Below are 57,124 nucleotides of genomic sequence, written 5' to 3' on the forward strand. Positions count from 1 at the left end.
GGACGTAAAGCGAAGCAGTCCGGACACCCTGCCCCGGAGGTCCGTCACCGCACCCGACACCCACCCGCCCGCCGCAGGCGCAACGGCGGGGAACCCCACAAACATCACCCGAGCTCATGCCCCGCGTAGCGGAGCCGCAACGGCGGGGGACCCCACAAGCGTCACCCGAGCCCATGCCCCGCGCAGCGGAGCCGCAACGGAGGGGAACCACCACGGCGGGACAGCCAAAAACGTGGGAGGTCACCCAACGGCTACGCGTCAAGCGTGACCGTGAACGAGAAGCGGTCGCCGCGGTAGTGGATGCGGGCGACATCGACCGTGCGGCCGTCCTCGTCGTAGGTGACACCCGTGTAGTGCAGGATCGGGCTGAGCAGCGGTACCTGGAGGAGCTTGGCGGTCTCCGGGTCGGCCAGCCGCGCCTCGACGGTGTCGGTGATTTGGCTGATCCGTACGCCCACCGCGTCCCGCAGCACCTTCGTCATCGGCCAGCGCAGCAGATCCGCCGGATCGATCGCCGCGGCGACCTCGGGGTGTACGTAGTTGCACGCGTGGTTGGTCGGCTCGCCGGTCTTGTCGTCGCTGCGCAGCCGGCGGAAGCCGGCCACCTCCGCCAGATCCGGGAAGTAGCCGGAGAGTGCGGGCGGGACCGCGGTGGGGCCGTGCTCCAGCAGCTCGGTGCTCATCCCGGACTGCTGGGCCACGATCGCGTCCACGGAGCCCAGCAGCCGCACCGGCGCACCGCGCTGGGCGCTCGGCTCGATGAAGGTGCCACGGCGCCGGTGCCGGCTGATCAGGCCCTCCGTCTCCAGCTCCTTGAGGGCCTGGCGCATGGTCAGCACGCTCACGCCGTAGTGCGCGGCGAGCGCGTCCTCGGTGGGCAGCCGCAGCGGCGCCTCCGGGGAGCGGCCCAGTATGGAGGCGCGCAACGACTGCGAGACCTGATACCAGAGCGGCAGTTTGCGGTTCAGGGCGAGCGAGTCGGGAGCGAAGGTGGTCACGAGACGTTCCCCGGTGTCACGGGCGGAAGTGGCGCTGGAGACCCTGCCATACGTCGTCGTAGCCGCGCTGCAGATGGCCGGCATCCCGGGCCTGTTCGGTGAGGGTCAGCGGCCAGCGGGTCTCGAACATGAAGGCCAGCCCGTCGTCGATCTTCTGTGGCCGCAGCTCGGCGGCGCTCGCCCGGTCGAAGGTCTCCCGGTCGGGCCCGTGCGCCGACATCATGTTGTGCAGCGAGCCGCCGCCGGGCACGAAGCCCTCCGCCTTGGCGTCGTAGGCCCCTTCGATCAGGCCCATGTACTCGGTCATCACATTGCGGTGGAAGTACGGCGGCCGGAAGGTGTCCTCGCCGACCAGCCAGCGCGGCGCGAAGACCACGAAGTCCACGCCCGCCAGCCCCGGGGTGTCGGAGGGGGAGGTGAGCACGGTGAAGATGGACGGATCGGGGTGGTCGTAGCTGATCGAGCCGATGACATTGAAGCGGTGCAGGTCGTAGACGTACGGGACATGGTTGCCGTGCCAGGCGACGACATCCAGGGGTGAGTGGTCGTAGGTGGCGGTCCAGAAGTTGCCGCAGAACTTGTTGACGACCTCGACGGGGCCCTCGACGTCCTCGTGGGCGGCGACCGGGGCGCGGAAGTCCCGGGGGTTGGCCAGGCCGTTGGCGCCGATCGGGCCGAGGTCGGGGAGCTGGAAGGGCCGGCCGTAGTTCTCGCAGACATAGCCGCGGGCGGTGGCGTCCAGCAGCTCGACGCGGAAGCGGACGCCGCGCGGGATCAGCGCCACCTCGCCCGGTCCGGCGTGCAGCAGGCCGAGTTCGGTGCGCAGCAGCAGCCCGCCCTGCTCGGGCACGATCAGCAGCTCGCCGTCCGCGTTGCCGAACACCCGCCGGTCCATGGAGGTGTTGGCGTAGTAGAGGTGGACGGCCATGCCGGTGCGCTGGGTGGCGTCGCCGTTGCCGCCGAGGGTCCACAGGCCGTCCAGGAAGTCGGTCGGGCCGGCGGGCTCGGGCAGCGGGTTCCAGCGCAGCCGGTTGGGGTCGGGGGCGCAGTCGGTGAACGGCGCCGAGCGGACCGCGTGCTGCTCGGCGCGGACGAACGGCGGATGGGCGGCCGACGGGCGGATGCGGTAGAGCCAGGAGCGCAGGTTGTGGCTGCGCGGTTCGGTGAACGCCGACCCGCTGAGCTGCTCGGCATACAGGCCGAGGGGTGCGCGCTGCGGCGAGTTGCGGCCCGTCGGCAGTGCGCCCGGGACGGCCTCCGAGCTGTGCTCGTTGCCGAAGCCGGTGAGGTACGCCAGCCCCTCCGCCGTCTTCCTCGCCTGCTCGTTGCCCGTGCCTGCCATCGCGTGCTCCCGCCGCTCAAGGAATCCTATGCAAGACATTAGGATTGCCGTGGGGAGGCGTCAACGGAGCGTCCCGGCCGCGTCGGCCGGATCGCTGCGATCGCGCACCGCCCGCACCGGCGGCGGGCAGGATGGTCGGGTGCAGCAGCCGACCCCCCGCCCCGCCCGGCCACCCGCCTCCCTCCGCCGTGCGCCCGTCCAGCAGCGCAGCGCCCAGCGGCTGGCCAGAATCCTCGACGCCTGCGCCGAAGTGCTGGAGGAGACCGGGTACGAGGATCTGAGCACCCGGGCCGTGGCCGGCCGTGCCGGGGTCCCGATCGGCTCCGTCTACCGCTTCTTCCCCAACAAGCGCGCCATGGCCGAGGCCCTCGCCCGCCGCAATCTCGACGCCTACGCGGATCGCATCACCGCCCGGCTGACCGCCCCGGCGCACACACCGCTCCAGTGGCGCCACGCGATGGATGTGGTGGTCGACGAATACCTCGCCATGAAGCGGACGATGCCGGGCTTCGCCCTGGTGGAGTTCACCGTCCCCGCCCCGAGCGCCGCCCGGCCGGCCAATTACGAGGTCGCCGACCGGCTGCTGGGGCTGTTCGCCGGCCCGCTCGGGCTGGACGCCGCCGATGAGCGGCTGCGCACCGCCTTCCTCGTGGGCGTCGAGACGGCCGATGCGCTGCTGCAGCTCGCCTTCCGTACGGACCCGGCCGGCGACCCGGCCCTGGTCACGGAGGCCAAGCTGCTGCTGCGGGCCTATCTGGCGCGCTATCTGGACGGGGCGGACGCCAAGGAGGGGTGAGCGCCGGGCGGCCGCTGGACCCGCTCTCGGGTACCGCGGTGCTCGACGGACTGCCGGTGATGCTCACGCCCGTCCGATGAGATCCCTTTTGACCTGGGGTTTTGCTCGTATTGCTCGCGCGTCAAGGTCTTGTTAACAAAACTTTGCGGGACCTAACGTCGCCTGAACCGCCACCCCCGGCAGATGTTCAAGGGCGAACGTGAGGTAACCGCTAATGCTGACAATCCTCGGATTTGTCATGATCGCCGCCTTCCTGGCGCTGATCATGATGAAGAAGATGTCACCGATGGCAGCGCTTGTGCTGATCCCGGCGCTGTTCTGCGTCCTGGTCGGACAGGGCGCGCACTTGGGCGACTATGTCCTCAAGGGCATCGGTGACCTGGCCCCCACTGCCGCGATGCTGATGTTCGCCATCATCTACTTCGGGGTGATGATCGACGTCGGTCTCTTCGACCCGATCGTCCGCGGCATCCTCAAGTTCTGCAAGGCCGACCCGGTGCGGGTGGTGGTCGGCACGGCCCTGCTCGCCGCGATCGTCTCGCTCGACGGCGACGGCTCCACCACCTTCATGATCACCGTCTCGGCGCTCTACCCGCTCTACAAGCGGCTGAAGATGAGCCTCGTGGTGATGACCGGTGTCGCCGCCACCGCCAACGGCGTGATGAACACCCTCCCGTGGGGCGGCCCGACCGCCCGTGCCGCCACCGCGCTCAAGCTCGACGCCGGCGACATCTTCGTCCCGATGATCCCCGCCCTGGCCGTCGGCCTGGTCGCCGTCTTCGCCCTCGCGTACGTCCTCGGCCGGCGCGAGCGCAAGCGCCTCGGCGTACTGACCCTCGGCGACACCCGGCCGGTGACCGAGGCGGCGGACGAGAAGGAGACCGAGCTGGTCCTGGTCGGCGCGGGCGGCAAGGGGGACACTCCCGAGGGTGCACAGCGCACCACCGGCGGCGCGGGCACCGGCTCCGGCGCCGACCGTGACGTGGCCACCGGCTCCGGCGACCACGCCGACGACGACGGCCTCCAGGTCCTGGACCCGCAGCGCGCCACCCTGCGCCCCAAGCTCTACTGGTTCAACGCCGCGCTCACCCTCGCGCTGCTCACCCTGCTGATCCTGCAGACGCTGCCGATCCCGGTGCTCTTCCTGCTCGGCGCCGCCCTGGCGCTCACCGTCAACTTCCCGCATATGAAGGACCAGAAGGCCCGCATCGCCGCGCACGCCGAGAACGTGCTGAACGTCTCCGGCATGGTCTTCGCCGCCGCCGTCTTCACCGGCGTGCTCACCGGCACCGGCATGGTCGAGCACATGGCCCGCTGGCTGGTCAGCGGCGTCCCCGACGCGCTCGGCCCGCACATGGGCATCGTCACCGGAGTCCTCAGCATCCCGCTGACCTACTTCATGTCCAACGACGGCTTCTACTTCGGCATCGTGCCGATCCTCGCCGAGGCCGGTGCCGCCCACGGCGTCGCTCCCATCGAGATCGCCCGCGCCTCCCTCGTCGGCCAGGCCCTGCACATGTCCAGCCCGCTCGTCCCCGCCGTCTACGTCCTCGTCGGGATGGCCAAGGTCGAGTTCGGTGACCACACCAAGTTCACCGTCAAATGGGCCGCGCTGACCTCCCTGGTGGTGCTCGGCGCCGGACTGCTCTTCGGCATCATCTAGATGACCGGCACCCCTCCCCGGAGGCCCGGCAGGAGCTGGCTGCTGCGTCTGGTCCTCACCTTCTCCTTCGCACAAGGAGCGGTGAGCATGGCCAGGCCGGCCGTCTCCTACCGGGCCCTCGCCCTGGGCGCCGACGAACGCGCCATCGGCGTGATCACCGCCGGCTACGCCCTGCTGCCGCTGCTCGTCGCCGTGCCGCTCGGCCGCCGCACCGACCACGGCCGCTGTGCCCCGCTGCTGGTGGTCGGGGTGGCGCTGATCAGCGGCGGCTGCGCGCTCAGCGGCCTGGCCGGCGCACTGCCCGCGATGGCCGCCTGGAGCGGGGTGATGGGCCTGGGGCATCTCTGCTTCGTCATCGGCGCCCAGTCGATCGTCGCCCGCCGCAGCGCCCCCGAGGACCGCGACCGCAACTTCGGCCACTTCACCATCGGCGCCTCGCTCGGCCAGCTCATCGGCCCGGTCGCCGCCGGGCTCGTCATCTCCGAGCACGACGGCCGGATGGCCCCGACGAGCGCCACCGCCCTGCTGGTCTCCGGCGCCGTCGCCGCCGTCGCCTACGCCTCGCTCTGGCGCCTCGAACAGCGCGCCCGCGCCGCCCCGTCCGGCGCCCCCGCCCCGGCGGCCGGACCGCCGGTCCCGGTCCGCGCCATCCTGCGGACCCGGGGCGTACCGACCGGCATCCTCATGAGTCTGGCCGTGCTCTCGGCGACCGACATCCTCACCGCCTACCTCCCCGTCATCGGCGAGGACCGCGCCATCGCCCCCACCACCATCGGCCTGCTGCTCAGCCTGCGGGCCGCAGCCACCATCGCCTGCCGGCTGGTGATGACGCCGATGATCCGGTGGCTGGGGCGCACCGCGCTGATGGCCGCCAGCTGCGCGCTGGCCGGTGTGCTGTGCGGCGGTCTGGTGCTGCCGGTGCCGGTGTGGGCGCTGGCCGCGATGCTGCTCGCGCTCGGCTTCTGTCTCGGCGTCGGCCAGCCGCTGTCGATGACGACGGTCGTGCAGGCCGCCCCCGAACGCGCCCGCAGTACGGCGCTGGCGCTCCGCCTCACCGGCAACCGCCTCGGCCAGGTCGCCGCCCCGGCCGGCGCCGGGCTGCTCGCCGGGGTCGCGGGCACCGCCGCGCCCTTCGTCCTGCTCGGCGTGCTGCTGCTGGCCTCCGCCGCGATGGCCGCCCGTACGGGCCCGGACCGGGGCGGCGGCACCGCACCCAGCGCGGGCGGGGTGCGCTCGCGGCCGGCGGACGAGGCCGGGCCGGGGCGGGTGGGCAACGGCACCGGCGGCCCGCAAGCCCGCCCGAAGGGACCGTAAGCAGACCGGAAGGGAACCGTAAGCGCAGCTCGGCAGGGTGGTGTGCACAGCGGGTCCGGCATCGGGCCGGGCCCGCACCGCAGGCGAGGAGCACACCATGAGCAACCCGAACGACCCCCGCACCCCGGTGACCGTGCTCGGCCTCGGCGCCATGGGGAGCGCGCTGGCCGGCGCCTTCGTCCGGGCCGGGCACCCCACGACGGTCTGGAACCGCACCGCGGGCAAGGCCGATGCGCTGGTGGCGCGCGGCGCGGTCCGCGCGGACACGGTGGCCGAGGCGGTGGCGGCCGGTCCGCTGGTGATCGTGTGCGTACTGGACTACGCCGCGGCCCGCGAGATCCTGGAGCCGGCCGGTCCCCGGCTGTCCGGCCGGGTCCTGGTCAACCTGACCTCCGACACCCCGGAGCGTGCGCGGTCCGCCGCCGTCTGGGCCGCCGGGCACGGCATCGACTACCTCGACGGTTCGGTCATGGTGCCGACGCCGGACATCGGGCAGCCCGGCGCGACCCTTCTGTACAGCGGCTCACGGCAGGCCTTCGAGACGTACGAGGAGACGCTGAAGGTGCTGGGCGGCCGGGCGGCGTACCTCGGCGACGACCACGGCACGGCGGCGGTGTACGACCTCTCCCTGCTCGGCTTCTTCTTCTCCGCGATGGCGGGCCTGGTGCACGCCTTCGCGCTGTCCGGCGCCGAGGGCATAGCGGCCAAGGAGTTCGTCCCGTTCACGGAGGCGATCGCCGGCATCCTGCCGCCCATCGCCGCGGGCATGGCACAGGACCTGGACCGCGGGGTCTTCTCGGGCGACCAGGACAACATCGTCATGGAGGCCGCGGGCATCGCCCACGTCATCGAGGCGTCCGTGGACCGCGGCATCAACACCGAGGTGCTCGACGCCGTCCAGGGCCTCGCCGACCGGACCATCGCCGCGGGCCACGGCAAGACGGGATTCATCAGCGTCATCGAGGAGATGCGCAAGCCGTCCGCCAAGGGGTGAGGGCGGGGCCGGCCCCTGGCCAGGAGTGGTGGGCGAACCCCTGCCACTCCTGGCCCACCTGGCGGCCCCTGGCGCGCCAGGGGCCGCCAGGTGCGTGTCTGCGGGGGCGGGAAGCCGGGGAGCAGCCCGGATCCGACCGGGCTGCTCCACCGGTCACCTCAGCCGTCGTCGGTGGCGCGGCGGCGGTTCTTCAGTCGCGAGCCGAAGCCGAAGGCGACGGCGGCCGCGGCCAGAGCTCCTACGGCCGGCAGCATCAGGTCCCTGGTGTCCCGGCCGGTGGTCGCGGTGGCACCCGTCGCCGTACCGCGGGTCTCGGCTTTCGCCGGAGTCGGCCTTCCCGCGGCGGAGTTCGCCTCAGGCGTGGTGCCTGAGGCCGCCGTCCCCTTGGAGTTCGCGCCCGAGGAGCCGGATGTGGCCGAGGATCCGGACCTGCCCGAGGCACCGGACGCGCCCGAGGCACCGGACGTGCCCGAGTCGGCCGCCGTCCCCTTCTTCGTGATCTTGAACGACGCCACGGCTTTCTCGTGCCCGCCGGCCGGCGTGCACCGCACGTGGAAATCGCTCTTGCCGTCAGCCGTCTTCGCGACGACGTGCACGGCGATGTCGCTGACGGTGATCCGCCCCGTGCCCGGCCGGCTGAAGCGGAGAGGGGGCGCGGTGCCGGCTGCCTTGATAGCAACGGCGCCGGATGTCGGAATCCTGGTCTTGGCGATGGGGAGGGGCACAATGACGTGCTTGTCGACCCGCGGAGCGGCCACGCCGATCTTCGCGTCCACGGTGCCTTCAACGCTCTTCACACCGAACCTGCTGATGATCGGTGTGAGGTCCGCGCCCACCGTCGTCTCCGCATTGATGGCGAATTTGTGGCTGTTCTCGCCGACCGCGACGGAATCCGGGATATCCGCGCCGATCTTCGCCGTGAAGGTCTGGTTGCCCAACGGCGTATCCGTGCAGGTGAATTTCAGCGTGCTCGAAACCGGTTGTGCTGCCGCGGTTCCGGCTCCGGAGACTCCCACGACTCCGACGGCGGCACCTAATGCCGTTCCCGCCGCAAGGGTGATCCTCACCCCTGGCCTTTCCCTCCTGCGCCTGGCATTCATCTGCCACCCCCGTTAGTTGTTCCACTGAGTTGTCCATCGGTATGTGACTGTCGGGTATCCCCGGAACTGCGGGGCACTCCCGCAATCAAGACGCCGTTCCGGTCGCGGACGGTTCCGCGTCCGCCATGTCCGGCGAACTCGATCGGTGAGAGGAGTGGTGCCCCTGGAAGACCTCGGGCAGGTGGGTTTGGAGCCGAGCGTGGCGGAATTGGTAGACCGCGCCGGCCCGGCGCAACACACCTCGCTGGTGAGCGTCGTCCAGAAAAGCGATCACTGCCCAGGGCAGCCGACCTGTCAGTGGCAACCATATACGTGACAGAGCCACCCACTGGCCCCAATGGTGAAACTCGGACCATATCCGAGCCCGCCCCGAACGCCGCCTCAATCCCGAACACCGGCCCGGCCAGGAGCCCGCGGACAGGTCCGGACGCGAATCCGATGTCAGGCCCGGACGTGAGTGCGAAATCGAGGCCGGCCGGAAAGCCGATCACGGGGCATTCACACGGGCATCCACACGGGCATATGGAAGATCACGTTCTTCTTGCGGTTGGTGCTCAACAGGCCAGAGGCGCTGACGACGGATTTGATGTCGAGGGGACCTTCAAGTCAGGTCATGATTCCGAGCGCGAGCCCGGCCCCGAGCCTTACTTCCTTCCAGAGGGAACAGGATCGCGCCCATGAGCCCGCCACTGAGGCCGTCGTCGAGCAGGAGGCATGCTTCCAGGCGCTCGCCGACCGCGTGCGCGTGCGGGCCGAGCCCGGCACCCGGCGGGGCTGGCGCACCGGCGACACCGGCCGGCCGTCCTGCGGGCACTGGCTGCCGCTGGCCTCTGAACCCCTTGGAGGCGGTCATCTAGGCTCGTGGCGACCGTCACCCCATTGGGGGGCGGGATCCCTGGCGGCGCAAAACTACCGGCGCTAGTTTAGGGGCGATGACGACCGGCCGGCGCGGGAGGACCACGACGTGAAGCAGCACGACGCGATGTACATCGGCGGAAGCTGGCGGCCCGCCGAGGGCGGCGGGACGATCGAGGTCGTAAACCCGGCCGACGAACGGGTGATCGCGGCCGTCCCGGCCGGCTCCGTACGGGACGTGGACGCCGCCGTGCGGGCCGCCCGCGCCGCCCTGCCGGGCTGGGCCGCCACCCCGCCCGAGGAGCGGGCGGACCGGCTGGCCGCGCTGCGCGACCAACTCGCCGCCCGTGCCGAGGAGGTGGCCGCGACCGTCACCGCCGAGCTGGGCTCGCCGCTCGCTTTCAGCACGGCGGTGCACGCCGGGGTGCCGGTCGCGGTCTGTGGCTCGTACGCCGAACTGGCCCGTACGTACTCCTTCGAGGAGACCATCGGCACCTCCACCGTGCTGCACGAACCGGTCGGTGTGGTCGGCGCGATCACGCCGTGGAACTACCCGCTCCACCAGATCGTCGCCAAGGTCGCCCCGGCGCTCGCGGCCGGCTGCACGGTGGTGCTCAAGCCCGCCGAGGACACCCCGCTGGTCGCCCAGCTGTTCGCCGAGTGTGTCGATGCGGCCGGGATACCCGCGGGGGTCTTCAACCTCGTCACCGGCCTCGGCCCGGTCGCCGGGCAGACGCTCGCCGAGCACGACGGGGTCGATCTGGTCTCCTTCACCGGCTCGACGGCCGTCGGCAGGCGTATCGGTGCCCTCGCGGGCGCCGCGGTCAAGGGAGTGGCGCTGGAGCTGGGCGGCAAGTCCGCCAATGTCATCCTGCCCGGCGCCGACCTGCCCAAGGCGGTCGCGGTCGGCGTCGCCAACGTCATGGCCAACTCCGGCCAGACCTGTAGCGCCTGGACCCGGATGCTGGTCCACCGGGACCACTACGCCGAGGCGGTGGAGCTGGCGACGGCGGCCGCCGCGAAGTACGTACCCGGCGAGCGGGTCGGCCCGCTGGTCAACGCGGCGCAGCGGGACCGGGTCCGCGGCTATGTCGCGCAGGGCATCGCCCAGGGCGCACGGGTCGTGGCGGGCGGCCCGGAGGCGCCCGTCCCCGGGACGGGCTACTACGTCGCACCGACCGTCTTCGCGGACGTCACTCCGGAGATGACCATCGCCCAGGAGGAGATCTTCGGTCCGGTCCTGTCGATCCTGAAGTACGAGGACGAGGACGACGCCGCCCGGATCGCCAACGGCACCATCTACGGCCTGGCCGGTGCGGTCTGGGCGGGCGACGAGGCCACGGCGGTCGCCTTCGCCCGCCGCCTGCACACCGGGCAGGTCGACATCAACGGCGGCCGCTTCAACCCCCTCGCCCCGTTCGGCGGTTACAAGCAGTCCGGCGTCGGCCGGGAGCTGGGCCCGCACGGTCTGACCGAATATCTGCAGACCAAGTCGCTGCAGCTCTGATGTGGCTGCGGGGCGGGGGCCGCAACCGTCCCCCGCCCCGCCGCCAGGCCCGCCTTTCCGCCCGCCGCCCTGCGCACCGAGGAGTCCTTGTGGTCCGCGCCGCCGTACTGCCCGCCGTCAACGCCCCTCTGGAGATCACCGGGATCGACCTGCCCGAACCCGGCCCCGGCCAGGTCCGTATCCGGCTCGCCGCCGCCGGCGTCTGCCACTCCGATCTCTCCCTCTCCAACGGCACCCTGCGCCAGCCCGTCCCGGCCGTCCTCGGGCACGAGGGCGCGGGCACCGTCACTGCGGTCGGCCCTGACGTGACCACGGTGGCCCCCGGCGACCAGGTCGTCCTCAACTGGGCACCGTCCTGCGACGACTGCCACTTCTGCGGACTGGCCGAGCCCTGGCTCTGCGCCCACTCCGGCCTCGCCGCGAACGCCCCGTACGCCCAGCGCGCCGACGACGCCACCGAGCTCTACCCCGGCCTGGGCACCGCCGTGTTCGCCGAGGAGACCGTCGTCTCCGCGCGGGCCGCGCTGCCGCTGCCGGCCGGGGTGCCGCTCGCCGATGCCGCGCTGCTCGGCTGTGCGGTGCTCACCGGCTGGGGCGCCGTGCACCACAGTGCCCAGGTGCGCGCGGGGGAGTCGGTCGTGGTCTTCGGCGTGGGCGGGGTGGGCCTGGCCACGCTGCAAGCCGCGCGGATCGCGGGCGCCGGACCGATCGTGGCCGTGGACGTCTCGCCGGAGAAGGAGGCGCTGGCCCGCGCGGCGGGGGCCACCGAGTTCGTGGTGGCGGGTGATGACACTGCCAAGCGCATCCGCAAGCTCACCGGCGGCCTGGGCGCCGATGTCGCCGTGGAGTGTGTGGGCCGCGCCGAAACCATCCGTACGGCCTGGTCGGCGACCCGGCGCGGCGGCCGTACGACGGTCGTCGGCATCGGCGGCCAGGACCAGCAGGTGTCCTTCTCCGCCCTGGAACTCTTCTACTTCGGCCGGACCCTCTCCGGCTGCGTCTACGGCAACACCGACCCCGCCCGCGACCTCCCGCTCATCGCCGGACACATCCGCTCCGGCGCGCTCGACCTCTCCACCCTGGTCACCGACCGGATCGGCCTCGACGACATCCCGGCGGCCTTCGACACCATGCTGGCGGGCAAGGGAGGACGGGCGCTGGTGGTGTTCTAGTCGGCAGGTCCCTCGTTCCTTGAGGCGTCCTCCGTCCAACTGCACTGCTGGCGTTGCCCGTTGATCGAGGAGAGTGAAGATACCTGACCCCCGCCCCTGCCGTGCCTCTTCAGGGACACCCCCTCGGCCGCCCCTCTCGATACCTCGGCGGGGGCGCATGGCTGCCCGGCCTCAGGAGGCTCGTGGCGGTTCACGGCACGTGAGTTCTCGGCGCGCCCCCGGTCCCGCATTCAGGGAGTGCCGAAAACTCGTGCTGCGTGGTCCGTTGACGCCGTACCGGCCGGTCGGTACGGTCGGCCGACGTTACGGCGCCGCCCCCCTCCCCTCCCGCGCCCCTCGGAGTGTGCACGCATGGACACGGCCCCCTCCGCGCCACACGGCAACACCGGTACCCCGCCCTCCACCCGCAGCCGCCGCAGGGTCGCCACCGCCGCGGCGCTCGCCTCCGCCGTCGAGTGGTACGACTACTTCGTCTTCGGCATCGCCGCCGCGCTCGTCCTCGGCCCCGCCTTCTTCCCCTCGGGCAGCGAGGCCGCCGGTGTGCTCGCCTCCTTCGCGACCTTCGCGGTGGGTTTTCTGGCCCGTCCCGTGGGCGGGGTGATCGCCGGTCAGCTCGGGGACCGGCACGGCCGTAAGCCCATGCTGGTGCTCGCGCTGACCGTCATGGGGCTGGCCACCACCGCCATCGGCCTGCTCCCGTCCTACGACACCATCGGGCTGGCCGCGCCGGTCCTGCTGGTCGTCCTGCGGCTGCTGCAGGGCATCGCGGTCGGTGCCCAGTGGGGTGGCGCGATGCTGATGGCCACCGAATACGCCCCCGAGGGCAAACGCGGGCTCTACGGCTCGCTGGTGCAACTCGGTGTCCCCCTCGGCGTGATGACCGCCAACTCCGTCTTCCTGCTGGCCGGCGCGCTCACCGACGAGCGGTCCTTCAGCACCTGGGGCTGGCGGCTGCCGTTCCTCGTCGGCGTCCTGGTGCTCCTGCTCGCCCGCTATATCCACACCCATGTCGAGGAGACCCCCGAATTCCGGGCCGCGGAAGAGAAGCTGGCGACGGCCGAGCAGACCGCCGCGGCCCGCCGTTCACCGCTGCGCGAGATCCTGCGGCACCATCTCGGCACGGTCCTGCTGGCCGGCGGCTCGTTCGCGGTCAACACCGCCACCTTCTACATCCTCATCACCGGCGTCCTGGACTACGCCACCCGCGAGCTGGAGATGCGGCGCACCTCCGTACTGGCCGTCTCACTGCTGGTCAGCCTCACCCAACTCGCCCTGATTCCGGCCGCCGCGGCGCTGTCCGACCGGATCGGCCGGCTGCGGGTCTATGCCGCGGGCGCCGTCGGGCTGCTGCTCTGGGCGGTGCCGATGTTCCTGCTCATCGATACCGCGTCGCTGGTGTGGCTGGGCGTCGGCACCTTCGTCGGCAGCTGCTTCCTCAGCATCATGTACGGCCCGCAGGCGGCGCTGTTCGCCGAGCTGTTCACCGCCGAGATGCGCTACACGGGCGCCTCGCTCGGCTACCAGATCAGCGCCATCCTGGGCGGCGGACTCGCGCCCTTCGTGATGGTGCTGCTGCTGGAGGCGAGCGGCACCTCGATGGCGGTGTCCGGCTACCTCATGGCGCTGTCCGTCATCGCGCTGGTGTCCATCTGGCGGCTGACCCGCCGCGCCGCGACGCGTCCCGGGGCGGACGGTGGGGCCGAGCCGGGGGCGACGCACGTTCCGGGGTGAGGTACGCCCCGGGGCGTCCGCGGCTTCCCGGCGGCCGGGTAGGTGCTCAGCGGCCCCGTACCCCGGCTACGGAGGCGCCCGCCGCGCTCAGCGGCCGTCCCCCGGTGCCAGGTCCGGGTGCTGCAGTGCCAGGCCGTCCACCAGTGCCCGCAGGCCGGTTTCGAAGGCGCCCTCGTCCACCTGGCGTTGGTGCTCCGCCAGCAGATGTGCCTGGCCCAGGTGGGGGTAGTCGGCGGGGTCGTAGGCGCCCGGGTCGTCGACGAAGCCGCGGGCGAAGGAGCCCAGCGCGGAGCCGGCCACGAAGTAGCGGACCATGGCGCAGACCCTGGTGGCCTGGGCGGGCGGCCAGCCCGCCTCGACCATCCCGCCGAACGCCGCGTCAGCCATCTTCAGGCCGGCCGGGCGGCGGCCGGGGCCCTGGGCGAGGAACGGCACGATGTGCGGATGTGCGGCGAGCGCCGCGCGGTAGGAGCGGGCCCAGTCGAGCAGGCCGGCACGCCAGTCCGTACCGGTCTCGAAGGCCGACACATCGACCTTGGCGATGACCGTGTCGGCCACCGCGTCGAGGATCTCGTCCTTGGTCGTGAAGTGGTTGTAGAGCGACGGCCCGCTGACGCCCAGCTCCGCCGCCAGACGCCGGGTGGAGAGCGCCGGCAGCCCCTCGGAGTCGATGAGCGCCAGCGCCGTGGAGACGATGCGCTCGCGGCTCAGAAGGGGCTTGCGGGGTCGGGCCATGACGCACATAGTAGAGGCTTCGCGCCAAAAACTAGCAGTGCTAATTAACTGTTCTCGTTCAACGTTCTCGTCCACAAGGGGCCCGAGATGAACCTGGAGCTCAGCGCGGAGCAGACCGCGGTACGGCAGCTCGCCAAGGACTTCGCCGACCGCGAGATCACCCCGTACGCCACCGCCTGGGACCGCGCGGAACAGGTCGACCGCGGCATCGTGAAGAAGCTCGGCGACCTCGGCTTCCTCGGGCTCACCGTCCCCGAGGAGTACGGCGGCTCCGGCGGCGACCACCTCTCCTACGTCCTGGTCACCGAGGAGCTGGGCCGCGGGGACTCCTCGGTGCGCGGGATCGTCTCGGTCTCTCTGGGGCTGGTGGCCAAGACCGTCGCCGCGTGGGGCGACGAGGAGCAGAAGCGGGCATGGCTGCCGCGGCTGACCTCCGGCGAGGCGGTCGGCTGCTTCGGTCTGACGGAGCCGGGCACCGGATCCGACGCCGCGAACCTCGCCACCCGGGCGGTCCGTGACGGAGACACCTACGTCCTCGACGGCGCCAAGATGTTCATCACCAACGGGACCTGGGCCGATGTCGTGCTGCTCTTCGCCCGCACCGGCGGTGCCCCCGGACACCAGGGCATCAGTGCCTTCCTCGTACCGGCCGACAGCCCTGGTCTGGAGCGCCGCGAGATCCACGGGAAGCTGGGACTGCGCGGCCAGGCCACCGCGGCGCTGGTGCTGGACGGCGTGCGGGTCCCGGCCAGCGCGATGCTGGGCCCGGAGGGCAAGGGGTTCTCGGTCGCGATGTCCGCACTGGCCAAGGGCCGGATGTCGGTCGCGGCCGGCAGTGTGGGCATCGCCCAGGCCGCCCTGGACGCCGCGCTCGGCTATGCGGGCGAGCGCGAGCAGTTCGGCAAGCCCCTCGCCCGGCACCAGCTGGTGCAGGAGCTGATCAGCGATATCGCCGTGGACGTGGCTGCCGCACGGCTGCTGACCTGGCGGGTCGCCGATCTGATCGACCGCGGCGAGCCGTTCGCCACCGCGGCGTCCCAGGCCAAGCTCTTCGCCTCCGAGGCCGCGGTGCGCGCCGCCAACAATGCCCTCCAGGTCTTCGGCGGCTATGGCTATATCGACGAGTATCCGGTCGGCAAGCTGCTGCGGGACGCGCGGGTGATGACCCTGTACGAGGGCACCAGCCAGATACAGAAGCTGGTCATCGGGCGGGCGCTGACGGGGGTTTCCGCCTTCTGACCCGCCCGTCCGGACGTCCGGCCCGCAGGTCCGCGGGTGCCGCCCGCACCCCACCGGGCCCTAAGCGCTTGCTCAGCGGCGCGATATGGTGTTCGATCCGTCAGAGGAGGGTCCCTGGCGGGTCGAGGAGCGGGGTGCGCGATGGGTGCGGCGGCTGAGCGGGCCAACGAGGAGAACGAGGAATGGGCCGGGGTGACCCCGGACGCCGCGCGACGGCTGGTCGGCGCCGCCGTCGAGGCCTTCGCCGAACGCGGCTACCACGCCACCACCACCCGTGACATCGCCGGCCGGGCCGGTATGAGCCCGGCCGCCCTCTACATCCACTACAAGACCAAGGAAGAGCTGCTCTACCGCATCAGCGGCATCGGCCACGAAAAGGCGCTGCGCATCATGGACGCCGCCGCCGAGGCCGAGGGCAGCGCCACCGAGCGGCTCCGCGACGCCGTCCGCACCTTCGCCCGCTGGCACGCGGAGCACCACACGACCGCCCGGGTCATCCAGTACGAACTCCAGGCGCTGAGCCCCGAGCACTACACCGAGATCACCGGGCTGCGCCGCCGCACCGACCGGTTGCTGCGGCAGATCATCCAGGACGGCGCGGACAGCGGGGAGTTCCGGGCCGACGATGTACCGGGCACCACCCTCGCGGTGCTGTCGCTGTGTGTGGACGTCGCCCGCTGGTTCACCTCGGACGGCCCGCGCACACCCGACGAGGTCGGCACCCTCTACGCCGATCTCGTCCTGCGCATGGTGGGTGCGCCGGTCGCCTGAAGCGTGGGGCAGAAGCCTGGGATCAGGCAGGTGGGGTGGTGCGGCGGGGGCGGTGGGGGCTGCCGTTGAGCACGACACCCCGGTGACCCGCCATCCCAAGGCCGGCCTCGGCTTCTGCTTGTTGCCCGCCTTGCGCGATATCGCCTTGCTCATCCGGGCACCCTATTGCCGGCACGGCACGGCACGGCACGGCACGGCACGGTACGTTACGGCTCGTCGCCGTGGCCGGCGCGCTGTCGGACACCCTCGCGGCGGGCGGCCCCCGCCGCGTCAGGCCCCGCCCCGCGCCCCCGGCCCGGCGCCCCGCCTACAGATAGAAGCGGCTGACCGTCTCCGCGACGCAGACCGGCTTGTCGCCGCCCTCGCGTTCGATCGTCACGACCGTGGCGAGCTGGACGCCGCCGGTCACCTCGGTCACCTCCGCGATCCTGGCCGTGGCGCGCAGCCGTGAGCCGACCGGCACGGTGGCGGGGAAGCGCACCTTGTTGGTGCCGTAGTTGATGCCCATCTTCACGTTGTCGACCCGCATCAGCTGCGGGACGAGGGCGGGCAGCAGCGACAGCGTCAGATAGCCGTGCGCGATGGTGGTGCCGAACGGGCCGGCCGCGGCCTTCTCCTGGTCCACATGGATCCACTGGTGATCGCCGGTGGCCTCCGCGAACAGATCGATCCGCTTCTGGTCGACCTCCAGCCAGTCGCTGGTGCCCAGCTCCTCGCCGACCGCGGCCCGCAGTTCGTCGAGCGATCCAAACACTCGGGGCTCTGCCATCTTCTGTCTGCCTCCTCGGGATCCGTCCGCCGTTGGCGCGCATCGGCCGACGCTTACTAAGCGCTTGCTCAGAATGCGGAGTGCGGGCACCCGCTGTCAATGGCCGGACGGGCGGAGGAGGGAGCCGACGCGGAGCGGTGGGGGTCTCCGCTGCTCGAACGAAGCCGAGAGCTTGGGGAAGAGTGACGGCAACGCGGCGAGCTGCGTGCCGGACCCCGCGAGCCCGCCATGATCCGAACGAGAGGCCCTAGGGTTGAAGCGTGCCCCAGCTTCCGTACAAGGTTCATGAACTCTCCGTCGGCCAGCTCTCCGCGCGCAGCGGTGCCGCGGTGTCCGCGCTGCACTTCTACGAGTCCAAGGGACTGATCAGCAGCACCCGGACGGCGGGCAACCAGCGCCGCTACAGCCGTGACGCACTGCGCCGGGTCGCGTTCGTCCGGGCGGCGCAGCGGGTCGGCATCCCGCTCGCGGTGATCCGCGACGCACTGGCGGAGCTGCCCGACGAGCGCACCCCCAACCGCGCCGACTGGGCCCGGCTCTCCGAGGTCTGGCGCTCCGAGCTGGACGAGCGGATCAGTCAACTCGTCGAACTGCGCGACCGGTTGACCGACTGCATCGGCTGCGGCTGCCTCTCGCTGGAGAAGTGCGCGCTGTCCAATCCGTACGACAACCTCGGCGAGCAGGGGCCCGGCGCGCGGCGGCTGCGGGTCGACCGGAGCGTCAAGGACCCGGCGGGGGCGCAGCGGCGCTCCGGTGGCGATCAGCGGCCCGGCCCGGCGCTCGGGGACGAGCAGGACGGGCCGGACGGGCAGGGCTGCTGCACGGACGAGTGCTGAGCGCGGGCGCGCTCGCCCCGGGGTGGGACGAGCGCGCGGACTCCGGCGTCCGTCACCACATGGACGGGGTGCGTCCCGCCCACGGGCGGGCCTGTTCCAGCTGCGCCGACAGCGCGATCAGGGTGGCCTCGTCGCCGTACCGGCCGGCCAGCATCACACCGATCGGCAGGCCCGCGGCGTTCCACTGCAGCGGGACGTTCACCGCGGGCTGACCGGTGGCGTTGTAGAGCGCGGTGAACGGGGTGAACGCGCCGATGGCGGCGAACTCGGCCTGGGGGTCGGCGTCATTGCGCAGCGCGCCGACCTCGGCGGGCGGGGCGGCCAGGGTCGGCGAGAGAATCACGTCATAGCCGCCCGGCGGCATCAGACCGTCGGCCAGGGACTGGGCGAGCATCCGGAACGCGTACAGCGAGCGCGTGAAGTCCGTACCGGAGACCTCGGCGCCGCGGTCGCGCAGATAGCGGGTGAGCGGCATCAGCAGCTCCTCGCCCTCCGGCGGTACGGGGCGGCTCGCGGCCAGCACCGACCAGACGCGGGTGAAGGCGAGCAGGATGCTGTCGTCGGAGGGCAGCGACAGCTCCTCGACCTCATGGCCGAGTCCGGTCAGCAGGGCGGCGGTGTCGGTGGTGGCGGTACGGCAGTCGGGGTGGACCTCGATGCCGGGGACGGGCGCCTCGGTGAGGCAGGCGATCCGCAGCCGTCCCGGGTCGCGGCGGGCGTGGGCGGCGAAGGTCTCCCCGGGCGGCAGCGACGGCGCCGCGAACGGGTCGCCGGGCATCGCCCCCGCCAGGACGTCCAGCAGGGTGGCCGCATCGGCGACCGTACGGGCCAGCGGGCCCGAGGTGGCCAGGCCCGAGATGTCGTGCAGCAGCGGGCCGCCGCTGATCCGGCCGCGGCTGGGCTTGATGCCGAAGAGCCCGCAGACCGAGGCCGGTATCCGGATCGAGCCGCCGCCGTCGCTGGCGTGCGCGATGGGTGCCAGGCCGGCCGCCACGGCCGCGGCGGCCCCACCGCTGGAGCCGCCCGCCGAGCGCGCCAGGTCCCACGGGGTGCGGGCGGGCGGCGCGAGGCCGTTCTCGGTGTAGCAGGGCAGCCCGAATTCGGGGGTGTTGGTCTTGCCGAGCAGAATCGTGCCGCCCGCCCGCAGCTTGGTGACCACATGGTCGTCGACGGTCGGCACCTGCCCGGCCAGTGCCCGGGAACCCATCGTGCAGCGCACGCCCGCGACCTGGTTGAGGTCCTTCACCGGGACGGGGACGCCGTGCAGCGGCGGGAGTTCACGGCCCTCGCGGCGTGCCGCGGCGGCCTCGCTCTCCGCGTCCGAGGCCTGTTTGCGGGCGATGTCGGGGGTACGGGTGAGGAAGGCGCCGAGTGTGTCGTCGAGCCGCTCGATCCGCGCGAGACAGTGCTCGGTGAGTTCCACGGGGGAGAGTTCCCCGGACCGGATTCCCCGGGCCTGTTCGAGCGCGGTCAGATCGTGCAGTTCGGCCATGGACGTCCACCCTCTCCTAAGGGCGCCCGCGCGGCCCTGGTGCCGTACGGGCAGGAGGGCCGACGTCCGCCGGGCGCGATGCCGGTGGGGGTGGTCAGCCCGTGAACAGTTGTTTCAGCTTGAGGGACAGTTCGTAAAGGCCCCGGCCGGTGGCCGCGCCGAGGGCGGCGACCAGGAAGCCGGCGGAGAAGCAGACCGCAGAGACGCACATCGCCCAGCGCGGGCCGTTGCGTTCGACGAGCGTGCCCCCGAACGCGGCGGACAGCCCCAGCATCACGATGGCCAGCTGGAAGGGGAGCGCGGAGGCCGTCCCGGACAGGTGGAGGGAGGACTCCAGGGAGGTTTGAACACGCTCCAGGCGTAGGCCTGTCCGATGGCGAGGTGGAGGGACAGGGCGGCGGGCGGGACGAGCCAGCGGCTCCATCCCGGCGGGGCGACGCTGCGGGAGCGGGCGAGCGCGGGCATGTGGCGGAACGTACCCGGGAGTGCCCGGTCCGGGAAGACCGCCGACCAAAGCCGTTGCAGCGGCCATCAGTTGGGTGGGGAGGGACGTCGCCGCCTGCCGCGCGGGCGTCGGTGAGCGCGTCCGGTTGACCTCCGGACCCCGCGGAATCAGCCGCCGTCCGGGCCTCGTTGCGACGGACCGGGCGCATGTCCCGGTGAGGGCAGCGGGGTCCGGCAGTGCCCGGGACCCGGGCGCCCCCGGCATGCGGAGGCGCCCGGTCGCCGTTCGGTGCCGGTCAGGCCGCCGCGAACGCCCCCGCCCCGTGGACCCGGCCCGCGGCGGTCAGCGCCTCAGGGGCCAGCACGGACACCGGGGCCAGCACCCCGCACTGCAGGCAGGCCGGGCCGGTCGCCGGGGAGGTGGCGGACTCCGGGAGCCAGGCGAAGCGGGTGCCGCCGCACACCGGGCAGTCGCGGCGTGGCCGCCCCGCCTCCATCGCTGCGATCATGCGGCGCAGTACCACCGAGAGACGGGCCGCGGGGTGCCGTTGCGGTGACTCGCACGGCACGATGTCGCAGCCGCCCCAGGTCCGCCGGTGCCACTCGTCGAGGGCGCCGGGCTGCCGGATGCCGTCGTGCTTCTCCTTGCGGCGCCGGGCGGCGAACTCCTCCTCGTACGCGAGCCAGAGAGTACGGGCCTCTTCCAGCTCGGCGAGCGCGGCCACCAGCCGCTCCGGATCGGGATCGCGGTCCTGGGTCGCGATACCGGCCCGGGTGCACAGATGGTGCCAGGTCGCCCGGTGCCCGTAAGGGGCGAAGCGTTCAAGGCACTTGCGCAGGGCGGTGCGTCGCTGCGTCGCGACGAGTCGTGGATTGCGGACCTGTTCTGCGAGGGCTCTGAAACCGGCCATTTCATCCCACCTCCGTGGGGAGGACCCGACTGGACGGTGATGGGACGTAGCCGATCACCACCTGGATCCATCGAACTTTCGTGCGGTTTTGTTGGCGATGTTCCGAGGCGTCATGGCGGCGTCTGCCCAATCTCCGCCGGGAAGAACAAAAGTTGACTGTTGTTCATCTTCCGGCCGGGGATAACCGCCGGTAACGTCCCGCCCACCCTCCCTCCCCCAAGCCCTTGACGAGCAAGGGGGTACCCCCACCGAGGAGCAGGAATGCGACGACGTACCGGAAGGCTCAGGACTGCTGCCGCGGCAGCCCTGTTCGCCTTGGGTGCCACGCTCTTGGCACCGCCCCCGACCATGGCGGCGGCCGCCGCACCGTCCCCCACTCTCGACTTCGCTCGAGCGGGAGGTGCCCCCATCGCGAACGACTACTGCCAGGGCCAGTGCGGCGACATCCTGCCGCCCGGTGCCACCGGCAACGCCACCCTGATGGAGATCCTCGGCAACAAGCTCTTCGGCACCCACCCCGAGCACTCCACCGACCAGCTCGCCCCGTACGGCGCGCTGGCGAGCGGCTATCAGTCGCTCACCGACGACACCCTCGGCACGTTCTTCAACGACGCCTCCTTCGGCGTTCCCGCCGACCAGGTGGGCAAGGTCACCACGCCCCGCGACGATGTGACCATCACCCGTGACAAGAAGACCGGCGTCCCGCACATCAAGGGCACCACCCGCTACGGCACCGAATACGGCGCCGGCTACGCCGCGGGCCAGGACCGGCTCTGGCTCATGGACCTCTTCCGCCACATCGGCCGCGGCGAACTGACCTCCTTCGCCGGCGGCGCCCTCGCCAACCAGGGCCTGGAGCAGCAGTTCTGGCCGCAGGCGCCGTACACCGAGGAGGATCTGCAACAGCAGGTCGACTACATCAAGGACCACAACGGCGAGCGCGGCGAACTGGCCATGAAGGACGCCCAGGCCTATGTCGACGGGATCAACGCCTACCGCGAACAGTCCAAGAACGGCCGCTACTTCCCCGGTGAGTACGTGCTCACCGGCCATGTCGACGCCGTCACCAACGCCGGTGAGATCCAGCCCTTCAAGCTCACCGACCTGATAGCCCTGGCCTCCGTCGTCGGCGGTCTCTTCGGCAACGGTGGTGGCGGCGAGGTCCCCTCGGCACTGGCGCTGCTCTCCGCCCAGCAGAAGTACGGCGTCGAGAAGGGCACCCAGGTCTGGGAGTCCTTCCGGGAGCGCAACGACCCCGAGGCCGCCAAGACCCTGCACGACGGCAGCAGCTTCCCGTACGCCGTCAAGCCGGCCAAGGCCAAGGGCACGGCGCTGCCGGACCGCGGCTCGGTCACCCCCGAGCCCCTGGTGTTCGACCGCACCGGCGCGGCCACCGCCAAGGGCGGGACGCCGCCCCGGGACCCGGTCAAGGCCCCCAAGAAGTACAAGAAGCTGGAGGGGCTCTTCAAGGACGGGGTGCTGCCCGAGGGGAGCTTCGATCCCACTCAGCACCGCGGGATGTCCAACGCCCTGCTGGTGTCCGGCAAGCACTCCGCGAGCGGCCACCCGGTCGCCGTCTTCGGCCCGCAGACCGGCTACTTCGCGCCCCAGCTGCTGATGCTCCAGGAGATCCAGGGGCCCGGTATCAGCGCCCGCGGCGCCTCCTTCGCGGGCGTCGGGATGTACGTCCAGCTGGGCCGCGGCCAGGACTACTCCTGGAGCGCCACCTCCGCCGGCCAGGACATCACCGACACCTTCGCGGCCGAGCTGTGCAACGCGGACGGCTCCGCGCCCACCAAGGACTCCACCTCCTACCGCTACCGCGGCGCGTGCGTCCCCATGGAGAAGATGGAGCGCACCAACTCCTGGAAGCCCACCATCGCCGACCCGACGGCGGCCGGCTCCTACCGGATGCAGGTCTTCCGGACCAAGTACGGCGTCGTCACCCACCGCGCGACCCTCGACGGCAAGCCCGTCGCCTACACCGCGCAGCGCTCCACCTACCGCCACGAGGCCGACTCGATCATCGGCTTCCAGATGTTCAATGACCCGTCCTACGTGCGGGACGCCAAGAGCTTCCAGAAGGCCGCCGAGCACATCGGCTACGCCTTCAACTGGTTCTACGCCGACTCCCGCGACATCGCGTACTACAACAGCGGCCTCAACCCCGTGCGCAACCCCGAGGTCGATCCGGCACTGCCCGTCAGGGCGGACGACGCCTACGAGTGGAAGGGCCACGATCCGGCGGCCAACACCGCCGAGTACACCCCGCCCGCCCAGCACCCGCAGTCCGTCAACCAGGACTACTACATCTCCTGGAACAACAAGCAGGCCAAGGACTACGACTCGGCGGGCTACGGCAACGGCTCGGTGCACCGCGGCAATCTGCTGGACGACCGGGTGCGCGCGCTGACGAAGGACGGCGGGGTGACCCGGGCGTCGCTGACCCGCGCCATGTCCGAGGCCGCCGTCACCGATCTGCGCGGTGAGGACGTGCTGCCCGAACTCCTGCGGGTCCTCAACAGCAAGCCCGTCACCGACCCGAAGCTGAAGACCGCCGTTCAGCAGCTGGAGGCCTGGCGCAAGGACGGCGCCCAGCGCCGGGAGACCGCCGCGGGCTCGCACACCTACACCCACCCCGACGCGGTACGCCTCATGGACGCCTGGTGGCCGCTGATGACGGAGGCCGTCTTCAAGCCGGGCCTCGGCGGCGACCTCTACGACGCACTGCGCGCCAACCTCGGCATCGACGAATCACCGTCGGCCGGCCACGGCCCGACCGGGGCGCACGCCGGATCGGCGTTCCAGTACGGCTGGTGGAGCTACGCGGACAAGGATCTGCGGGCGGCACTCGGCGACAAGGTGGCGGGCCCGCTCGCCACGCAGTACTGCGGCAACGGTGACCTGTCCGCCTGCCGCGACACTCTGCTCGCCACGCTCCAGCAGGCGACCGGGAAGACGGCCGAGCAGGTCTACCCCGGTGATGACAGCTGCAAGGCCGGCGACCAGTGGTGCGCGGACGCGATCATCCACCGCACGGTGGGCGGTCTGACCCACGCCACCATCAGCTGGCAGAACCGGCCGACCTATCAGCAGGTCGTGGAGTTCCCGGCCCACCGGTAGACGGAGGACGGCACAGCAAGGCCCCGGGGCGGGTGGCCCCGGGGCCTTCGTGCGCGCACGCCGGGTGCCCCGGCGCTGCAACTCCCGTGTCCCGGCTGCCTTCGGGGCGGGTTTCTCCTGGGGGTATGCTGCAGGGTTCTGAACTCCAGGGGATGGGAAAGCGAGGCATGGCCTTGTCAGGTCCGCAGCACTACCCGACAGAGCTGCTGGATACCACCATGGACCAGCTGCGCACGCTGATCGTCGTCCACGAGGCGGGTACCGCGCTGGCCGCCGCGCGCCGGCTGGGCCGTGAGCAGTCCAGCGTGCAGAAGCAACTGGACACCATGAACCGCACCTTCGCCGCGCTGTGCGGGGAGGAGCTGGTGCTCAAGCAGGGGCGGGGGAGGGACGCCCTGTTCACCGCGACCGGGGAGGCGCTGGTCGGCCTGGCGCGGCGCACTCTGGGGGAGTGGACGGACGGGGTGCACGACGCCCGCCGCCGGCTCGGCCGGACGCTCTCCGTCGGCACCACCCGCTATACGCTCGGTTTTCTGCTGGATGCGGTGGAACGGGTCACCGAGGACTATGAGCGCGACGATGTCGATCTGAAGGTCACCCATGTCCGCACCGGCGACCTCTTCGCCAAATTGCGCGCCAAGGAACTCGACCTGGTCTGCGGCAGTGTTGTGGTCACCGAGAGCGATGAAGCGGAGCTGCTGGCTCCGTACGAGGTCATGGAGTGGCGGCGCAGCGGGCTCTCCCTGCTGACGAACCTGCCGCCGGAGCGGCTCCCCGGCACCTCGTTCGGCGCCCGGGACCTGCCCCGGCTGCCGCTGGTCGTCTCGGCACGCGGTCTGATCGGCCGTTTCCTGACCGCCTGGTACGGCCCCGACTACCGGCAGAAGCTCTCCATCGCGGCCGAGATCGAGGCCGCGCACTATGGCTTCGAGCTGCTGCGGTCCGGGGTGGTGAGCGGGGCGATGCTGGTCACCCGGGGCATCGGCGAGGCGGCCGCGGACGGCCGCCTCCCGGAGGCCGGCGGGCTGCGCACCCTGGAACTCGTCGGAGAGGTGGGCCCCAGGACCGAGGTACTGGTCGGCGTCTTCACCCGCCGCGGCGAGCGGGACTCCTACGCCCCCGGCCATCCCCTCAACCTCCTGTGGGACGCGCTGTCCCGGGAGAGCGGGCGGTGGTGGCTGAGTTCGTGAGCGCCGGGGCCGTCGGGACCTCAGACGAGGTCCCGCTCCCGGGTCTCCGGCAGGGCCCGTACGCACAGCAGCGAGACGACGGCCATCGCGCTGACGTACCAGCCCACCGACGCCGAGCCGTACGCCGACTGGAGCCGGGTGGCGACCAGCGGGGCCACCGCGCCGCCCAGGACGCCGCCCAGGTTGTAGGCCAGTGAGGCGCCCGAGTACCGCACCCGCGCGCTGAACAGCTCCGGCAGATAGGCGCCCATCGGGCCGTACACCACACCCATGCAGAACAGCGCACCGCCGATGCCGAGGGCGATCAGCGCCGGCTGCCCGGTGTCCAGCAGCGGGAAGAGCACCAGGCCCCACACCGCCGCGAGGACGGTCCCGGCAAGGACCAGCTTGCGGCGGCCGGCGCCGTCGGAGCGGGTGGCGGCGAGCCAGGTGCCGGCCGCCAGGAAGAGGCAGGCGACGAGGGAGAGCCCCAGCATGGTGTTGCGGGAGATGCCGAGGGTGCCGGTGGCGTAGGAGAGGCAGTAGGTCGTCGCGGTGTAGAAGAGGCCGTACGCGACGATCATCCCGCCCGCGCCCAGCAGCAGTTCGCGCGGATGCCGGCGCACGACCTCGACGGTGGGGACCTTGCTCGCCTCCTGGGCGTCCAGCACCTTGGTGAAGACCGGCGTCTCACTGATCTTCAGCCGAACGAACAGCCCGACGCCGACCAGCAGGAACGACAGCAGGAACGGCACCCGCCAGCCCCACGAGCGGAACGCCGCGTCGTCGAGCGCGGACGAAAGCAGCCAGAACACCCCGGTCGCCGCGAAGAACCCGACGGACGGGCCCAGTTGCGGGAACGCCGCATACAGCCCGCGGCGTTTGCGCGGCGCATGCTCGACCGCGAGCAGCGCCGCCCCGCCCCACTCCCCGCCCAGCCCGATGCCCTGCAGGAAGCGCAGCGCGATCAGCAGCAGCGGCGCCCAGATGCCCAGCGTGCCGTATCCCGGGAGCAGTCCGACGCAGGCCGTCGACAGCCCCATCAGCAGCAGCGACGCGACCAGGACGGACTTACGGCCCACCCGGTCGCCGAAGTGGCCGAAAATCACCGAGCCGAGCGGCCGCGCGGCGAACGCCACCGCATAGGTGGAGAAGGATGCGAGGGTGGCGTTGACCGGGTCGAGCGTCGGGAAGAACGCCTGGTTGAGGACGAGCGCGGCGGCCGTCCCGTAGATGTAGAAGTCGTAGAACTCGATGGCCGTCCCGATGAAGGAGGCCACCGCCACCCGGCGCAGGCTCTCGCCGCCGGTGGCTCCCCCGTCCGTCTTCGCCGGAGAATCTGCCGATGTCCGTGCTGCTGTCGCGTCGCTGCTCACCAGCGCACTTTCCGGCTCGGCGGCGGGGCCGGTCAAGAGGCGGCATGGCCTGTTTCGGCTCCTGAGACCGGGACAGGCCCGGGCCAGGGCCGGCCCAACGCCCTTACGGGTACCGCAGATACCGCCGACGTACCGCACGGAAGCGCTTCAGGCCCTTCTGCCAGGCCGCCACGATCTCGTCCGGTCCGGCGCCCGCGTCGATCATCGTCCGTACCGTCGACGAGCCGGTCAGGCGGTCGATGCCGTGGTCCGGGCGCCAGGTGAAGCCGGGCCAGACCCGTTTCGCGGTCACCAGGAGGCCGATGCCGGTGCGTACCGGGTCGAAGGCCGCGCGGTCATGGAGGTGCAGTTGGACGCCGCCGATCGTTTTGCCCTGGAACTTGGAGAAGGTGGGGGCGAAGTAGGCCTCCCTGAAGTGCACGCCGGGCAGGCCCAGTCCGGTGGCCGCCGCGGCCCAGCGCCGGTCGATGCCGTCGGCGCCCAGCAGCTCGAAGGGGCGGGTGGTGCCGCGCCCCTCGGAGAGGTTGGTGCCCTCGAACAGGCAGGTGCCCGAGTAGACGAGGGCGGTGTCGGGGGTGGGCATGTTGGGGCTCGGGGGGACCCAGGGCAGCCGGGTCGTGTCGTAGAAGTCGGCGCGTCGCCAGCCGGTCATCCGGACCGTCTCCAGCTCCACCGGGCGCCCGGCGGCCTGCGGGACGAACTCGCCGTTGAACAGCAGCGCCAGCTCCGCCACGGTCATCCCGTGCGCCTGCGCGATCGGCTCCCGGCCGACGAACGAGGCGTACGCCTTGTCGAGCACCGGGCCGGTGGCCGAGCGGCCGGTGACCGGGTTCGGCCGGTCGAGGACCACGAAGCGCTTGCCGGCCAGGACCGCCGCCACCATGCAGTCGTACAGCGTCCAGATGTAGGTGTAGAAGCGGGCGCCGACGTCCTGGATGTCGAAGACGACGGTGTCCACACCGGAGGCGGTGAAGATGTCGGCGAGTGCCTTACCGCTCTTGTTGTAGGTGTCGTAGACGGGCAGTCCGGTGGCCGGATCGTCGTAACGGCCCTCGGAGCCGCCTGCCTGTGCGGTGCCCCGGAAGCCGTGCTCGGGGCCGAAGACGGCGGTCAGCCGCACCCGGTCGTCGGCGTGCATCACATCCACGATGTGCCGCAACTCCTGGGTGACGCCGGTGGGGTTGGTGACGATGCCGACCCGCCGGCCGTCCAGGAGGCGGTAGCCGTCGGCGGCCAGCCGGTCGAAGCCGGTGTGCACCCGCCGCCCGCCGCCGTGCACCGGCTGCGCGGCACGGGCGGGTCCGGCCCCCGCGGCCAGGGCCGCACCGGCCGCTCCGGTCGCCGCCAGCCGCCCGAGCAGTACGCGTCTCGACAGAGCCATCCGCACACCTCCGTGATCAGGAATCAACCGGGTCCGTGTCGTGCGCACGCTAGGGCCTTGTCCGATGGGTCGGCGTGGGCCCGCCGGCCCACCCATCGGACAGACCCTAGTCCGGCCCGGAGGATCCCGGAACAGGACGGGCCGAGGCGGAAAGGACTCTTCCGCCGGGACATACCGACTGGTTAGTCTGCCGTCAGCCGAACCGACGCGACCGAGGGAGATCCAGCGTGGCAGCCGTACGGGACAAGGCCGTTGTCGTGACCGGGGCGGGCGGAGGGATCGGCGCGGCGCTGGCCCGCCGGTTCGCCGCCGAGGGTGCCCGGGTCGTGGTCAACGATCTGGACGAGGCCAAGGCGCGGAAGACCGCCGACGAGATCGGGGCGGTCGCGGTCGCCGGTGACGCCTCCCACATCGTCCCGGCGGCCCGCGAGGCGCTCGGCGGCGGCGGTATCGACATCTTCTGCGCCAACGCCGGGGTCGGCACCGGCGGCGGGCCCGAGGCGCCCGAGGAGGACTGGGCGCTGGCCTGGGACGTCAATGTCATGGCCCACGTCCGGGCCGCCCGCGAGCTGGTGCCGGAGTGGCTGGCGCGCGGCAGCGGCCGCTTCATCTCCACGGTGTCCGCCGCCGGTCTGCTCACCATGGTCGCCGCGGCCCCGTACAGCGTCACCAAGCACGGTGCGTACGCCTTCGCCGAGTGGCTGTCGCTGACCTACCGGCACCGCGGTATCGACGTCCACGCCATCTGCCCCCAGGGCGTACGCACCGACATGCTGGCCGCCACCGGGACCGCCGGGGACCTCGTGCTCACCCCCACCGCCGTGGAGCCCGAGGAGGTCGCCGAGGCGCTCTTCGCGGCCATGGCGGAGGGCCGCTTCCTGGTCCTGCCGCACCCGGAGGTCGCGGACTACTACACCGCGCGCGCCGCCGAACCCGACCGCTGGCTCGGCGGGATGAACCACCTGCAGCAGAAGCTGGAGCAGGCCGAGGGCCGCTCCTAGACGGGGGCCGGCGGGCCGGCCGGGCCCGGTCCGCCACCCCACCGCACCCCGGGCGTTTCCCCGCAGGGATGATCAGGCGATCAGGAAGAAAGGGCCGCACCTCGATGACCTCCTACCAGGACAAGCCGTGGCTGGCACAGCTCACCGACGCCCAGCGCGCCCCCGTGCAGCCGCCCCCCTCGGTGCTGCACGCCTTCCGGACCGCGGTGGGCCGGGTCCCCGACCGTACGGCGCTCGCCTACTTCGACGGCCGGCTGTCCTACGCCGAGACCGATGCGCTCTCCGACGGCATCGCCGCCCACCTCACCGAGCGCGGCTTCCGGCGCGGTGACCGGGCCGCGGTCATGCTGCAGAACACCCCGCACTTCGTGCTCGCCCTGCTCGGCGTGTGGAAGGCGGGAGGCGTGGTGGTGCCCGTCAACCCCATGTACAAGTCCGCCGAGATGCGGCACATCCTGGACGACGCCGAGGTCACCGCCGTCATCTGCGCCGACCGCACCTGGGACGGCTTTCTGCGCGTCACCGCCGCCGGGGCGCCGTCCGTACGGATCGTGCTCACCGCCCATGAGCGGGATCTGCAGACCCGCGACGACCAGCGGGTGCTGCACGGCGAGCGGCTCGGGCCGCAGCAGGACGCCGACGATCTGCTGGCCGTCGCCCGCACCCCCGGGAAGATACGTGTCGCGCCCGACGACCCGGAGCTCACCGCCGACGACCTTGCACTGATCAGCTACACCTCCGGCACCAGCGGCACCCCCAAGGGCGCCACCAACACCCACGGCAACATCACCTACAACGCCGAACGCCAGCGCACCGGCCTGGGTCTCCCCGAAGGCGCCACCTACTTCGCGCTCGCCCCGCTCTTCCACATCACCGGCATGGTCTGCGAACTGGCGGCCTGTATCGCCAACCTCGGCACCCTCGTGCTCGCCTACCGCTTCGAGGCGGGCGTCGTCCTGGACGCCTTCCTGGAGCACCGCCCCGCCTACACGGTCGGCCCCTCGACCGCCTATATGGCGCTGATGGCCCACCCCGAGGTCACCCGCGACCACTTCGCGTCCTTCCGGACCATGTCCTCCGGCGGCGCGCCGCTGCCGCCCGCCCTCGTCGAGAAGTTCCGTACCGGTTTCGGGCCATATGTCCACAATGGCTACGGCTTGACCGAGTGCACCGCGCCCTGCGCCAGCGTCCCGCCGGGCAGGGAGGCGCCGGTCGACAGGGTCTCCGGCACGCTCGCGGTCGGTGTCCCCGGCCCCGACACCGTCGTCCGGATCATCGGCGAGGACGGCCGGGATCTGCCGTTCGGTGAGCAGGGCGAGATCGCGGTCCGCGGCCCCCAGGTCGTCCCCGGCTACTGGCGGCGCCCCGACGCCACCGCCGAGGGCCTCCCGGACGGCGAGCTGCGGACCGGCGACATCGGCTTCATGGACACCGACGGCTGGCTCTATGTCGTCGACCGGAAGAAGGACATGATCAACGCCTCCGGCTTCAAGGTGTGGCCCCGCGAGGTCGAGGACGTCCTCTACAGCCACCCGGCGGTGCGCGAGGCGGCGGTGGTCGGTGTGCCCGACGCCTACCGCGGTGAGTCGGTGAAGGCCTATGTCAGCCTGCGGCCCGGTACCTCCCCGGAACCCGCCGAGCTGGCCGCCTACTGCAAGGAACGGCTGGCGGCGTACAAATATCCCCGTGCGGTGGAGATCCTGGCCGAGCTTCCGAAGACCACGAGTGGCAAGATCCTCCGACGGGAGCTGCGCCACCGCGCATGACTAGGGTTTGTCCGATGGGTCAGGGTCGGATAGGCCGCGGCGTCTGGTGCGGTGCATCGCAAGGCGCCGGAGCGTCCTCATAGCGGAGCTATGCGGACGTTTCGGCAACGCGGCGAGGTACCGTGCCAGGCGTCGCGGACCCGGCCCTGACCCATCGGACAGACCCTAGTACGAAGGACAGGTGAGGGCGATGGCCGGCACGAAGGACGGCAATGGCAACGGCGGTGCGAAGCCGGTGGCCCAGCGGCTGCTGGCCACCGCCACCAAGCTCTTCGCGGAGCAGGGCTACGACCGCACCTCCGTCCAGGAGATCGTCGATGCGGCGGGCGTGACCAAGGGCGCCCTCTACCACTACTTCGGTTCCAAGGACGATCTGCTGCACGAGGTCTACGGCCGGGTCCTGCGGCTCCAGCAGGAGCGGCTCGACCACTTCGCGGACGCCGATGCGCCGGTGGAGCAGCGGCTTCGGGACGCCGCCGCCGATGTCGTCGTCACCACCATCGAGAACCTCGACGACACCAAGATCTTCTTCCGTTCGATGCACCACCTCGGCCCGGAGAAGGACAAGCAGGTACGCGCTGAGCGGCGGCGGTACCACGAGCGGTTCCGGGCGCTGATCGAGGAGGGTCAGCGCACCGGGGTGTTCGCCGCCGACATCCCCGCCGATCTCGTCGTGGACTACCACTTCGGCTCCGTGCACCACCTGGGCACCTGGTACCGCGAGGACGGGCCGCTCAGCCCGCAGCAGGTCGCGGACCACCTCGCCGATCTGCTGCTGCGGGCCCTGCGGCCGTGAGCCACGGCGGCGGGGTGCGGCGCCGTGCCGCACCCCGCCGTGCCGTATCAAGGCCCGCCGTGCCGTATCCAGGCCGGCCAGGCCGCGCAGGACGCAGGCGGGCCCCGGCGGGGCTTGACCTCAGCCCCGGGAATTTGTTGGATTGCGCGCAAGACCAGTGGGCATGCGCCCCGGGTCGATGAGACTCCAGGGGCGGTCACGGTCAGGGGCTGTCCTCATCCGCGACTCGTAACTTAAGGTGCGGATAGTACTGATAGCTACCGATGTGGGTGCCCTTTGCCTGAAGTGACACTGTTTCTCCGGGAGTACGCACGGACGAGCCGGGAGGTGGGGGCGATAGCTCCCAGTGGCCCCCGGCTCGGCAGGGCCCTCACCCGCTATGTGATCCCCAGCCCCGGCAGCCCCCGCGCGGTCCTTGAGGTAGGGCCCGGCACCGGGGCGGTGACCCGCCATATCACCGGCTCGCTCGGCCGGCAGGACACCCTCGACCTGGTCGAGGCCAACCCGCGCTTCGTCGACCTGCTGCAAGGGGCCTACGGCAGCGACCCGCGGCTCCAGTTCCGTACCGGCCTGGTGCAGGAGCATGACCTCGGCACCTACGACACGATCGTCTGCGGTCTGCCGTTCGCGAACTTCGACGCCCCGACGACCGCGGACATCTTCGACCGGCTGCTCGGGTCCCTGCGGCCCGGCGGCACCCTGTCCTTCTTCGGCTACGTGGGAGGGGCGAGGATGCGCCGCACGTTCACCGGGCGGGCGGCTCGCGAACACGTCCTCGACGGCCAGAACACCCTGCGCCGGATAGTGGACCGGCACACCTTCCGCTCGGAACTGGTGCTGGGCAACCTGCCCCCGGCCCGGGTGCATCACCTGGCACCGGTCAGTGCCCCCATCCACCCGGTGTGAGGTCGCGCACCACACCACCGGGAGACGCCCTCCTGGGCTCGGCAGGCCAGGCGTCACCACGTCGCCCGTAACGGTCCCGAGCGCCGCACCCTTGATCCGGGTGCCGGCGCTCGGGACCGTCGACGGCGGACGGCCGGGTCTCACCGGATCCGGCCACGACCGTCGGAGGCGCCCTAGAGGTAGCGCTTCAACTCCCGGCGCGCCAGCGACCGTTGGTGCACCTCGTCCGGGCCGTCCGCCAGCTTCAGCGTACGGGCGCCGGCCCACAGCTCGGCCAGTGGGAAGTCCTGGCTGACGCCGCCCGCGCCGTGCAGCTGGACCGCCTTGTCGAGGATGTCCACGACGGTGCGCGGGGTAGCGATCTTGATGGACTGGATCTCGGTGTGCGCGCCCTTGTTGCCGACGGTGTCCATCAGCCAGGCGGTCTTCAGTACCAGCAGCCGCAGCTGCTCCACCGCCACCCGGGCGTCCGCGATCCACTCCTGGACCACGCCCTGCTGGGCCAGCGGCTTGCCGAACGCCGTACGGGTCACCGCGCGGCGGCACATCAGCTCGATGGCGCGCTCGGCCATCCCGATCAGCCGCATGCAGTGGTGGATCCGGCCGGGGCCGAGCCGGGCCTGGGCGATGGCGAAGCCGCCGCCCTCCTCGCCGATCAGGTTGGCCGCCGGCACCCGTACGTCATGGAAGAGCACCTCGGCGTGGCCGCCGTGCCAGTGGTCCTCGTAGCCGTAGACCTGCATGGCCCGCTTGACCTCGACACCGGGGGTGTCCCGGGGCACCAGGATCATCGACTGCTGGCGGCGCAGGTCCGGGCCGTCCGGGTCGGTCTTGCCCATCACGATGAAGATCTGGCACAGCGGGTTCATCGCCCCGGAGATGTACCACTTACGGCCGTTGATGACGTAGTGGTCGCCGTCTCGCGCGATGTGGGTCTCGATGTTGGTGGCGTCCGACGAGGCCACCTCCGGCTCGGTCATCGCGAACGCCGACCGGATCTCGCCCGCCAGCAGCGGCTCCAGCCACTGCTTCTTCTGTGCCTCGGTGCCGAACTGCGTCAGCACCTCCATGTTGCCGGTGTCCGGTGCCGCGCAGTTCAGCGCGGTGGGCGCCAACTGCGGGCTGCGGCCGGTGATTTCGGCCAGCGGTGCGTACTGGAGGTTCGTCAGCCCGGCACCGTACTCCCCGTCGGGAAGGAAGAGGTTCCACAGCCCCTGCTTACGGGCCTCGGCCTTGAGCTCCTCGACGATCGGCGGGGTGTCCCACGGCGAGGCGAGCGCGGCCCGCTGCTCCTGGGCGGTCTGCTCGGCCGGGTGGACATGCTCGTCCATGAAGGTCAGGAGCTTCTCGCGGAGCTCTTCCGTGCGGGCGTCGAATGCGAAGTCCATGGGTGCCTCAGCCTTCCTTGAGGGTGGTGAGTCCGCGGTCGATGAAGACGGGGACGAGCTCGCCGATCCGGTCGAACCCCGCGCCGACGGTCTGGCCGAGCGTGAAGCGGTAGTGGATGCCTTCGAGGATCACGGCGAGCTTGAACCAGGCGAACGCCGTGTACCAGGCGATGGCGGAGGTGTCCCGGCCGGACCGGGCGGCATAGCGCTCGATCAGCTCGGCCGGTGCGGGGTGTCCGGGGGCGCCGCTGGTGGTGCTGACCGGTGAGCCGGGCACCTTCAGGTCCGTGCTGTACATCGCCAGCAGACCGAGGTCGGTCAGGGGGTCGCCGAGCGTGGACATCTCCCAGTCGAGGACGGCCTTGAGGGTGTCGTCGGCCCCGATCAGGACGTTGTCGAGGCGGTAGTCGCCGTGCACCACGGCCGGCGCGGGGGAGGCGGGCAGCGCCCGGCCCAGGGCCTCGTGGAGTTCGTCGATGCCCGGCAGCTCGCGGTTCTTCGACGCGGTCAACTGCTTTCCCCAGCGCCGCAGTTGACGCTCCAGGAAACCGTCGGGACGGCCGAAGTCGCCGAGTCCGACCGCCTCCGGGTCCACCGCGTGCAGCTCCACGAGCGTGTCGACCAGGGACAGCACCACGGACCGCGTGCGCTCCGGACCGAGCGGGGTGAGCTGCCCGGCGGTGCGGTACGGGGTGCCCTCGACCAGCTCCATCACATAGAAGGGCGCGCCGATGACCGACTCGTCCGCACACAGCAGCAGCGTCTCGGGCACCGGCACCGGCGTCTCGTGCAGCGCGCTGATGACACGGTGCTCGCGCTGCATGTCGTGGGCGGTGGCCAGCACATGGCCGAGCGGCGGCCGCCGGACGACCCAGGAGGCGGCGCCGTCGGTGACGCGGTAGGTGAGATTGGACCGCCCGCCCTCGATCAGCTGCGCGCGCAGCGGGCCGCCGGCCAGCCCCGGCCGCTCCCGGTCCAGATGCTCACGCAGTCGTGTCAGGTCGAGGCCGGGAGGGTCCTCCCGGTCCCGGTCCTGCGGGGGAGGGGTGCCCTTGCTCATCGTGCTCCTCCGTACGGAGTGGACGGTCCATCGGTCGCTGGGCACGATCATGCCGACTAGTCGGTATGGAGTCCAGTGCCGGAGCGTGGGGCGTCGGTCACGCGAGGGTTCTCCGCCGTACCGGCGGCCCCGTCCGTCCCCTGCCCCTCATGGCCGCAGGCCCGGTGCCTCGCGCGGCCCAGGGGCCCGGTCATGCGTGACAGGCCATCGGCACCCCGCCGTTCAGCACCGCCATATCGCTGAATCCGGCCATCGGGTCGAGCGGGACGCCCGGGGCGGCACCGGCCAGCTCCGCGTAGGCCCGGTGCAGATTCGCCACCAGCCGCTCGCTCTCGGCCAGCTCGGCGAACGGGCCGAGATCCGCCTCCTGAGCCGTCTCCAGCGGGGTGCGCCCGGCCGCCCGGCCCTCCTGCGCCAGCCGGCCGACGAACTGCAGATAGCGCTCGATTCCGTCGTAGACCTCGGGGCCGGTCACCGGACCGTGCCCGGGGACGACGGTGACCGCGTCCAGCGCCCGCAGCGTCCGCACCGCGCGCAGAGAGCCGGCCAACGACCCCATGAAGACGAATGGTGTGCCGCCGTGGAAGACCAGATCACCGGCGAAAACGATGCGCTCGCGGGGCAGCCAGACGAGGGTGTCGCCGGTGGTGTGCGCGACGCCCGGGTGGATCAGCCGCACCTCGATGTCGCCGACGTGCAGGGTCAGCTCGTCGGTGTAGGTGACCTCGGGCGGCGTGAGGTGGATGTCGCCGTACTCCACTTCCGGCCAGACGGCATGGAGTTGATGCCCGGCGGCCAGCAGTTCGCGGCGGCAGGAGGCGTGCCCGATCACCGTCGCCTCGGGCGCGAAGACACCGTTGCCGTAGGTGTGGTCGCCGTGGTGGTGGGTGTTGACCACGGTGCGGGGCGCCGGGGCGCCGCTCTCGGCGATCCGCCGGCGCAGCAGGCGGGCCCGGCGCTCGGTGGCGGCGGTGTCCACGACCAGGGTGGCGTCCCCGTCGGTGACGAAACCCGCGTTGTTGAGGCACCAGCCGCCGTCCGGCTGGATGAACGCATGGACACCGGCGGCAAGTTCGGTGAGATAGGGCTCGGGGACGGGGGGCGCGGCGGCGGGCGGCCGGCCCGCGGGGGTTCCGGTGCCGGGTGGTTCCGTGCCGTCCGGCCCGGTCGCGCCGGGGCCGGTGGTCCGTGCCGCCTTGCGCGGTGCCGTCGCGTCGTCCATGCGGGTGTGCCCTTCGTCTGATGGCTTGTCACCCCACGCTGCCGAGCCGGGGCGGGGCCCGCTCGGTGAATGCGAGGGTGGTGTCACGGTACCGCCGCCCGCCAACGGGGTGCTGTGCCCCGGTCGTCAGTGCCCCGGCCGCACCAGGATCACCGCGCCGCACAGCGCCAGCGCCAGCGTGCAGCCGACCAGCAGCAGTGCGGTCCGCGGGGGCAGACCCGGCGGCCGGCCGATGGTCATCGCCTGCATCCGGTGGTGGGCAAGGGCGACGAAGGCCAGCCACAGCAGCCCCATCAGCACCGCCAGAATCACCTCGACCGGTCCCGGGGCATCGCTTTGCAGCAGCTGGCGGCCGGCCAGCACCCCCATCGCGGTGGCCGACAGCGTCGTACGCCGCCAGGCCAGCCGGGTCCGCTCCGGCTGCAGCCCGGGGTCCCGGTCGGGAGCCGGACGCGGCGCTTCCGCGCCCGGCAGCTGTCCGCCCGCCATCGGCTAGTCGGTCCGGCCCAGCAGCACCAGCACGACCATCGCCACCGCCAGTACGCCGACGCCCAGCGCCAGCGCGCTGGGGAAGCGGGAGACCGGCAGATCCTCGCCGCGCCGCATCGCGCGCTCACAGCGCACCCAGTGGTTGACCGCCCGCAGCGCACACAGCGCGCCGCCCACCAGCAGGACGACGGTGAAGGTCAGCCGCAGCCCCTCGTGCAGCCGGGGCAGGAACTGGTCCACCGCGAAACCGCCGCCGACCAGCGCCAGCCCGGTCCGCAGCCAGGCGAGAAAGGTGCGCTCATTGGCGAGCGAGAAGCGGTAGTCGGGGGTCACCCCCTCCTCACGGACCCGCGCGGGCGAGACCCACAGCCGTACGGCGGCGCCGATCGACCGCAGCCCGTCGGAGAGGATCATGGCCGAAACCCCATGGTCTGTCCGCCCGCCCGGACAGGCCCTGGCTTCCGGCCCGTCCCGTACACCCGTGGCATCAGATCTCTCCCGCCTCCCGCCGGGCGAGCACCTGCCGGTAGGCGGCCAACCCGTCCGGCGTCCACGGCCACTCGTCGAGCCGCCGGATCAGCTCCTCCTCGGGCAGGAACGCGGACCAGTCGATCTCCGACTCCTGCGGGGCGACCGGCAGAGTGCAGCGCACCTGGTAGACCGCGGACCACCAGGCGTGCTCGGCCGTCTCGTAGAGGAACTTGAACAGCGGCTCGGGCGGTGCCAGCCCCTGCACGCCCAGCTCCTCCTCGGCCTCGCGCAGCGCCGCCTGGTCATAGGTCTCGCCGGTGCCGACCACCCCGCCCACGAACATGTCGTAGTGCGCGGGGAAGACGAGCTTCCGCGGAGTGCGGCGGTGCACGAAGATCCGGTCCTCGGCGTCCCGGACCAGGACGAAGGCGCAGCGGGTGCGCATCCTGCGGGCGTAGCTCTCACCGCGTGGGGCCTGTCCCACGACCTGATCGTTCTCATCGACGATGTCGAGGATCTCGTCCGCGTTGAGCGGTTGCTGATCAGTCATGGAGCCATGCAACCACCGCGGGCGGGGGAGGCACCTGCCGGGGTGCGGAGCGAGCGACGAGCCGAGCTGAGGGGGCGGGACGCGAGGAAGGCCCGCACGGGGGAGCGGCCGCTGGGCCGGACGGGGGAGTGGGTACTGGGGGCGGGCGGGGGAGTGTCCGCTGGGGGCGGGCGGCGAAGAGGCACTGCCCCGCGCGACGTACTGCGTCCGCCGTTCGAGGTACCGCGCTGTGCGAGGCACCGCGCCGCGCCGGCCGTCGCGCGCCCAAGGGGCCCGGTCAGTGCGGCTGCAGCTCCCGTGCATTCGCCCGCTGCCCGGCTCCCGGCGGCATCGCCGGATGGCTGCCGATCAGCACGATGCCCGCGACGACCGCCACGATCCCGATGACCTCCCAGGCCAGCGCCCCGGGCGTCACCCGCAACCGGTCGCCGAGGAACCCCACTCCGCAGAGGATTCCGGCCAGCGGCTGGGCGGCGGTCAGCGCGGGCAGCGACAGCCGCAGCGGCGCTGACTCGAAGGCGCTCTGCACCAGCACCAGCGCCAGCACCCCGAGCACGACGATGGTGTACGGCTGCCAGCTGGTGAGCAGGGCCGACCAGCCGCCGTTCCCGAAGCGCTCACCGCTGATCCGGGTCAGCGCGTCCTGCAGTCCGTAGATCAGCCCCGCGGCGACGCCCAGGAGCGCGGCCTCCAGGCTCACATGCACCCGCTCCCGCTTGGCGACCGCCGCCAGCAGCAGGGCGGTGCCCAGCACCACGCCCATGATCAGCCACTGCCACATCGGGTCGGCGTTGCTGCGCCCGCCCTGTGGCTGCCCGGCCACGATGAAGGCCGTGACCCCGCCCGCCAGCAGCCACAGCCCGGCCCAGCCGCTCCGGCCGAGCCGCTGCCGGGTCAGCCGCCGTGACAGCGCCATCGCGAACAGCAGATTGGTCGCCAGCAGGGGCTCCACGAGGGTGATGTCGCCCATGCCCAGCGCCACCGCGCCGAGCGCCATCCCGACCACCATCAGACCGATACCGGCCAGCCACAGCGGCATCCGCACCAGATCGAGCAGCAGGCGTACGGACAGGAAGTCCTTCATCGGGGCGTGTTGCGCCGCGGCCTGCTGAAACACGAAACCGAGTCCCAGGCAGCAGGCCGCTCCAAGGGCGAGCAATATCACCGTCACGTCGCACCTCGTATCGCGCGGGGTGGGGGATGCGCCTGAGGATAGTCATCCGGCGTCGGGCGTGGCGTGGCCCTCGTCACTCCCATTCTCGCGCGTGCCTCGGTGTACCACCCGGTAACCCCGTGGTTGACGCGGCAGTCGGGTGCGCTGAGGATCGTTCCACCACTGCGGCCGGGGCGCCCGGCGTGCCCCGTTGAGGAGAAGCAGAGATGGCGTACGACGCTGATGTGATCGTGATCGGAGCGGGGCTTGCGGGCCTGGCGGCCACCGCGGAGCTGGTGGACGCCGGACGCAAGGTGATCCTGCTCGACCAGGAGCCCGCGCAGTCCCTCGGCGGACAGGCCCACTGGTCCTTCGGCGGTCTCTTCCTGGTGAACTCCCCCGAGCAGCGCCGGCTGCGGATCCGCGACAGCCACGAGCTGGCCTGGCAGGACTGGCTGGGCACGGCCGGGTTTGACCGGACCGAGGACCACTGGCCGCGCAAATGGGCCGAGGCCTATGTCGATTTCGCGGCCGGGGAGAAACGCTCCTGGCTGCACGGGCAGGGCGTCCGGTTCTTCCCCGTCGTCGGCTGGGCCGAGCGCGGCGGCTATGACGCGACCGGGCACGGCAACTCCGTCCCCCGCTTCCACATCACCTGGGGTACCGGGCCCGGTCTGGTCGCTCCGTTCGAGCGCCGGGTGCGGGCCGGGGCCGCCCGCGGCCTGGTGGAGCTGCGCTTCCGCCACCGGGTGACCGGGCTGTCGCGCAGCGCGGGGAGCGTGGACACCGTCAGCGGCGAGATTCTGGAGCCCTCGGACGCCGAGCGCGGCAGGCCCAGCAGCCGTGAGGTGGCCGGTGCCTTCGAGCTCAGGGCCCAGGCCGTGATCGTCACCTCCGGCGGTATCGGCGGCAATCACGATCTGGTGCGCGCCAACTGGCCGGAGCGGCTCGGCACGCCCCCGCGGCGGATGCTGTCCGGGGTCCCGGCGCATGTGGACGGCAAAATGCTGGGCATCGCCGAGGCGGCCGGCGGCCGGATCATCAACCGCGACCGGATGTGGCACTACACCGAGGGCATCGACAACTGGAACCCGATCTGGCCGCTGCACGGCATCCGGATCCTGTCCGGCCCGTCCCCGCTGTGGCTGGACGCCCGCGGCAAGCGGCTGCCGGTTCCGCTGTTCCCCGGCTTCGACACGCTCGGCACGCTCGAACACATCATGCGGACCGGCCATGATCACACCTGGTTCGTGCTCACCCAGAAGATCATCGAGAAGGAGTTCACCCTCTCCGGCTCCGAGCAGAACCCGGATCTGACCGGCAAGAGCATCCGTGACGTGCTGGGCCGGGCCAGGGCCGGCGCCCCGGGCCCGGTGCAGGCGTTCATGGATCACGGCGCGGACTTCATCGTCGAGCGGTCGCTGACGGATCTGGTGCGGCGGATGAATGAGCTGACCGGGGAGCCGCTGATCGCGGAGGACGCGCTGCGCGGCGAGATCGTCGCGCGCGACCGCGAGATCGCCCACCCCTTCACCAAGGACCTCCAGGTGACAGCGATACGCGGGGCCCGTAAGTACCTGGGCGACCGGCTGATCCGCACGGCCGCCCCGCACCGGCTGCTCGACCCGAAGGCGGGCCCGCTGATCGCCGTACGGCTGAACATCCTCACCCGCAAGACGCTCGGCGGGCTGGAGACCGACCTCTCCTCGCGGGTGCTGGCCGACGGCGGTGAGCCCCTGCCGGGCCTGTACGCGGCGGGTGAGGCGGCCGGGTTCGGCGGTGGCGGGGTGCACGGCTACCGCTCGCTGGAGGGCACCTTCCTGGGCGGCTGCCTCTTCTCCGGACGGACGGCGGGGCGGGCGGCGGCCCGTGCGGTGTCGTGACGGGGAGCGGGGAGCGGGGAGCGGGGAACGGGGGAGCGGGGAACGGGGGAGCGGGGAAGGCGGGGCGGCGCGGGGGCGCGGGCGGTGCGCGGCGCCCGGCCGATTTCCGGTGGCCTTCCGAGTTCCGGCGCCCGGCCGAGTTCCGGTGGCCGTCCGCTCAATACCGTGATACGGAAGGGGGGTTGGCGGATCCAGCCATTCCCCTTCCCGTCTTGACGCGGAGCTCTACGTAGCGCTTTGCTTTGCGTGATGACTGGTGCGGACCAAGTCATCACCCTCTGTAGAGGCGCGCACGGATCCGGTCCCACCCCACTGAGGGCGACTCAGGGGGTTGTTCGGGCCGGTGCGGCGCGTCATGGAGCCCCTGACCCGTGATTTCGATTTCCCCATCGCCCACGCCACCGCCGCCGCTCAGACGCCCCCGCTGTCCGGGCGGCCCGGTCCTCCTCGCCCCGGCCCTGGACGACGCCCAACTGGCCCTCGCCGCCGACGCCTTGGCGCTCGGCCAATGGGCCCGGGTGCGTAGCCTGCTCGCCGAGACCGGCGAGGACTGGGATCTGCGCGGACACCGATTAACCGTCCTGGCCACCTCACCCGGCAGCGCCGCCTGGGCCGGCGACTGGCGGCTCGCCGAACCGGACAGCGGCGATGCCGCGACCCTCCTGGCGCTGGCCACCGTCCGGCTCGCCCTGCACGGCGAGAGCAGCACCGAGGACGCCGCCGAGGCGTGCGCCACCGCCGCCCGGATGCTGCCCGACGACCCCACGCCCTGGCTCGGCGCGCTGATCCTCGCCCGCCGCACCGGCACCCCGGACGCCCTGGAGCACGCCTTCCACCAGATCCGCGCCCGGCACCGCGACCACCACCACGCACACCACCTCATGACGGCCGCCCTGGCCGAACGGCGACCGGGCGCCCGGGACGACTCCCGGCACCCGGCGCATGCCTTCGCCGCCCGCGCCGCGGCACGCGCCCCCGCCGACTCGCCGCTCGCCCTCCTCCCCGTCGTGGCGCACACCGAGCGCTACCGCGTACTGGCGGCCGGAGGCCTGGCGCCGCCCGGCCCCGCGGACCGGGGCCACTGGTCCACCCGGCACGCCCACCGGATCCTGCACGACGCCTTCGACTGGTGGCTGGAATGGGGCGGCGAGGAGCATCCCCGCGGCAAGGTCGATCTCAACTTCCTCGCCCATGCCACGTTCCACGAGGGGAGGATGGCCGAGGCCGCCGCGCTCTTCCAGCGCATCGGCCCGCACCCCACCCGTGCACCGTGGTCGTACGCGGGCCGCGACGCCGACGGCGCGTTCCGGGCCGCACGGGACACCGCGCTCCGCCGGGCCGGGGACACCCCCGCCCCATGACCCCGGTGGCGCTGATGACGAAAGTCTGACGCCGGGGCCCGGACGCTGGCCCCGGCGCCCGCCCGGTGTTCGAATCGAAGCATGACCAGGGACGCGAAACCGGCCCGCGCGGCGGATGGCGGCAAGGACGGGCAGGGCACCCCCGTGGGCCGTCGGGTGGTGCTCGGCATGCTCGCCGCCGGCGCCGCCGGTGTGGCCACGGCACCCTTCCTGCAGCGCGCCTACGACAGCAGCCTCGGCGCCGCCGCACAAAAGGACCCCACCGGCCTGTCCGGCCTGCTCCCGGGCGGCGGCGGCTTCCGCTACTACTCGGTGACCGCATCCGTACCGGAGAAGGACGCCGGCAGCTACCGCCTCACGGTCGACGGCCTGGTGCGCCACCGCACCAGCTACCGCCTCGCCGACCTGCGCGGACTGCCGCAGACCCGGCTGGTGCGCGATGTCCAGTGCGTCACCGGCTGGCGGGTGCCCGGCACCCCCTTCGAAGGCGTGCGCCTCTCGGCCCTGCTCGACGCCGCAGGGGTCCGCCCCGAGGCCAGGGCCGTCCGCTTCACCTGCTTCGACGGCGCCTACAGCGAGTCGCTCACCCTCGAACAGGCCCGCCGCGACGACGTCCTGGTCGCCCTGCGGATGCAGGACAAACCGCTCGCCCATGCGCACGGCGGACCGGTACGTCTCTATGTCGCGCCCATGTACTTCTACAAGTCGGCGAAGTGGCTCTCCGGGATCACCGTCACCGACCATGTCGAGCCCGGATACTGGGAGGACCGCGGATATGACGTCGACGCCTGGGTCGGCCGGTCGAACGGACGCGACGATGTCCCCACGACCTGACCACCCCGCCGCGCCGGCCCCTGCGCGCCCCCGCGTCCCCCGCTTCACCCCCGCCGAACACCGGGTGCACCGGGCCACCGCCACCCTGATGGCCGTCTGTGTCCTCACGGCAGGCTGTCTCTACCTCCCTTTCCTGGCCGAACTCGTCGGCCGCCGCGCCCTGATGGTCACCGTCCACGAGTGGTCCGGCATCCTGCTGCCCCTCCCCCTGCTGCTGGGTCTCGGCTCCCGCGCCCTGCGCGCCGACCTCACCCGCCTCAACCGCTACGGCCCGCACGACCGCCAGTGGTTGCGGGCCGCCCTTCGCCGCCGGGGCGGCCGGCCGGCCGGAAAGTTCAACGCCGGCCAGAAGCTGTACGCAGCCTGGATCGCCGGCGCGGTCCTCGTGATGCTCGGCACCGGCCTGTTGATGTGGTTCACCGAACTCGCGCCCCTGGTCTGGCGGACCGGCGCCACCTTCGTCCATGACTGGCTCGCGCTCGCCGTGGTCCTCGTGATCGCCGGCCACGTCTGGAAGGCCTTCGGCGACCCCGAGTCCCGCCGCGGTCTGCGCACCGGGTCGGTCGATGCGCAATGGGCCCGGCGCGAGCATCCGTTGTGGGACCACGAGAACAACACCCCGTAGATCCGGGCATGTTGAAGAGGCTATTTTGCAGAGACCACTTTGCAGAGAACCCTGTGCAGAGGAGCCTCTGCAACTCTAGGCTGCCGCCCATGAGTGATGACCCCGAGCGGCACCCGTCGCCGCCCGCGCGGTCCGGCGCCCCTCCCGTGCGCCGTATGGACGCCCGCAGTCTGCGCGGCCTGGCCCACCCCTTGCGGATGCGCATTCTGGACCTGCTGACCCTCGACGGCCCGGACACCGCCACCGGGCTCGGCCGGCGCGTCGGCGAGAACACCGGCACGGTCAGCTGGCATCTGCGCCACCTCGCCGACCATGGCTTCATCGAGGAGGAGACCGGCCGCGGTACCCGGCGCGAGCGCTGGTGGCGGGCGGTGCGGGTGGCCCGCCGCCTCGACACCAACGACTTCCGCGACGACCCCGACAGCCGGGGCGCCCTGTCGGTCTATCTGCACGAAACCGTCCACCGGGACTTCGACCAGGTCACCACCTACCTCGCCGAGGAGTGGGGCCCCGAGTGGCGCGACGCCGGGACCCTCTCCCGCTGGCAGGACCTTCGCCTGACGCCCGCTCAGCTCGCGGCGCTGAATGCGGAGCTGGAGGCCGTGGTCGTCCGGCACCGGGAGGCGGCCCGGAGCGGGACGGCGCCGGGTGCCGAGGAGGCCCGGCCCGTCCTCGTCCAGCTGCAGTCCTTCCCCCGCAAGGAACGGGACGAGCGGTGAGCGGACTCCTGCGCCGCCACCGCGACTTCCGGCTGCTGTGGTGCGGGGAGACGGCGGGTAAGTTCGGGGCGGCGGTCAGCAATGTGGCGATGCCGCTGGTGGCGGTCTCCACCCTGCACGCCTCCACCTTCGCGGTCGGGCTGCTCAGCGCCTGCAGCTGGCTGCCCTGGCTGCTGATCGGCCTTCCGGCCGGGGTGTGGGTGGACCGCCTGCGCCGCCGCCCGCTGATGCTGGCCGCCGCCGCGCTGTCGATGGTGCTCTTCGCGGCCGTACCGGTCCTGGCCCGGTCCGGCGGGCTCCATCTCGGTCTGCTGATCGCCGTGGCCCTGCTGACCGGCGCCGCTGCGGTGCTCTTCCAGACCGCGTACAGCGCCTACCTCCCCACCCTGCTCGCGCCCGCCGACCAGGCGGAGGGCAACGCCAAGCTGCACGGCAGCGCCTCCGCGGCACAGATTGCCGGACAGGGGGCGAGCGGCCTCATCGCCCAACTGGCGGGAGCCGTCAACGGGTTGTTCGCCCATGCCGCCACCTTCCTCGTCGCGCTGCTGTGTCTGCTCGGCATCCGGCACCGCGAACCCCGCCCGGTGGCCCGGGAAGGCACGCCGCGGTCGCTGACCGGGGAGATCGCCGAGGGGCTGCGGCTGGTCGCCGGTGACCGGTGGTTCCGTACGCTGACGCTCTTCGGCGCCGCCTCCAACCTCGCGCTGATGGGCTACCAGTCCCTCACGGCGGTCTTCCTGGTCCGCGAGGTCGGTCTGGCGCCCGGCGCGGTCGGCGGGCTGCTGGCGCTGGCCAGTACGGGCGGTATCGCGGGCGCCTTCGTGGTACGCCGCACCGCCCGCCGGCTCGGCACCGCCCGCGCCATGCTCCTGTTCGAACTCGGCTTCCCCAGTGCGGCGTTGCTCATCCCGCTCACCTCCCCGGGCGCCGGGGCGCTGCTCTATGTGGCGGGCAGTTTCGGCGTCTCCGCGGGCGCGGTGGCCGGCAACATCCTCAAGGCGAGCTTCCAGCAGAGCTACTGCCCGCCGCCGCTGCTCGGCCGGCTGGTCGCCAGCAGTGCGTTCCTCAACTACGGCACCCTGCCGCTGGGTGCGCTGCTCGGCGGTGCGCTCGGCTCCGCCCTGGGCGTCCGCACCGCAATGTGGATCATGACCGCCGGGGTGCCGCTGGCGGCCCTGATCCTGGTCTTCTCGCCGGTCCGGACGGTCCGCGAGCTGCCGCTGCGCCCGGCGGAGGGCGACCGCGGCGAGCCCGGCCCCGGCGCTGCGGAGCGGGACGGGGCTGCGGAGCGGGACGGCGCGGCGGAGTTGGACGGTGCGTCGGAGCGGGACGGGTCGTCGGTGCGCCGCTGAGGTACACCGGGGCGGCCTTACGCTCACGCCGTCGGCGGCTCCGCCTGTGCCTCCGCCGCCGGCAGTGCCACCTCGAATCGGCAGCCCGCCCCGGTGTTCCGTACCGTCGCCCGGCCCTCATGGGCCGCCACGATGCCGCGGACGATCGCCAGCCCCAGTCCGGCGCCGCCCTTGCCGTCCGCCCGCGGGGTACGTGCCGCACCACCGCGCCAGCCGGTGTCGAAGACCCGCGCCAGATCCTCCGGCGGGATGCCGCCGCAGCCGTCCTCGACCGCGATCACCACCCGGCCCTCCTCGTGCCGGGCGCTGACCGCGACGGTGCCGTCGGCGGGCGTGGCGCGGATCGCATTGACCAGCAGATTGCCCAGGACGCGGGTGATCTGCTGGGCGTCCACCCGCACCGGCAGCGGTACCACCCCGCCGTCCACCAGCCGCACCCCGCTCGCCCGCGCCAGCGGTCCGGCCCCCGCGAGGGCCTCGTCCACCAGGTCGTACACCGACACCCGCGACAGCGTCAGGGTCAGCGCCCCGGCCTGGATACGGGAGAGTTCGAAGAGGTCGTCGACCATCGCGGCCAGCCGGTCCACCTCGATCCGCATCCGTGCGTGATAGCGCGCGGGGTCCTCGGCGACCCCGTCCTCCAGCGCCTCGGCCATCGCCCGCAGCCCGGCGAGCGGGGTGCGCAGATCGTGCGAGATCCCGGCGATCAGCTCCCGCCGGGAGGTGTCCAGCGCCCGTTCCCGCTCCCGCGCCTCGGCGAGCCGTCCGCTGGTCTCCTCCAACGCCCGTGCCAGCGCGGCCAGTTCGGCGGTGGGTGGCTCGGCGGGCGCCACGAAGCCGCCCTCGCTGCCGACCGTACGGGCGGAGCGCGCCAGCTCCCGGCTGCCCGCCGCGATCCGCCGCCCGAAGAGCAGCGCCGCCGCCAGCGACACCACCCCGGAGACGGCCACCACGGTCATCACCACGCCCAGGTCGTGCTTGGCCAGGAGCATCGCCTGGGCGACCGCCACCGTCCCCGCCGCCATCGCGGCCACCGCCAGCGCCGCCACCGCGAACAGCGACAGCGCGACCGAGCGCCGCCGCAGCGTCCGTACCGCGGGCGCGGCGAGCAGCCCCGCCAGCGCCGCGCCGAGCGCCGCGAGCGCCACGATGACCAGGAAGTCCGTCATGGGCGCGGTTCGCCTCCCAGCAGGGGCCCGTCGTCCGGCGGCGGCGCGTCCCCCACGGGGTCGAAGCGGTAGCCGGCGCCCCAGACCGTGGTGACCAGCCGTGGCGCGGCCGGGTCCGCCTCGATCTTCTCGCGCAGCCGCCGCACATGGACGGTCACCGTCGACAGATCGCCGAACTCCCAGCCCCAGACCCGGTGCAGCAGTTCCTCCCGGGAGAAGACCCGCCCGGGGTGGCGCATCAGGAAGACCAGCAGATCGAACTCGCGGGCGGTGAGCGAGAGCGCATGCCCGGCACGGCCGGCCCGCCGGCCGCCGGGGTCGGCACACAGCTCCCCGGCCCGCAGGACGGCGGCGGGCGCCGCGGCGGGCGGCGCGGACTCCGCACGGCGCAGCACCGAGCCGATCCGCAGCACCAGCTCCCGCGGGCTGAACGGCTTGGTCACATAGTCGTCCGCGCCCAGTTCCAGGCCGAGGATGCGATCCGCCTCCTCGCCGCGCGCCGTCAGCATCACCACCGGGACCGCGGGGCCGTCGCCGCGCCGCAGCCGACGGCACACCTCCAGGCCGTCGATGCCCGGCAGCATCAGATCCAGCACGACGAGATGCGGACGGAAGTCCGCGGCCCGGTCGAGGGCGGCGAAACCGTCGGCGGCGTGTGCCGTGGTGTAGCCGGCGCGGGAGAGGTAGCCGGTGACGACCTCGGCGACGGTCGGGTCGTCCTCGACCACCAGGACACGGCGCGGCGGCCCGGGGGAGGGGACGGGCGGGGGCGCGGAGGGCGGGGTGGCGGGGTGCACAGGGTCAGCGAGCCCTTCCCGGGAGGTACGTCATGGCTCCAGCCAACACCACCGGGGGCGGGCGCGGGTGGCCCGGACCGGGTCCGTAAGACTCCGGTAACGGGTAACGGGTAACGGGTAACGGGTGACGGTGCCGGGACGGCGACCGCGGGGGGAGGGGCGGCGGCCCCGGCCCCTCAGCTCTCCAGCCCCTCCCGTACCCGCCGCGACACCGTGATCGCGTACAGGTCGAGCACACCCGGCGGTTCCGCGAGGCCGGGACCGCCGGCGCGGATCCAGGCGGCGATGTCCGCCAGCGCCTCGTCGTCGTTGACCAGCCCCAGCCAGACCGGGCGCCCGCCGGCCGCCCGGCCCGCGGGCGACGGCTGGACCACGACCACATTCGCCTGGTCGCAGACGTCCAGGCACTCCGAGGCCCGTACCGGCGCCGCCCCGTCGAGCGCCGCGCGCAGGCGCGGTATCTGCCCGGCGTGGTCGACGCCCGGGATCTTGGCCGCATCGCCGCAGCAGCAGCCGCGGCATACGGTGACCCGGCAGGGGGTCGCGGCGGTCGTCCGTCCGGCAGGCTTGTTGATCACCGATTCATGCTACGTGGGCCGCTGTGGCGCACGACGCCGGGATGGAAAGCCGGGATGGAACGCCGGGATGGAACGCCGGGATAGAAACCTGGCCCGTTGGGATAGACATCCGGCATGCACCTGACCGAATCCCACCCTCAGCCCGGCTCCGCACCGGAGCGCGCGATACCCGGCCCGGCCGGTCTTCCCGTACTCGGCTCGATGCTCGACCTCCGGCGCGACTCGCTCAGCACATTTTTAGGAGCCCAGCGTGAGCACGGCGACGTGGTCCGTCTGGAAGCCGGGCCGCCCGGCCTGCGCAGTGTGTTCCATGCGGTCTTCGCCCCCGAGGGCGTGCAGCAGATCCTCGCCTCCCAGGCCGCCAACTTCCGTAAGGATCACCCGCTCTACGAGGAGGTCCGGCAGGCCTTCGGCAACGGCCTGCTGACCAGCCAGGACGCCGACTACCTCAGACAGCGGCGACTGGTGCAGCCGCTGTTCACCAAGCGCCGGGTCGACGGCTATGCGTCGGCGGTGACCACCGAGGCCGCCACCCTCGCCGACCGCTGGCGGACCGCGGACGGCGCCACCGTGGACCTGGTCCCCGAGATGAACCGGCTGGCGCTGCGCACCGTCTCCCGGATCCTCTTCGGCCTGGACGCGGAGGCGGCGGTCGACGCCATCCACCGCTGCGCCCCGGTCATCAACGCATATGTCGTACGGCGTGCTTACGTCCCCGTGAAGATCCCGCGCGAATGGCCCACCCCCGGGAACCTGCGGGCGCGGGCCGCCACCGACGAGCTGAACGCGCTGTGCGACCGCATCGTGGCGGACCGGCGGGCTACGCGCGAAACGGCCGGGGACGCGGACGGCGAGGGTGAGGACCTGCTGTCCCTCCTCGCCGCGGCCGGCAATGACGAGGACGGCTCCCTGGACGCGACCGAGGTCCGCGAACAGGTCCTGATCTTCCTGCTGGCCGGGCACGAGACCACCGCGACCTCCCTCGCCTTCACCCTCCACCTCCTGGCCCGGCACCCCGAGGAGCAGACGCGGGTCCGGGATGAGATCGACCGTGTACTGGCCCACCGCACCCCCACGGCCGCCGACCTGGACCGTCTGCCGTATCTGACGCAGGCGCTGAAGGAGTCCATGCGGCTGTATCCGGCGGCGCCGGTCATCAGCCGCCGGGCCGTGGCGGCCACCGAGATCGGCGGATTCCGCATCCCGGCCGGTGCCGATGTGGTCGTCGCGCCGTGGGTCACCCACCGCAATCCGGACCTGTGGCCGGACCCGGAGCGCTTCGATCCGCAGCGCTTCGCACCGGAGCGGGAGGCGGAGCGGCACCGCTACGCCTGGTTCCCGTTCGGCGGCGGTCCGCGTGCCTGTATCGGACAGCACTTCTCGATGCTGGAGTCCGTGCTGGCACTGGCCGTGCTGCTGCGCGCGTACGAACTCGAAGCCGTGGACGAGGAGGTGCCGGTCTCCGCCGGGATCACCCTCCAGGCGACCGGCCCGGCGCGGGTACGGCTGCGGCCGCGCTCCGGGGCGGGGGAGTAGCGCCCGGGGACGCCGTCGGGCACCGAAAAGTAAACGCAACAAAAAATGCGTTTGCTTTTCGGCGGCGTCCCCCGTACCGTCGACATCGTTCCTGTTGCCGCCGATCGGAGAAGGCCGTTGCTCGTCTGAGGTCTTGAGACACCGCGCCCGCGAGCGGTGATTCGCCCCGCGCTCCCGGTATCCGGAGCGGCGAATCATGCCTCGCGCGGCCTGTCCGCGACCTCGGCGTACCCACACGGCGTACCCCGGCGCACCCGGCGTTCCGACGCGGTGTCTCCCAGCGCAGTCCCCACCCCTCTCACCCGCGCCCAGGAGACCCGTATGTCCATGCCCCCCACCTCCGCGTCCACCGCGTCCATCGTCTGCACCGGCCTCGGCTTCACCTGGCCCGACGGCAGCCCCGTCCTGGAGGACTTCCCGCTGGCCGTCGGCCCCGGCCGCACGGGCCTCATCGGCCTCAACGGGGCGGGCAAATCCACCCTGTTGAAGCTGATCGCGGGCGAACTCACCCCGACCGCGGGCAGCATCAAGGTCGCCGGCGAGGTCGGCTACCTCCCCCAGCACGCCCCGCTCGACACCGCCCTGCGGGTCGACCAGGCGCTCGGTATCGCCGCCGCGCGCGCCGCGCTGCACGCCATCGAAGGCGGCGACGCGAGCGAGGAGCACTTCACCGCCATCGGTGACGACTGGGACGTCGAGGAACGCGCCCGCGCCACCCTCGATCAGCTCGGGCTGCCCGGTATCGACCTCGACCGCACCATCGGCGAGGTCTCCGGCGGCGAGTCCGTCCTGCTCCGGCTGGCGGCCCTGCTGCTGCGCCGGCCGGACGTCCTGCTGCTCGACGAGCCCACCAACAACCTGGACCGGGCGGCCCGGCAGCGGCTGTACACCGCGGTCACCGGCTGGTCCGGAGTGCTCGTCGTGGTCAGCCACGACCGCGAACTCCTCGAACGCGTCGACCGGATCGCCGACCTCCGTGACGGCGAGGTCCACTGGTACGGCGGCAACTTCAGCGCCTACGAACGGGCCCTGGCCGTCGAACAAGAGGCGGCCGAGCGGATGCTGCGGGTCGCCGAGGCCGACGTACAGCGCCAGAAGCGCGAACTGTCCGACGCACACCTCAAGTTGGCCCGCCGGGTCCGCTACGGCAACAAGATGAACGCCAACAAGCGCGAGCCGAAGATCGTCATGAACGAGCGCAAGAGGGAGGCCCAGGTATCCGCGGGCAAGCACCGCACCCTGCACACCGAACGCCTCAAGGAGGCCAGGGACCGTCTCGACGAGGCCGCCGAGGCGGTGCGGGACGACGACGAGATCCGCATCGATCTGCCGTACACCGCGGTGCCGCCGGGCCGGGCCGTACTCACCCTGCGCGACCTGCAGGCCCGTTACGGCGGCCATGCCCGTCTGGAGGTGCGCGGCCCCGAACGCATCGCGCTGACCGGCCGCAACGGCTCCGGCAAGACCACTCTGCTGCGGACCGTCGCCGGTGAGATCCCGCCGGCGGCCGGTACGGCGGAGACCCATGTCCCCTACCGCTTCCTGCCCCAGCGGCCGGAGGTGCTCGACCCCGCGCTGACCGTCGTCGAGAACGTCGCCCGCTTCGCCCCGGACGCGACCAACAACCGCATCCGGGCCCGGCTCGCCCGCTTCCTGTTCAAGGGCGCCCGCGCCGACCAGCGGGCGGGCACGCTCTCCGGCGGCGAACGCTTCCGCGCCTCGCTCGCCGCCCTGATGCTGGCCGAACCGGCCCCGCAGCTGCTGCTGCTGGACGAGCCGACGAACAACCTCGACCTCGCGTCGGTCCGACGGCTGGTCACGGCCCTGGAGTCCTACGAGGGCGCGCTCCTCGTCGTCAGCCACGATCTGACGTTCCTCCGGGACATCGGCATCACCCGCTGGCTGTCGACGGGGGGCGGTGAACTGACCGACATCGCACCGCTGTAGGAGGGGCCGGGGGCGGGGCCCACCGCCCCGCCCCGCCGCCCGTTCCCCGGAAGTCGGTTGTCCGCCTGCTCGCCACCCACCACTCCCGCTCCGCCACGGCCGGGTCGATCACCTACGCCCTCGCCGTCACGGGCGACCCGCGTCAGCCCCGGGCCGCGCCGCCCGGCCGGGCGCGGGCGTCCGCGCCGAACAACCCGAGCGTCTCCCCGCATTGGGAATGCAGCGGCACCGGCAGCGCATCCGGGGCGAACCAGTCGAGGGCGTCGAACTTGTGCGGTTCGCCGATCGTCACCTCGTCCGGCGCCACCCGTACGGCGAAGACCACCGCGACCCAGTGCGAGTCGACCGGATCGCCGCGCAGCACATTGCGCACCCCGATCTGCTCGATGCCGAGCGACCGCACGCCGTACTCCTCGTGCACCTCCCTGGTCACGGCCGCCTCGAAGGACTCCCCGAACTCCAGCGCGCCCGCGCCGCAGTCCCAGGTCCCCGGCTCGTCCCTGGCCCCGGCGCTCCGCCGGGCCAGCAGCACCCGCCCGGCGCCGTCATGACACACGAAAACACAGGACACCTTGGGTCCCACCGTTGTCATCTCCCCTCCCCCCGCTCAGAAGTGGCGCAGCAGATCGCCGAACGCCGACAGCCGCAGCACCTTCTTGTCGGCCGGGTCGAGCTCACTGTGCTCCAGGACCCAGGTGTGGTCGTGGGGGATGAACACCGCGTTGAGGCCCGCCGAACGGGCGGGCAGGATGTCCGACTTCGGGGAGTTCCCGATCATCCACGTCGAGGCCGGCACCAGGTCGTAGGCGCGCTTCAGCTCCTCGTAGGTGGCGATGTTCTTCTCCGCCACGATGTGCACACCCCGGAAGTGCCGGGTCAGCCCGGAGGCCGCCACCTTCCGCTCCTGCTCCTCGGTGTCGCCCTTGGTCAGCAGCAGCAACTCATGCCGCCGGGCCAGCTCGGCCAGGGTCTCGGCCACCCCGGGAATCAGCTCCACCCGGTCCCCGGCGAAGGCCGCCGCCCACCCGGCGATCCGCGCCGACTCCTCGGCCGTCGCGGCCCGCCCGCGCAGCTGCGCCACACACTCCCCGAGGCTGTGCAGAAACACCTTGCTGCCGTATCCGAGCGTCAGCGCGTTCGCCGCCTCGATCCCGTCGAGTACGGCCCGCACCCCGTCCCGGTCGAGTCCGGGGTGGGTCATCCACTCCAGGAACTCGTCGATGACCCGCTCGAAGATCACGTTGTTCTCCCACAACGTGTCATCCGCATCAAAGATCAGCATCCGCCGCTCAGCCCTTCTCCCACTCCACCGACCCGCGCACCCTACGCACGCCCGGCGGCCGCCCGCACCGGATATTCCGTGCGGAGGAGGGACCCGGCCCGGTGTCTCACCACCAGCGGAGATACGACAGCAGCCGCAGGATCTCCAAGTAGAGCCAGACCAGGGTCATCGCCAGCCCGAACGCGACGTACCAGGCCCACCGGTGGGAGGCACCGGACCGCAGGAACCGGTTGGCAGCCTCGAACTCCAGCAGGAGGAAGAAGGACGCGGCGGCGATCGCCAGCACACTGACACCGAGGCCCAGGACACCGCCGTCCCGCAGACCGAGGTCCGCGCCGAACCCCCACCACGCGACCAGCTCCGCCAGGAACAGCACCAGCAGCCCGAGCCCCGTACCGACCGCCCAGCGCGTCACCTTCGCACTGACCCGCACCACCCGCGTGTGATACGCCGCCAGCGCGCCGGCGAAGATACAGCCGGTGCCGAGGACGGCTTGGGTGCCGACACCCGGGTGCAGCGCGTCGAAGAACTGCGTCGCCTCGCCGAGCACGATCCCCTGAACCGCCGCGAACCACAGGGCCAGTGCGGCGCTGGGCCGGGGCCGGAGGGACAGGAAGATCCCGAGGCCCAGCCCGGCGAACAGGGCGGGCAGGGCCAGGAACCCGAGTTCCAGGAAGACGGTGACGAAAGCGCTCACCACCAGGACACCGAACACGGCCAGGGTCTTGATGACGATGTCGTCGAGCGTGATCGGACGGTCCGTGGCGGCGGCCGGCGACGCACCGCCGGACCCGCCCGGACCGGCCGGTGACACCGCACCGTCCAGCGTCAGCAGATTACGGATCGCAGGGTTGCTCGTCGTGGGCACCGGCCCTCCCGGAGGGATCTAAGGGGGGTGAACAACTCCGTGTTGTCACAGGATAGTTGGGGAAAACGAGGAATGCGTCAGTCCACCTCGACGACCTGCCGCGAGCCCGGCACGCTCTCCCGCAGCGCCCGCGTCACGTCCGGCACCGCGGGAAACACGCTGTCCGCGCCGGACGGTGACGCATACGGCAGCGCCGAGCCCAGATGATCGCGCCACGGCGCGGGCACGGCGACCGGCCGGCGGATCCCGGTCAGCACCACGCACTGGACCGCCTCCGCGCTGTACGCGTGCAGCGCGGACCGCAACCGGCCCGGCAGGCCCAGGCGTTGCGGCACCGCGGTGTTGAGCAGCCGCTCGCCCAGGCTCTCACCCTGCGGGGCGAGATCGCTGCCGTGCAGCTGGTGGACGGTGTCGCGGACCGCGGGGTAGCGCTCCGGCAGCACCCCGCGGCAGCGCAGGACGACCACCGGGTGCGACTTCCCCTCCACCTCGCAGGCGATGTCGAACGACATCCGCCGCTTCAGGAAGCCGTAACGGACCTCGTTGATCACCTGCAGCGGCGCGTCGGGCGCCGGCCGGCCCGACTCCGGGGGCGGCTGGCTGTGCAGCCCGTTGAGCTGCTCGCCGACCGTCACGGAGCCGGCGAACAGCCGCCGCATGCCCACGGCCACCGCATGGCGCTCGTACAGCTCCAGCCAGGCGGGCAGCCGGCTGACGCTGGTGAGATCGGGCGCCAGGAGCGCGGCCTTCCCGGCGTGCTCCAGCGCGTCATCGCGCAGCTTCTCGCTGAGCAGACCGATCCGCCGGCGCAGCTCGATCAGCGCCAGCGCGTCGAACTGCGCCGCCCGGTCGGCGTCCTGCCGCCCGCCGACGCCTTCCAGCACCCCCGCCAGGATCTGGGTGGGGGCGGCGTCGGCGGACCACTCGCGCCGCCGGGCCAGCTCGGTGAGCCGGTCCTGTGCGTACGGGGTCAGCCAGCCCCGGCCCTCGACGAAGCCGCCCCAGTCGCGGGACTCCAGACCGTGCCGGGCGGCGAGCCGGGGCAGCCGGGCCAGCAGCGCCAGCAGCAGCAACTCGGCGTCATCGATACCGCCCTGGTGCTGCCCCGTCTCCCGCAGCGCCTGGGCGAGCTGATGCGCGTCGAAGAGGGTCGCGAACACCTCGGATTCCGGGCACCGGAGGATCTCCGCGAGCAGCGGCTGCACGGTGGGGCCGACCAGCAGATGCAGATGCCGCCCGGTGAACACGGCCGGCAGCTCGGGCGGGGTGAAGGCGGCCCGGACCCGGGCCGCCAGCTCCGCCAGCTTGCTCTCGGCCTCGCTGAACCGGCCGATCCGGTGCAGCAGGTCATGCGCGGCGAAGTTGCCCAGCGCTTCCTCGGCCGCCGCCATGGCACGGTCCGAGGTCCGCACCATCCATACGACATACAGCTCGTTGTCCATGCCTCATCTCCCCGCCACCCGGCCGTAGCGCGGGGGTTCCTGCCCGGAGAGGACCTCGAAGAGCTCCTCCGCCGCACCACGCGACCCCCCGACGTACGGCCCCACCAGAATCTCCTCCAGCGCCCGGCCCAGCTTGGCCAGCGCCGCGTCGACCGCCTCCTGATGCTCGGCGAGCTCCTCACCGGCCTCGTCCAGCTGCCGGGCCAGCCGGGCGTTCTCCACCGCGCTCCGGAACAGCCACACCGCGTACTCCCGCTCGGGGCTCACCTTGTTCAGCGCATCCCCCTTACAGCTCGCCCGCGCCCGCGGCAGGCCCTGGAACAGCCGCCGGATGCCCTTGTCCAGACCGGCCTCCGGCAGGGATTCCAGCCAGACCCGGGTGAACTCCTCGTCCGCGCTGCCCGCTTCGTCCAGGGCCCGCAGCGCCGCATCGGGGGTTCCGGGCATCTGATGGCCGAGCAGACCGGGGATCTCACGGGACTCCAGCCGGGCGGCACGGCACTCCACGATCGCCCGCAGCAGCCAGACGCGGGCCTGCCACTGCGGCTCGGTACGGATCTCGTCCAGGCACTCCTGGGCGGTGAGGAACGCCTCGTTGCGCATCGCCATCAGCGCCCGGTCCATCCCCTCGCCGAGCGAGGTGTGCCGCTCCGCGGTCCGCAGCGCCGCCTCGATCCGGTCCGCCTCGTCGGCGCTGGGCCCGGACGGCTGCAGCGCCTCGATCATCCGCCGGGCGATGCCGTCCGGCTGCGCCCGCAGCGCCTCGATGAACCGGCGCCCGAACTCCTCCTCGGCCTGTGGCTCGTCGGCCAGGGCGGCGAGGTCGTCCCAGAGCGCCTGCGCGGTCGGCCCGGTGGCGTCGGCCGGGGCCGGCTCGGCGTGGTCGGTGGCGTCGCGCACCACCAGCACACCGCGCCCGGCATCGGCGAGGACCGCGGACCGGGCGGTGTCCACCAGCGTGTACGGGTGGCTGAACAGCAGCGACGGGTCCTCGGCGGTCGGCGGCAGATAGCGGCTGATCAGCACCGTGTGCGGGGTGAACACATCCTCCGGCGCGATGCCGTGCCGGCGCAGCGCGCACCGCCACTCGAACCACAGCATCGGCGCGACCTCCTTGCACCAGGCGAGAAAGGCCCGTTCGGTGGCGGGACTCTCGTCCGGGACGACGCCCCGTAAGGCGGCATCGAGGAACCGCCCCGCGGCCACCTGCCGCGCCGGGGCGTGCGGCCGGTGCACCGCCGTCTCCAGCTGCTCGACCAGCTCACCCATGCGACGGGCCCACTTCTCCCGCATCGAGATCAGCTGCGGAACATTGACCTTGTAGTACTGCTCGGTCTCCCGCTCCTCGGGCTCGGTGAGCCGGATGGTCCGGCCGGTCGGTTCGTCGAACCGCTCCACCAGCAGCACCGTCGCCGGCCACAGCGCCCGCCGCTCCTCCGCGTTCGCCCGTTTGAAGGCCTGCATATCGGCCGTCAGCTGCTCGATCTCCGTCTCCAGCTGGTCCAGGCGCAGCCGGGCGTCCATCGTCAGCCGCTGCGACAGCACCCGCTGGTGGGCCTGCTCGACGCTCACATAGGCATCCGTGGTGAACAGCTCCGGGCTGAACTCCACCCCCACGGTCGCCCCGTGCCCCTTGGCCGTACGGAGAAAGGGCTGCAGGGACACCAGACCGCCGTCCGCGGCGCGGGGCGCCCGCAGGAACGCCCGGTCCGTCTCGCCCGCCGCCCGGTCCGCGAGCGCCCGCAGCCCCTGGGTGTACGTCACCAGATCCGCATGCGCGAGGTCCACGACCTCCACCAGGCTGGTCTCGTGGGCCAGCGACCGCAGCAGACCGACGAAGTCGCGCAGCGCACCACGGGCCGTCGACGATGCGCCGTCCGCCACCGTCACCGACCGGCCGCGGAACACCGACGGGATGTCGAGCGAGGCCTGGTTGCCGGACAGTCCGGCCGTCACACGGATCAGCCCGACGCCGATGTGGTCCCCGACGAACTCGCCGCTCTCCGGGTCGCCCAGCCCGTTGACCCGCAGACAGGTGGTCAGCGCCGCCTGCACCACCTGCTGGCGGATCTCGGGAATGCCCTCGCCGGCCACTAGTACTTCCACCGGGCCCTGTTCGTCCCCCGCCACCCACGCCCGCACCAGCGACGACGGGAGCGCGGCCCGCACCTGCTCCGCGAGCGCGGCCTTCGGCCCCCAGGCGAGCGGCGC

The 57,124-nt window shown here is 72.2% G+C and carries 48 protein-coding genes and 2 pseudogenes (1 of these 50 cut by a window edge); 24 read left to right on the plus strand and 26 right to left on the minus strand.

Annotated features, from left to right (window positions below):
• Nucleotides 1–251: 251 nt before the first annotated feature.
• Both AB0C46_RS32240 and hmgA read right to left on the minus strand, forming a co-directional pair.
• Nucleotides 252–998: a GntR family transcriptional regulator gene (locus AB0C46_RS32240; protein ID WP_362832187.1), complete on the minus strand. Its 747-nt coding sequence runs from the start codon at nt 996–998 to the stop codon at nt 252–254.
• Nucleotides 999–1,014: 16 nt separating this feature from the next.
• Nucleotides 1,015–2,340, minus strand: a complete 1,326-nt coding sequence (gene hmgA / locus AB0C46_RS32245) for a homogentisate 1,2-dioxygenase (protein WP_362832188.1) — start codon at nt 2,338–2,340, stop codon at nt 1,015–1,017.
• 139 nt (nt 2,341–2,479) lie between these two features.
• Here hmgA and AB0C46_RS32250 point away from each other — a divergent pair, with 139 nt between their 5' ends.
• From AB0C46_RS32250 to AB0C46_RS32265, 4 genes are all read left to right on the plus strand, one after another.
• The gene (locus tag AB0C46_RS32250; RefSeq protein ID WP_362832189.1) at nt 2,480–3,136 is read left to right on the plus strand and encodes a TetR/AcrR family transcriptional regulator; all 657 of its coding nucleotides are present in this window, start codon (nt 2,480–2,482) and stop codon (nt 3,134–3,136) included.
• 214 nt (nt 3,137–3,350) lie between these two features.
• Nucleotides 3,351–4,799 carry a citrate:proton symporter gene (locus AB0C46_RS32255; protein WP_362832190.1) on the plus strand — a complete coding sequence of 483 codons (1,449 nt, stop codon included), beginning with the start codon at nt 3,351–3,353 and terminating at the stop codon, nt 4,797–4,799.
• Complete coding sequence (locus tag AB0C46_RS32260) at nt 4,800–6,113, plus strand: MFS transporter (RefSeq protein WP_362832191.1); 1,314 nt, start codon at nt 4,800–4,802, stop codon at nt 6,111–6,113.
• Nucleotides 6,114–6,210: 97 nt separating this feature from the next.
• Nucleotides 6,211–7,107, plus strand: coding sequence for an NAD(P)-binding domain-containing protein (locus AB0C46_RS32265; protein WP_362832192.1), 897 nt, complete (start codon nt 6,211–6,213; stop codon nt 7,105–7,107).
• A gap of 158 nt (nt 7,108–7,265) precedes the next feature.
• Here AB0C46_RS32265 and AB0C46_RS32270 read toward each other — a convergent pair whose 3' ends face one another.
• Nucleotides 7,266–8,174, minus strand: coding sequence for a DUF6801 domain-containing protein (locus AB0C46_RS32270; RefSeq protein WP_362832194.1), 909 nt, complete (start codon nt 8,172–8,174; stop codon nt 7,266–7,268).
• A 118-nt stretch (nt 8,175–8,292) separates the two neighbouring features.
• Nucleotides 8,293–8,544, minus strand: a pseudogene (locus AB0C46_RS32275) (hypothetical protein); the annotation flags it as partial.
• A 627-nt stretch (nt 8,545–9,171) separates the two neighbouring features.
• Here AB0C46_RS32275 and AB0C46_RS32280 point away from each other — a divergent pair.
• The 3 genes from AB0C46_RS32280 (at nt 9,172) to AB0C46_RS32290 (ending at nt 13,472) form a co-directional block, all read left to right on the plus strand.
• Nucleotides 9,172–10,569, plus strand: coding sequence for an aldehyde dehydrogenase family protein (locus AB0C46_RS32280; protein WP_362832196.1), 1,398 nt, complete (start codon nt 9,172–9,174; stop codon nt 10,567–10,569).
• 89 nt (nt 10,570–10,658) lie between these two features.
• Nucleotides 10,659–11,741 carry a zinc-binding dehydrogenase gene (locus tag AB0C46_RS32285; RefSeq protein ID WP_362832197.1) on the plus strand — a complete coding sequence of 361 codons (1,083 nt, stop codon included), beginning with the start codon at nt 10,659–10,661 and terminating at the stop codon, nt 11,739–11,741.
• A gap of 351 nt (nt 11,742–12,092) precedes the next feature.
• On the plus strand, nt 12,093–13,472 hold the full coding sequence (locus AB0C46_RS32290) for an MFS transporter (RefSeq protein WP_362832198.1): 1,380 nt from the start codon (nt 12,093–12,095) through the stop codon (nt 13,470–13,472).
• An 87-nt stretch (nt 13,473–13,559) separates the two neighbouring features.
• Here AB0C46_RS32290 and AB0C46_RS32295 read toward each other — a convergent pair whose 3' ends face one another.
• The gene (locus AB0C46_RS32295; protein ID WP_362832199.1) at nt 13,560–14,207 is read right to left on the minus strand and encodes a TetR/AcrR family transcriptional regulator C-terminal domain-containing protein; all 648 of its coding nucleotides are present in this window, start codon (nt 14,205–14,207) and stop codon (nt 13,560–13,562) included.
• An 87-nt stretch (nt 14,208–14,294) separates the two neighbouring features.
• Here AB0C46_RS32295 and AB0C46_RS32300 point away from each other — a divergent pair, with 87 nt between their 5' ends.
• Both AB0C46_RS32300 and AB0C46_RS32305 read left to right on the plus strand, forming a co-directional pair.
• Nucleotides 14,295–15,446 (plus strand): acyl-CoA dehydrogenase family protein, encoded by a 1,152-nt coding sequence (locus AB0C46_RS32300; RefSeq protein ID WP_362832201.1) that lies wholly within the window; start codon nt 14,295–14,297, stop codon nt 15,444–15,446.
• A 141-nt stretch (nt 15,447–15,587) separates the two neighbouring features.
• Nucleotides 15,588–16,217, plus strand: coding sequence for a TetR/AcrR family transcriptional regulator (locus AB0C46_RS32305; RefSeq protein WP_362832202.1), 630 nt, complete (start codon nt 15,588–15,590; stop codon nt 16,215–16,217).
• Between the two features lie 307 nt (nt 16,218–16,524).
• On the opposite strand, the gene AB0C46_RS32310 is transcribed toward AB0C46_RS32305, so the two are convergent.
• Nucleotides 16,525–16,986, minus strand: a complete 462-nt coding sequence (locus AB0C46_RS32310) for a MaoC family dehydratase (protein WP_362832203.1) — start codon at nt 16,984–16,986, stop codon at nt 16,525–16,527.
• 260 nt (nt 16,987–17,246) lie between these two features.
• Between AB0C46_RS32310 and soxR the strand changes: the two genes are divergently transcribed.
• Entirely contained in the window at nt 17,247–17,822 is a 576-nt protein-coding gene (gene soxR / locus AB0C46_RS32315; protein WP_362832205.1) for a redox-sensitive transcriptional activator SoxR, read from the plus strand.
• Nucleotides 17,823–17,874: 52 nt separating this feature from the next.
• Here the strand turns inward: soxR and AB0C46_RS32320 are convergent, their stop codons facing one another.
• The 3 genes and pseudogenes from AB0C46_RS32320 to AB0C46_RS32330 all read right to left on the minus strand — a co-directional run bounded on the left by AB0C46_RS32320 (nt 17,875) and on the right by AB0C46_RS32330 (nt 20,669).
• Complete coding sequence (locus AB0C46_RS32320) at nt 17,875–19,314, minus strand: amidase (protein ID WP_362832207.1); 1,440 nt, start codon at nt 19,312–19,314, stop codon at nt 17,875–17,877.
• Between the two features lie 148 nt (nt 19,315–19,462).
• Nucleotides 19,463–19,779 (minus strand): annotated as a pseudogene (locus AB0C46_RS32325) (MFS transporter); the annotation flags it as partial.
• A gap of 275 nt (nt 19,780–20,054) precedes the next feature.
• Nucleotides 20,055–20,669: a hypothetical protein gene (locus AB0C46_RS32330; RefSeq protein WP_362832208.1), complete on the minus strand. Its 615-nt coding sequence runs from the start codon at nt 20,667–20,669 to the stop codon at nt 20,055–20,057.
• 261 nt (nt 20,670–20,930) lie between these two features.
• On the opposite strand from AB0C46_RS32330, the gene AB0C46_RS32335 reads away from it, so the two are divergent.
• Together AB0C46_RS32335 and AB0C46_RS32340 are read left to right on the plus strand one after the other, a co-directional pair.
• Entirely contained in the window at nt 20,931–23,792 is a 2,862-nt protein-coding gene (locus tag AB0C46_RS32335) for a penicillin acylase family protein (RefSeq protein ID WP_362832210.1), read from the plus strand.
• 167 nt (nt 23,793–23,959) lie between these two features.
• Entirely contained in the window at nt 23,960–24,982 is a 1,023-nt protein-coding gene (locus tag AB0C46_RS32340) for a LysR family transcriptional regulator (RefSeq protein ID WP_362832211.1), read from the plus strand.
• A 20-nt stretch (nt 24,983–25,002) separates the two neighbouring features.
• Here AB0C46_RS32340 and AB0C46_RS32345 read toward each other — a convergent pair whose 3' ends face one another.
• A complete protein-coding gene (locus AB0C46_RS32345) occupies nt 25,003–26,337 on the minus strand; it encodes an MFS transporter (protein WP_362832212.1) in 1,335 nt (444 codons plus the stop codon).
• Between the two features lie 103 nt (nt 26,338–26,440).
• Entirely contained in the window at nt 26,441–27,718 is a 1,278-nt protein-coding gene (locus AB0C46_RS32350) for a DUF1343 domain-containing protein (protein WP_362832213.1), read from the minus strand.
• Between the two features lie 227 nt (nt 27,719–27,945).
• Here AB0C46_RS32350 and AB0C46_RS32355 point away from each other — a divergent pair, with 227 nt between their 5' ends.
• The 4 genes from AB0C46_RS32355 to AB0C46_RS32370 all read left to right on the plus strand — a co-directional run bounded on the left by AB0C46_RS32355 (nt 27,946) and on the right by AB0C46_RS32370 (nt 32,187).
• A complete protein-coding gene (locus AB0C46_RS32355; protein ID WP_362832214.1) occupies nt 27,946–28,719 on the plus strand; it encodes an SDR family oxidoreductase in 774 nt (257 codons plus the stop codon).
• A gap of 104 nt (nt 28,720–28,823) precedes the next feature.
• A complete protein-coding gene (locus AB0C46_RS32360) occupies nt 28,824–30,485 on the plus strand; it encodes an AMP-binding protein (RefSeq protein WP_362832215.1) in 1,662 nt (553 codons plus the stop codon).
• 190 nt (nt 30,486–30,675) lie between these two features.
• Nucleotides 30,676–31,281 (plus strand): TetR/AcrR family transcriptional regulator, encoded by a 606-nt coding sequence (locus AB0C46_RS32365; RefSeq protein ID WP_362832216.1) that lies wholly within the window; start codon nt 30,676–30,678, stop codon nt 31,279–31,281.
• A 285-nt stretch (nt 31,282–31,566) separates the two neighbouring features.
• Nucleotides 31,567–32,187, plus strand: a complete 621-nt coding sequence (locus AB0C46_RS32370; protein WP_362832217.1) for a methyltransferase domain-containing protein — start codon at nt 31,567–31,569, stop codon at nt 32,185–32,187.
• 173 nt (nt 32,188–32,360) lie between these two features.
• Here AB0C46_RS32370 and AB0C46_RS32375 read toward each other — a convergent pair whose 3' ends face one another.
• From AB0C46_RS32375 to AB0C46_RS32405, 7 genes are all read right to left on the minus strand, one after another.
• The gene (locus tag AB0C46_RS32375) at nt 32,361–33,575 is read right to left on the minus strand and encodes an acyl-CoA dehydrogenase family protein (protein WP_362832218.1); all 1,215 of its coding nucleotides are present in this window, start codon (nt 33,573–33,575) and stop codon (nt 32,361–32,363) included.
• A 7-nt stretch (nt 33,576–33,582) separates the two neighbouring features.
• Complete coding sequence (locus AB0C46_RS32380; RefSeq protein WP_362832275.1) at nt 33,583–34,635, minus strand: phosphotransferase family protein; 1,053 nt, start codon at nt 34,633–34,635, stop codon at nt 33,583–33,585.
• Nucleotides 34,636–34,825: 190 nt separating this feature from the next.
• On the minus strand, nt 34,826–35,857 hold the full coding sequence (locus tag AB0C46_RS32385) for an MBL fold metallo-hydrolase (RefSeq protein WP_362832219.1): 1,032 nt from the start codon (nt 35,855–35,857) through the stop codon (nt 34,826–34,828).
• Between the two features lie 126 nt (nt 35,858–35,983).
• A complete protein-coding gene (locus AB0C46_RS32390; protein ID WP_362832221.1) occupies nt 35,984–36,346 on the minus strand; it encodes a DUF202 domain-containing protein in 363 nt (120 codons plus the stop codon).
• 3 nt (nt 36,347–36,349) lie between these two features.
• Entirely contained in the window at nt 36,350–36,760 is a 411-nt protein-coding gene (locus AB0C46_RS32395; protein ID WP_362832222.1) for a DUF202 domain-containing protein, read from the minus strand.
• 73 nt (nt 36,761–36,833) lie between these two features.
• The gene (locus tag AB0C46_RS32400) at nt 36,834–37,367 is read right to left on the minus strand and encodes an NUDIX domain-containing protein (RefSeq protein ID WP_362832224.1); all 534 of its coding nucleotides are present in this window, start codon (nt 37,365–37,367) and stop codon (nt 36,834–36,836) included.
• Between the two features lie 277 nt (nt 37,368–37,644).
• On the minus strand, nt 37,645–38,538 hold the full coding sequence (locus AB0C46_RS32405; protein WP_362832225.1) for a DMT family transporter: 894 nt from the start codon (nt 38,536–38,538) through the stop codon (nt 37,645–37,647).
• A gap of 209 nt (nt 38,539–38,747) precedes the next feature.
• Here AB0C46_RS32405 and AB0C46_RS32410 point away from each other — a divergent pair, with 209 nt between their 5' ends.
• From AB0C46_RS32410 to AB0C46_RS32435, 6 genes are all read left to right on the plus strand, one after another.
• Nucleotides 38,748–40,403: an FAD-binding dehydrogenase gene (locus AB0C46_RS32410; RefSeq protein WP_362832226.1), complete on the plus strand. Its 1,656-nt coding sequence runs from the start codon at nt 38,748–38,750 to the stop codon at nt 40,401–40,403.
• Between the two features lie 380 nt (nt 40,404–40,783).
• Nucleotides 40,784–41,764: a hypothetical protein gene (locus tag AB0C46_RS32415; RefSeq protein ID WP_362832277.1), complete on the plus strand. Its 981-nt coding sequence runs from the start codon at nt 40,784–40,786 to the stop codon at nt 41,762–41,764.
• Nucleotides 41,765–41,845: 81 nt separating this feature from the next.
• A complete protein-coding gene (locus tag AB0C46_RS32420; RefSeq protein WP_362832227.1) occupies nt 41,846–42,598 on the plus strand; it encodes a molybdopterin-dependent oxidoreductase in 753 nt (250 codons plus the stop codon).
• The gene (locus tag AB0C46_RS32425) at nt 42,582–43,223 is read left to right on the plus strand and encodes a cytochrome b/b6 domain-containing protein (RefSeq protein ID WP_362832229.1); all 642 of its coding nucleotides are present in this window, start codon (nt 42,582–42,584) and stop codon (nt 43,221–43,223) included. Before AB0C46_RS32420 ends, AB0C46_RS32425 begins: the two co-directional genes overlap by 17 nt.
• 89 nt (nt 43,224–43,312) lie before the next feature.
• Complete coding sequence (locus tag AB0C46_RS32430; protein ID WP_362832230.1) at nt 43,313–43,942, plus strand: helix-turn-helix domain-containing protein; 630 nt, start codon at nt 43,313–43,315, stop codon at nt 43,940–43,942.
• Nucleotides 43,939–45,294, plus strand: a complete 1,356-nt coding sequence (locus AB0C46_RS32435) for an MFS transporter (protein WP_362832231.1) — start codon at nt 43,939–43,941, stop codon at nt 45,292–45,294. The genes AB0C46_RS32430 and AB0C46_RS32435 overlap by 4 nt, the downstream gene beginning before the upstream one ends.
• A 23-nt stretch (nt 45,295–45,317) precedes the next feature.
• Here the strand turns inward: AB0C46_RS32435 and AB0C46_RS32440 are convergent, their stop codons facing one another.
• The 3 genes from AB0C46_RS32440 to AB0C46_RS32450 form a co-directional block, all read right to left on the minus strand.
• Nucleotides 45,318–46,463 carry a HAMP domain-containing sensor histidine kinase gene (locus AB0C46_RS32440; protein WP_362832232.1) on the minus strand — a complete coding sequence of 382 codons (1,146 nt, stop codon included), beginning with the start codon at nt 46,461–46,463 and terminating at the stop codon, nt 45,318–45,320.
• On the minus strand, nt 46,460–47,260 hold the full coding sequence (locus tag AB0C46_RS32445) for a response regulator transcription factor (RefSeq protein WP_362832234.1): 801 nt from the start codon (nt 47,258–47,260) through the stop codon (nt 46,460–46,462). Before AB0C46_RS32445 ends, AB0C46_RS32440 begins: the two co-directional genes overlap by 4 nt.
• Before the next feature lie 176 nt (nt 47,261–47,436).
• Nucleotides 47,437–47,838 (minus strand): (2Fe-2S) ferredoxin domain-containing protein, encoded by a 402-nt coding sequence (locus AB0C46_RS32450; RefSeq protein WP_362832235.1) that lies wholly within the window; start codon nt 47,836–47,838, stop codon nt 47,437–47,439.
• A gap of 114 nt (nt 47,839–47,952) precedes the next feature.
• Between AB0C46_RS32450 and AB0C46_RS32455 the strand changes: the two genes are divergently transcribed.
• Both AB0C46_RS32455 and AB0C46_RS32460 read left to right on the plus strand, forming a co-directional pair.
• Nucleotides 47,953–49,374 (plus strand): cytochrome P450, encoded by a 1,422-nt coding sequence (locus AB0C46_RS32455; RefSeq protein WP_362832237.1) that lies wholly within the window; start codon nt 47,953–47,955, stop codon nt 49,372–49,374.
• A gap of 321 nt (nt 49,375–49,695) precedes the next feature.
• Nucleotides 49,696–51,321, plus strand: a complete 1,626-nt coding sequence (locus AB0C46_RS32460; protein WP_362832238.1) for an ABC-F family ATP-binding cassette domain-containing protein — start codon at nt 49,696–49,698, stop codon at nt 51,319–51,321.
• A 142-nt stretch (nt 51,322–51,463) separates the two neighbouring features.
• Here the strand turns inward: AB0C46_RS32460 and AB0C46_RS32465 are convergent, their stop codons facing one another.
• From AB0C46_RS32465 to AB0C46_RS32485, 5 genes are all read right to left on the minus strand, one after another.
• Nucleotides 51,464–51,913, minus strand: coding sequence for an NUDIX domain-containing protein (locus tag AB0C46_RS32465; RefSeq protein ID WP_362832240.1), 450 nt, complete (start codon nt 51,911–51,913; stop codon nt 51,464–51,466).
• Between the two features lie 15 nt (nt 51,914–51,928).
• Nucleotides 51,929–52,603 (minus strand): HAD family hydrolase, encoded by a 675-nt coding sequence (locus AB0C46_RS32470; protein ID WP_362832242.1) that lies wholly within the window; start codon nt 52,601–52,603, stop codon nt 51,929–51,931.
• 106 nt (nt 52,604–52,709) lie between these two features.
• A complete protein-coding gene (locus AB0C46_RS32475) occupies nt 52,710–53,471 on the minus strand; it encodes a Bax inhibitor-1/YccA family protein (protein ID WP_362832243.1) in 762 nt (253 codons plus the stop codon).
• Nucleotides 53,472–53,548: 77 nt separating this feature from the next.
• On the minus strand, nt 53,549–54,913 hold the full coding sequence (locus tag AB0C46_RS32480) for a hypothetical protein (protein ID WP_362832244.1): 1,365 nt from the start codon (nt 54,911–54,913) through the stop codon (nt 53,549–53,551).
• 3 nt (nt 54,914–54,916) lie between these two features.
• A protein-coding gene (locus AB0C46_RS32485; protein WP_362832246.1) for a hypothetical protein crosses the window boundary here: on the minus strand, nt 54,917–57,124 show its 3' portion. The gene runs 324 nt beyond the window's last position; only the last 2,208 of its 2,532 coding nucleotides appear in the window; its start codon lies off the right edge, out of view; the stop codon is at nt 54,917–54,919.

It is taken from the genome of Streptomyces sp. NPDC048637, assembly GCF_040650675.1.
GTDB lineage: Bacteria > Actinomycetota > Actinomycetes > Streptomycetales > Streptomycetaceae > Streptomyces.

Excerpts from the sequence above, each read along its gene's own strand:
- AB0C46_RS32455 (WP_362832237.1), top strand. The coding sequence starts at position 47,953 with ATGCACCTGACCGAATCCCACCCTCAGCCCGGCTCCGCACCGGAGCGC.
- AB0C46_RS32460 (WP_362832238.1), top strand. The coding sequence starts at position 49,696 with ATGTCCATGCCCCCCACCTCCGCGTCCACCGCGTCCATCGTCTGCACC.
- AB0C46_RS32255 (WP_362832190.1), top strand. The coding sequence starts at position 3,351 with ATGCTGACAATCCTCGGATTTGTCATGATCGCCGCCTTCCTGGCGCTG.
- AB0C46_RS32260 (WP_362832191.1), top strand. The coding sequence starts at position 4,800 with ATGACCGGCACCCCTCCCCGGAGGCCCGGCAGGAGCTGGCTGCTGCGT.
- AB0C46_RS32265 (WP_362832192.1), top strand. The coding sequence starts at position 6,211 with ATGAGCAACCCGAACGACCCCCGCACCCCGGTGACCGTGCTCGGCCTC.
- AB0C46_RS32295 (WP_362832199.1), bottom strand. The coding sequence starts at position 14,207 with ATGGCCCGACCCCGCAAGCCCCTTCTGAGCCGCGAGCGCATCGTCTCC.
- AB0C46_RS32320 (WP_362832207.1), bottom strand. The coding sequence starts at position 19,314 with ATGGCCGAACTGCACGATCTGACCGCGCTCGAACAGGCCCGGGGAATC.
- AB0C46_RS32305 (WP_362832202.1), top strand. The coding sequence starts at position 15,588 with ATGGGTGCGGCGGCTGAGCGGGCCAACGAGGAGAACGAGGAATGGGCC.
- AB0C46_RS32440 (WP_362832232.1), bottom strand. The coding sequence starts at position 46,463 with ATGACGGACTTCCTGGTCATCGTGGCGCTCGCGGCGCTCGGCGCGGCG.
- AB0C46_RS32420 (WP_362832227.1), top strand. The coding sequence starts at position 41,846 with ATGACCAGGGACGCGAAACCGGCCCGCGCGGCGGATGGCGGCAAGGAC.
- hmgA (WP_362832188.1), bottom strand. The coding sequence starts at position 2,340 with ATGGCAGGCACGGGCAACGAGCAGGCGAGGAAGACGGCGGAGGGGCTG.
- AB0C46_RS32380 (WP_362832275.1), bottom strand. The coding sequence starts at position 34,635 with ATGAGCAAGGGCACCCCTCCCCCGCAGGACCGGGACCGGGAGGACCCT.
- AB0C46_RS32335 (WP_362832210.1), top strand. The coding sequence starts at position 20,931 with ATGCGACGACGTACCGGAAGGCTCAGGACTGCTGCCGCGGCAGCCCTG.
- AB0C46_RS32290 (WP_362832198.1), top strand. The coding sequence starts at position 12,093 with ATGGACACGGCCCCCTCCGCGCCACACGGCAACACCGGTACCCCGCCC.
- AB0C46_RS32430 (WP_362832230.1), top strand. The coding sequence starts at position 43,313 with ATGAGTGATGACCCCGAGCGGCACCCGTCGCCGCCCGCGCGGTCCGGC.
- AB0C46_RS32400 (WP_362832224.1), bottom strand. The coding sequence starts at position 37,367 with ATGACTGATCAGCAACCGCTCAACGCGGACGAGATCCTCGACATCGTC.
- AB0C46_RS32465 (WP_362832240.1), bottom strand. The coding sequence starts at position 51,913 with ATGACAACGGTGGGACCCAAGGTGTCCTGTGTTTTCGTGTGTCATGAC.
- AB0C46_RS32340 (WP_362832211.1), top strand. The coding sequence starts at position 23,960 with ATGGCCTTGTCAGGTCCGCAGCACTACCCGACAGAGCTGCTGGATACC.
- AB0C46_RS32390 (WP_362832221.1), bottom strand. The coding sequence starts at position 36,346 with ATGGCGGGCGGACAGCTGCCGGGCGCGGAAGCGCCGCGTCCGGCTCCC.
- AB0C46_RS32330 (WP_362832208.1), bottom strand. The coding sequence starts at position 20,669 with ATGGCCGGTTTCAGAGCCCTCGCAGAACAGGTCCGCAATCCACGACTC.
- AB0C46_RS32300 (WP_362832201.1), top strand. The coding sequence starts at position 14,295 with ATGAACCTGGAGCTCAGCGCGGAGCAGACCGCGGTACGGCAGCTCGCC.
- AB0C46_RS32395 (WP_362832222.1), bottom strand. The coding sequence starts at position 36,760 with ATGATCCTCTCCGACGGGCTGCGGTCGATCGGCGCCGCCGTACGGCTG.
- AB0C46_RS32365 (WP_362832216.1), top strand. The coding sequence starts at position 30,676 with ATGGCCGGCACGAAGGACGGCAATGGCAACGGCGGTGCGAAGCCGGTG.
- AB0C46_RS32480 (WP_362832244.1), bottom strand. The coding sequence starts at position 54,913 with ATGGACAACGAGCTGTATGTCGTATGGATGGTGCGGACCTCGGACCGT.
- AB0C46_RS32360 (WP_362832215.1), top strand. The coding sequence starts at position 28,824 with ATGACCTCCTACCAGGACAAGCCGTGGCTGGCACAGCTCACCGACGCC.
- AB0C46_RS32410 (WP_362832226.1), top strand. The coding sequence starts at position 38,748 with ATGGCGTACGACGCTGATGTGATCGTGATCGGAGCGGGGCTTGCGGGC.
- AB0C46_RS32425 (WP_362832229.1), top strand. The coding sequence starts at position 42,582 with ATGTCCCCACGACCTGACCACCCCGCCGCGCCGGCCCCTGCGCGCCCC.
- AB0C46_RS32470 (WP_362832242.1), bottom strand. The coding sequence starts at position 52,603 with ATGCTGATCTTTGATGCGGATGACACGTTGTGGGAGAACAACGTGATC.
- AB0C46_RS32385 (WP_362832219.1), bottom strand. The coding sequence starts at position 35,857 with ATGGACGACGCGACGGCACCGCGCAAGGCGGCACGGACCACCGGCCCC.
- AB0C46_RS32310 (WP_362832203.1), bottom strand. The coding sequence starts at position 16,986 with ATGGCAGAGCCCCGAGTGTTTGGATCGCTCGACGAACTGCGGGCCGCG.
- AB0C46_RS32375 (WP_362832218.1), bottom strand. The coding sequence starts at position 33,575 with ATGGACTTCGCATTCGACGCCCGCACGGAAGAGCTCCGCGAGAAGCTC.
- AB0C46_RS32350 (WP_362832213.1), bottom strand. The coding sequence starts at position 27,718 with ATGGCTCTGTCGAGACGCGTACTGCTCGGGCGGCTGGCGGCGACCGGA.